General features: G+C 67.4%; 45 protein-coding genes (2 of these 45 cut by a window edge). 16 read left to right on the forward strand and 29 right to left on the reverse strand.

Translation table 11 applies throughout. The features are described from left to right. Positions 1-249 carry the 5' end (the start) of a TetR/AcrR family transcriptional regulator gene (locus ACSYAO_RS16690; protein ID WP_006464233.1) on the reverse strand. The gene continues 354 nt to the left of window position 1, outside the view, so the window shows 249 of its 603 coding nt (coding positions 1-249); the start codon lies at positions 247-249; its stop codon lies off the left edge, out of view. 141 nt (positions 250-390) lie between these two features. On the opposite strand from ACSYAO_RS16690, the gene ACSYAO_RS16695 reads away from it, so the two are divergent. The 3 genes from ACSYAO_RS16695 to ACSYAO_RS16705 all read left to right on the forward strand — a co-directional run bounded on the left by ACSYAO_RS16695 (position 391) and on the right by ACSYAO_RS16705 (position 4,325). Next, on the forward strand, positions 391-1,308 hold the full coding sequence (locus tag ACSYAO_RS16695; protein ID WP_049463536.1) for an alpha/beta fold hydrolase: 918 nt from the start codon (positions 391-393) through the stop codon (positions 1,306-1,308). Next, positions 1,305-3,782: an acyl-CoA dehydrogenase gene (locus ACSYAO_RS16700; RefSeq protein ID WP_049463537.1), complete on the forward strand. Its 2,478-nt coding sequence runs from the start codon at positions 1,305-1,307 to the stop codon at positions 3,780-3,782. Before ACSYAO_RS16695 ends, ACSYAO_RS16700 begins: the two co-directional genes overlap by 4 nt. Before the next feature lie 75 nt (positions 3,783-3,857). Beyond that, complete coding sequence (locus ACSYAO_RS16705) at positions 3,858-4,325, forward strand: hotdog fold domain-containing protein (protein WP_149909233.1); 468 nt, start codon at positions 3,858-3,860, stop codon at positions 4,323-4,325. Between the two features lie 499 nt (positions 4,326-4,824). On the opposite strand, the gene ACSYAO_RS16710 is transcribed toward ACSYAO_RS16705, so the two are convergent. Next, a complete protein-coding gene (locus ACSYAO_RS16710) occupies positions 4,825-5,175 on the reverse strand; it encodes a DUF1304 domain-containing protein (RefSeq protein ID WP_149909234.1) in 351 nt (116 codons plus the stop codon). Positions 5,176-5,217: 42 nt separating this feature from the next. Next, positions 5,218-6,546, reverse strand: a complete 1,329-nt coding sequence (locus tag ACSYAO_RS16715; RefSeq protein ID WP_149909235.1) for an NTP/NDP exchange transporter — start codon at positions 6,544-6,546, stop codon at positions 5,218-5,220. A 285-nt stretch (positions 6,547-6,831) separates the two neighbouring features. On the opposite strand from ACSYAO_RS16715, the gene ACSYAO_RS16720 reads away from it, so the two are divergent. Next, positions 6,832-8,229, forward strand: coding sequence for a serine hydrolase domain-containing protein (locus ACSYAO_RS16720; RefSeq protein WP_032130059.1), 1,398 nt, complete (start codon positions 6,832-6,834; stop codon positions 8,227-8,229). 107 nt (positions 8,230-8,336) lie between these two features. Here ACSYAO_RS16720 and ACSYAO_RS16725 read toward each other — a convergent pair whose 3' ends face one another. Beyond that, the gene (locus tag ACSYAO_RS16725; RefSeq protein WP_049400632.1) at positions 8,337-9,095 is read right to left on the reverse strand and encodes an SDR family NAD(P)-dependent oxidoreductase; all 759 of its coding nucleotides are present in this window, start codon (positions 9,093-9,095) and stop codon (positions 8,337-8,339) included. Between the two features lie 114 nt (positions 9,096-9,209). Here ACSYAO_RS16725 and ACSYAO_RS16730 point away from each other — a divergent pair, with 114 nt between their 5' ends. After that, positions 9,210-10,103, forward strand: coding sequence for a LysR family transcriptional regulator (locus tag ACSYAO_RS16730; RefSeq protein WP_134951643.1), 894 nt, complete (start codon positions 9,210-9,212; stop codon positions 10,101-10,103). Positions 10,104-10,222: 119 nt separating this feature from the next. Here ACSYAO_RS16730 and ACSYAO_RS16735 read toward each other — a convergent pair whose 3' ends face one another. Next, positions 10,223-10,729, reverse strand: coding sequence for a histone (locus tag ACSYAO_RS16735; protein ID WP_125432428.1), 507 nt, complete (start codon positions 10,727-10,729; stop codon positions 10,223-10,225). 183 nt (positions 10,730-10,912) lie between these two features. Between ACSYAO_RS16735 and ACSYAO_RS16740 the strand changes: the two genes are divergently transcribed. After that, on the forward strand, positions 10,913-11,212 hold the full coding sequence (locus ACSYAO_RS16740) for a hypothetical protein (RefSeq protein ID WP_125895567.1): 300 nt from the start codon (positions 10,913-10,915) through the stop codon (positions 11,210-11,212). Positions 11,213-11,504: 292 nt separating this feature from the next. On the opposite strand, the gene gcvH is transcribed toward ACSYAO_RS16740, so the two are convergent. From gcvH to nudE, 9 genes are all read right to left on the reverse strand, one after another. After that, positions 11,505-11,900, reverse strand: a complete 396-nt coding sequence (gene gcvH, locus ACSYAO_RS16745; RefSeq protein WP_005410701.1) for a glycine cleavage system protein GcvH — start codon at positions 11,898-11,900, stop codon at positions 11,505-11,507. 93 nt (positions 11,901-11,993) lie between these two features. Then, on the reverse strand, positions 11,994-13,106 hold the full coding sequence (gene gcvT, locus ACSYAO_RS16750) for a glycine cleavage system aminomethyltransferase GcvT (RefSeq protein ID WP_125895566.1): 1,113 nt from the start codon (positions 13,104-13,106) through the stop codon (positions 11,994-11,996). 494 nt (positions 13,107-13,600) lie between these two features. After that, a complete protein-coding gene (locus ACSYAO_RS16755) occupies positions 13,601-14,035 on the reverse strand; it encodes an NfeD family protein (protein WP_134951644.1) in 435 nt (144 codons plus the stop codon). A gap of 1 nt (position 14,036) precedes the next feature. After that, positions 14,037-14,996 carry an SPFH domain-containing protein gene (locus tag ACSYAO_RS16760; protein WP_005410704.1) on the reverse strand — a complete coding sequence of 320 codons (960 nt, stop codon included), beginning with the start codon at positions 14,994-14,996 and terminating at the stop codon, positions 14,037-14,039. A gap of 66 nt (positions 14,997-15,062) precedes the next feature. Then, positions 15,063-15,365, reverse strand: coding sequence for a DUF962 domain-containing protein (locus ACSYAO_RS16765; RefSeq protein WP_049463548.1), 303 nt, complete (start codon positions 15,363-15,365; stop codon positions 15,063-15,065). Positions 15,366-15,575: 210 nt separating this feature from the next. Further along, complete coding sequence (locus ACSYAO_RS16770) at positions 15,576-15,905, reverse strand: YnfA family protein (RefSeq protein WP_032130110.1); 330 nt, start codon at positions 15,903-15,905, stop codon at positions 15,576-15,578. Continuing rightward, positions 15,902-16,741 (reverse strand): nucleoside triphosphate pyrophosphohydrolase, encoded by an 840-nt coding sequence (gene mazG, locus ACSYAO_RS16775; protein ID WP_149909236.1) that lies wholly within the window; start codon positions 16,739-16,741, stop codon positions 15,902-15,904. Before mazG ends, ACSYAO_RS16770 begins: the two co-directional genes overlap by 4 nt. 13 nt (positions 16,742-16,754) lie before the next feature. After that, positions 16,755-17,558: a 3'(2'),5'-bisphosphate nucleotidase CysQ gene (gene cysQ / locus ACSYAO_RS16780; protein ID WP_049400405.1), complete on the reverse strand. Its 804-nt coding sequence runs from the start codon at positions 17,556-17,558 to the stop codon at positions 16,755-16,757. After that, a complete protein-coding gene (gene nudE / locus ACSYAO_RS16785) occupies positions 17,555-18,118 on the reverse strand; it encodes an ADP compounds hydrolase NudE (RefSeq protein ID WP_010482713.1) in 564 nt (187 codons plus the stop codon). The genes cysQ and nudE overlap by 4 nt, the downstream gene beginning before the upstream one ends. A 77-nt stretch (positions 18,119-18,195) precedes the next feature. Here nudE and bioA point away from each other — a divergent pair, with 77 nt between their 5' ends. Both bioA and ACSYAO_RS16795 read left to right on the forward strand, forming a co-directional pair. Beyond that, positions 18,196-19,587, forward strand: coding sequence for an adenosylmethionine--8-amino-7-oxononanoate transaminase (bioA, locus tag ACSYAO_RS16790; protein WP_223224715.1), 1,392 nt, complete (start codon positions 18,196-18,198; stop codon positions 19,585-19,587). Beyond that, a complete protein-coding gene (locus ACSYAO_RS16795; RefSeq protein WP_134950711.1) occupies positions 19,578-20,315 on the forward strand; it encodes a 16S rRNA (uracil(1498)-N(3))-methyltransferase in 738 nt (245 codons plus the stop codon). Before bioA ends, ACSYAO_RS16795 begins: the two co-directional genes overlap by 10 nt. Positions 20,316-20,418: 103 nt before the next feature. Here ACSYAO_RS16795 and ACSYAO_RS16800 read toward each other — a convergent pair whose 3' ends face one another. From ACSYAO_RS16800 to pilG, 7 genes are all read right to left on the reverse strand, one after another. Beyond that, positions 20,419-20,883: a chemotaxis protein CheW gene (locus ACSYAO_RS16800; protein ID WP_006385148.1), complete on the reverse strand. Its 465-nt coding sequence runs from the start codon at positions 20,881-20,883 to the stop codon at positions 20,419-20,421. Further along, positions 20,880-22,226 carry a chemotaxis protein CheB gene (locus tag ACSYAO_RS16805; protein WP_440565957.1) on the reverse strand — a complete coding sequence of 449 codons (1,347 nt, stop codon included), beginning with the start codon at positions 22,224-22,226 and terminating at the stop codon, positions 20,880-20,882. The genes ACSYAO_RS16800 and ACSYAO_RS16805 overlap by 4 nt, the downstream gene beginning before the upstream one ends. Then, entirely contained in the window at positions 22,213-28,905 is a 6,693-nt protein-coding gene (locus ACSYAO_RS16810) for an Hpt domain-containing protein (RefSeq protein ID WP_134950713.1), read from the reverse strand. The genes ACSYAO_RS16805 and ACSYAO_RS16810 overlap by 14 nt, the downstream gene beginning before the upstream one ends. Before the next feature lie 100 nt (positions 28,906-29,005). After that, complete coding sequence (locus tag ACSYAO_RS16815; protein WP_032130100.1) at positions 29,006-31,042, reverse strand: methyl-accepting chemotaxis protein; 2,037 nt, start codon at positions 31,040-31,042, stop codon at positions 29,006-29,008. 41 nt (positions 31,043-31,083) lie between these two features. Continuing rightward, complete coding sequence (locus tag ACSYAO_RS16820) at positions 31,084-31,614, reverse strand: chemotaxis protein CheW (protein WP_005410716.1); 531 nt, start codon at positions 31,612-31,614, stop codon at positions 31,084-31,086. Further along, positions 31,614-31,976 (reverse strand): response regulator, encoded by a 363-nt coding sequence (locus ACSYAO_RS16825; protein ID WP_005410717.1) that lies wholly within the window; start codon positions 31,974-31,976, stop codon positions 31,614-31,616. The genes ACSYAO_RS16820 and ACSYAO_RS16825 overlap by 1 nt, the downstream gene beginning before the upstream one ends. An 18-nt stretch (positions 31,977-31,994) precedes the next feature. Further along, positions 31,995-32,396 carry a twitching motility response regulator PilG gene (pilG, locus tag ACSYAO_RS16830; protein ID WP_005418455.1) on the reverse strand — a complete coding sequence of 134 codons (402 nt, stop codon included), beginning with the start codon at positions 32,394-32,396 and terminating at the stop codon, positions 31,995-31,997. Between the two features lie 240 nt (positions 32,397-32,636). Here pilG and gshB point away from each other — a divergent pair, with 240 nt between their 5' ends. Beyond that, positions 32,637-33,584 carry a glutathione synthase gene (gene gshB / locus ACSYAO_RS16835; RefSeq protein ID WP_049463553.1) on the forward strand — a complete coding sequence of 316 codons (948 nt, stop codon included), beginning with the start codon at positions 32,637-32,639 and terminating at the stop codon, positions 33,582-33,584. After that, on the forward strand, positions 33,584-34,468 hold the full coding sequence (locus ACSYAO_RS16840; protein ID WP_149909238.1) for an energy transducer TonB family protein: 885 nt from the start codon (positions 33,584-33,586) through the stop codon (positions 34,466-34,468). The genes gshB and ACSYAO_RS16840 overlap by 1 nt, the downstream gene beginning before the upstream one ends. A gap of 571 nt (positions 34,469-35,039) precedes the next feature. On the opposite strand, the gene tsaB is transcribed toward ACSYAO_RS16840, so the two are convergent. The 5 genes from tsaB to mrcB form a co-directional block, all read right to left on the reverse strand. After that, positions 35,040-35,753: a tRNA (adenosine(37)-N6)-threonylcarbamoyltransferase complex dimerization subunit type 1 TsaB gene (gene tsaB, locus ACSYAO_RS16845; RefSeq protein ID WP_134950714.1), complete on the reverse strand. Its 714-nt coding sequence runs from the start codon at positions 35,751-35,753 to the stop codon at positions 35,040-35,042. Positions 35,754-35,762: 9 nt separating this feature from the next. After that, positions 35,763-37,811 carry an ATP-dependent DNA helicase gene (locus ACSYAO_RS16850; RefSeq protein ID WP_149909239.1) on the reverse strand — a complete coding sequence of 683 codons (2,049 nt, stop codon included), beginning with the start codon at positions 37,809-37,811 and terminating at the stop codon, positions 35,763-35,765. A 474-nt stretch (positions 37,812-38,285) separates the two neighbouring features. Further along, a protein-coding gene (locus tag ACSYAO_RS16855) for an IS3-like element ISStma2 family transposase (RefSeq protein WP_197656034.1) occupies positions 38,286-39,637 on the reverse strand; the annotation gives its coding sequence in 2 pieces (ribosomal slippage) (positions 38,286-39,190 and positions 39,190-39,637; 1,353 coding nt in all). Positions 39,638-39,796: 159 nt separating this feature from the next. Then, the gene (locus tag ACSYAO_RS16860; protein WP_080356554.1) at positions 39,797-40,336 is read right to left on the reverse strand and encodes a hypothetical protein; all 540 of its coding nucleotides are present in this window, start codon (positions 40,334-40,336) and stop codon (positions 39,797-39,799) included. Further along, positions 40,333-42,771: a penicillin-binding protein 1B gene (gene mrcB / locus ACSYAO_RS16865; RefSeq protein ID WP_049462627.1), complete on the reverse strand. Its 2,439-nt coding sequence runs from the start codon at positions 42,769-42,771 to the stop codon at positions 40,333-40,335. The genes ACSYAO_RS16860 and mrcB overlap by 4 nt, the downstream gene beginning before the upstream one ends. 96 nt (positions 42,772-42,867) lie before the next feature. On the opposite strand from mrcB, the gene ACSYAO_RS16870 reads away from it, so the two are divergent. Further along, the gene (locus ACSYAO_RS16870) at positions 42,868-44,967 is read left to right on the forward strand and encodes a glycosyltransferase (protein ID WP_049462626.1); all 2,100 of its coding nucleotides are present in this window, start codon (positions 42,868-42,870) and stop codon (positions 44,965-44,967) included. Here the strand turns inward: ACSYAO_RS16870 and ACSYAO_RS16875 are convergent. Together ACSYAO_RS16875 and ACSYAO_RS16880 are read right to left on the reverse strand one after the other, a co-directional pair. Further along, the gene (locus tag ACSYAO_RS16875; protein WP_049462625.1) at positions 44,964-46,529 is read right to left on the reverse strand and encodes a hypothetical protein; all 1,566 of its coding nucleotides are present in this window, start codon (positions 46,527-46,529) and stop codon (positions 44,964-44,966) included. The genes ACSYAO_RS16870 and ACSYAO_RS16875 overlap by 4 nt on opposite strands. Before the next feature lie 30 nt (positions 46,530-46,559). After that, the gene (locus ACSYAO_RS16880; protein ID WP_149908696.1) at positions 46,560-48,716 is read right to left on the reverse strand and encodes a RelA/SpoT family protein; all 2,157 of its coding nucleotides are present in this window, start codon (positions 48,714-48,716) and stop codon (positions 46,560-46,562) included. 130 nt (positions 48,717-48,846) lie between these two features. Here ACSYAO_RS16880 and ACSYAO_RS16885 point away from each other — a divergent pair, with 130 nt between their 5' ends. Then, entirely contained in the window at positions 48,847-49,383 is a 537-nt protein-coding gene (locus ACSYAO_RS16885) for a hypothetical protein (RefSeq protein ID WP_032130197.1), read from the forward strand. Positions 49,384-49,436: 53 nt separating this feature from the next. On the opposite strand, the gene hrpA is transcribed toward ACSYAO_RS16885, so the two are convergent. Then, positions 49,437-53,519 (reverse strand): ATP-dependent RNA helicase HrpA, encoded by a 4,083-nt coding sequence (hrpA, locus tag ACSYAO_RS16890; RefSeq protein ID WP_149908697.1) that lies wholly within the window; start codon positions 53,517-53,519, stop codon positions 49,437-49,439. 86 nt (positions 53,520-53,605) lie between these two features. Here hrpA and ACSYAO_RS16895 point away from each other — a divergent pair, with 86 nt between their 5' ends. From ACSYAO_RS16895 to ACSYAO_RS16910, 4 genes are all read left to right on the forward strand, one after another. Continuing rightward, on the forward strand, positions 53,606-54,154 hold the full coding sequence (locus ACSYAO_RS16895; protein ID WP_006439098.1) for a Dps family protein: 549 nt from the start codon (positions 53,606-53,608) through the stop codon (positions 54,152-54,154). Between the two features lie 429 nt (positions 54,155-54,583). Beyond that, a complete protein-coding gene (gene recQ / locus ACSYAO_RS16900) occupies positions 54,584-56,389 on the forward strand; it encodes a DNA helicase RecQ (RefSeq protein WP_049463264.1) in 1,806 nt (601 codons plus the stop codon). A gap of 85 nt (positions 56,390-56,474) precedes the next feature. Then, complete coding sequence (locus ACSYAO_RS16905; protein WP_049400501.1) at positions 56,475-56,858, forward strand: CopL family metal-binding regulatory protein; 384 nt, start codon at positions 56,475-56,477, stop codon at positions 56,856-56,858. Positions 56,859-56,933: 75 nt separating this feature from the next. Then, on the forward strand, positions 56,934-57,671 hold the beginning of the coding sequence (locus ACSYAO_RS16910) for a copper resistance system multicopper oxidase (protein WP_149908698.1). The gene runs 1,074 nt beyond the window's last position; the window shows 738 of its 1,812 coding nt (coding positions 1-738); it begins with the start codon at positions 56,934-56,936; its stop codon lies beyond the right edge, outside the window.

Genomic DNA, 57,671 nt, shown 5'->3' on the forward strand with positions numbered 1-57,671 from the left:
GAACACCTGTTCCTGTTCGAACAGTTCCCAGCGTTCCAGCGCGGCCTGCAGCAAGGCGTCACGCGAGGGGAAATGCCAATAGAAACTGCCCTTGGTCACGCCGAGGCGCCGCGCCAGCGGTTCCACCGCAACGGCGCCTACGCCTTGTTCAGCAATCAGGTCGAGGGCCGCCTGGGCCCAGTCTTCGGCACTCAGGCGGCTGTTGCGGCCGGCGCGCGGTTCGCCGGCGGAAGCGTCAGGTTGATTCATGGGCTGATTTAACCATACGCCGGGGTTCGTTGCAGTACGCCGTTGCGGGCGAAACCGTCAAAGGGCTCTCCTGCAGGGCTGCCGCACCGCACCATACGATGCAGTATTGACTTCCCTCACAAGCGATCCATACTAGCAAGTATGGTTACGTCCCCTACTCCCGCTGCGTTCCATGACCTGCACCTGGAGGCGGCCCATGGTGCCCGCCTCGCCGCCACTGCCAGCGACCACGGTCGTCGTGGCCGGGTGCTGTTCGCGCACGGCTTCGGCCAGACCCGGCACGCATGGAACGCCACCGCGCGGGCCCTGTCTGCGGCGGGGCTGCAGACGCTGGCCTACGACGCCCGTGGCCACGGCGATTCGGACTGGAATTCTGCCGAACTGCCCTATCACGGCGAGCAGTTCGCTGATGACCTGATCGTGCTGGCCGGGGAACAGCCACGCCCGCCGGTGCTGGTCGCAGCCTCGATGGGCGGCCTGTTCGGCCTGCTGGCCGAATCGCGCTGGCCGGGCCTGTTCTCGGCGATGGTGCTGGTGGACATCACCCCGCGTTGGGATACCGCCGGTGTTGAACGCATCCTGGCCTTCATGACCGCCCATCCCGACGGTTTTGCCTCGCTCACCCAGGCCGCCGATGTGATCTCGGCCTACATGCCGCACCGTCCGCGCAAATCCGAGCAGTCGCTGCGCGCACTGCTGCGCGAGGACGGCCACGGCCGCTGGCGTTGGCACTGGGACCCGCGCCTGGTGGCCGAACTGGCCCGCGACAGCGAGCAGCACCAGGATGCGCTGGCCGAGGCCGCACGCCAGGTGAAGTGCCCGCTGCTGCTGGTCAGCGGCGGCCGAAGCGACCTGGTCACGCCACAGACCGTGGCCGAATTCCTGGCGTTGGCGCCGCACGCGCGTCATGTACAGCTGCCGCAGGCCACGCACATGGTCGCCGGCGATGACAACGACGCCTTTACCGCTACTGTGTTGGACTATCTGGACGTGTTGCCCGCAGCGGATGCTGCAGCTTCGTCCGCCACAAACGAGCACGTCACCGGAGCACGCTCATGAGCATCGTTCTTCCCTTCCTCGCCCTGCTGCTGGCAGGCGCGTTCGTCGCCTACCACCGCATGCGGCTGGTTACCTGGACGCTGATCAGCGTGGCCCTGCTGGCCGCCTGCTGGTTCATTCCCTACGTCAACCAGACCGCCACGATCGTCGCAGCCGCTGTATTGGCCGTCATCGCCGTGCCGCTGCTGCTGCCGTTCATCCGCAAGCCGCTGCTGACCGGCCCGATGATGAAGGTGTTCCGCAAGGTGTTGCCGCCACTGTCGCAGACCGAGCGCATCGCGCTGGAAACCGGCTCGGTCGGTTTCGAGGGTGAACTGTTCACCGGTGATCCGGACTGGAACATCCTGCTCAACTATCCCAAGCCGCAGCTGACCGCCGAAGAACAGGCCTTCCTCGATGGCCCGGTGGAAGAGCTGTGCACCATGGTCAACGACTGGGAAATCACCCACGTCCACGCCGACCTGCCGCCGGAACTGTGGGCCTTCATCAAGAAGAACAAGTTCTTCGGCATGATCATCCCGAAGGAATACGGCGGCCTGGGCTTCTCCGCGCTGGCCCACCACAAGGTGATCCAGAAGCTGGCGTCGGTGTCGTCGGTGGTCAGCTCCACCGTCGGCGTGCCCAACTCGCTGGGCCCGGGTGAACTGCTGGTGCATTACGGCACCCAGGAACAGAAGGACCAGTATCTGCCGCGCTTGGCCGATGGCCGCGAAGTGCCGTGCTTCGGCCTGACCGGTCCGTTCGCCGGCTCCGACGCCACCTCGATTCCGGACTACGGCATCGTCTGCAAGGGCGAGTGGAACGGCGAGCAGGTGCTCGGCGTCAAGCTGACCTTCGACAAGCGCTACATCACCCTGGCCCCGGTCGCTTCGCTGATCGGCCTGGCCTTCCGCATGTACGATCCGGATGGCCTGATCGGCGATACCCGCGACATCGGCATCACCCTGGGCCTGCTGCCGCGCGACACCGCCGGCGTTGAAATCGGCCGTCGCCACTTCCCGCTGAACTCGACGTTCCAGAACGGTCCGATCCGCGGCAAGGACGTGTTCATTCCGCTGACCCAGCTGATCGGTGGCGCTGCCATGGCCGGCAAGGGCTGGAACATGCTCAACGAGTGCCTGGCCGTGGGCCGCTCGATCACCCTGCCGTCCACCGCCAGTGGTGGTGCCAAGGCCGGTGCCGCGGTGACCGGCGCCTATGCGCGCATCCGCAAGCAGTTCGGCCTGTCGGTCGGCCGCTTCGAAGGCGTGGAAGAAGCGCTGGCCCGCATCGGCGGCAAGGCCTACAAGATCAGTGCGCTGTCGCAGGCCACCGCCGCGGCGGTTGACCGTGGTGACGTGCCGTCGGTGCCGTCGGCGATCGCCAAGTACCACTGCACCAACATGAGCCGCGAAGTGATCTCGGACATGATGGACGTGATCGGCGGCAAGGGCATCATCCTGGGGCCGCGCAACTTCGCCGGCCGCAGCTGGCAGGCCGCGCCGATCGCGATCACCGTGGAAGGCGCCAACATCATGACCCGCAGCCTGCTGATCTTCGGCCAGGGTGCGATCCTCTGCCACCCGTGGGTGCTGAAGGAAATGAAGGCTGCGCAGGATCCGGATACCCGTGCCGGCCTGCAGGAGTTCGATCGCAGCCTGTTCGGCCACATCCGCTATGGCCTCTCCAATGCCGTGCGTTCGTTCTGGTTCGGCCTGACCGGTGCACGCTTCGGTGCTGCCCCGGGTGACGCCTACACCCGCCGCTACTTCCGCAAGCTGGACCGTTACTCGGCCAACCTGGCGCTGATGGCCGACATCTCGATGATGACCCTCGGCGGCAAGCTGAAGTTCAAGGAATCGCTGTCCGGCCGCCTGGGCGATGTGCTGAGCCACGTCTACATGACCAGCGCCATGCTCAAGCGCTACCACGACGAAGGCGCACCGCAGGCCGACCAGCCGCTGCTGGCCTGGGCCTTCCATGACAGCGTGCACAAGATCGAAGAATCGCTGTCGGCCGCGCTGCGCAACTTCCCGATCCGTCCGATCGGTTGGCTGATGTGGGCGTTGATCTTCCCGCTGGGCCGTCGTGCCGAGGCCCCCGGCGACCGCCTGAGCCGCCGTGTTGCCGCTCTGCTGATGGCACCGAACGAAGCCCGCGACCGTCTGGCCAGCGGCGTGTTCCTGACCCCGTGCGAGAACAACCCGGGCGGCCGTATCAACAGCTACCTGAGCAAGGCGATCATGGCCGAGCCGGTGGAGCGCAAGTTCCTGAAGGCGCTGAAGAGCAAGGGCATCGAAGCGCTGGACTTCAAGAGCCAGCTGGACGAGGCCGTGGCCGAAGGCGTGATCACCCACGACGAGCGCAGCCTGCTGGAAGAACTGCGTACGCTGACCCTGGACACCATCACCGTGGACGACTTCGACACCCACGAACTGCGCGCGGCCAGCTACTACGACCGCCAGCACAAGGACCCGCATTCGCAGGCGGCCTGATCGCCCGCGACACGCGTTGCCACGACGGCGGGCCTCGGCCCGCCGTCGCTTTATCCGCCGACCGGAACGTCAACCATGTCCACGCCCCTGCTCTCGCTTTACCACCGCCTGCAGCGCTGGCCTGCCGGCAACTGGCTGTTCTCGCGCGCGGTGTGCTTCAAGGCACCCTACTTCGCCAGCATCGCCCCGCGCATTACCCGGCTTGAACACGGCCGCTGCGAAGGCACGCTGGCCGATCGCCGCAGAGTGCGCAACCACATCGGTACGGTGCACGCGATCGCGATGTGCAACCTGGCCGAACTGACCGCCGGGCTGATGGTCGACGCGTCGCTGCCGAAGGGCATGCGCTGGATTCCGAAGGGGATGCAGGTGCAGTACCTGGCCAAGGCGCGCGGCATGTTGCATGCAGTGGCGCTGCCGGCGCAGCCGATCGTGGCGACGGCTGAAGGCTACGCGCTGCCGGTGACGGTGAGCGTGCGCGACCGTGTGGGCACCGAGGTGTTCAGCGCGGTGATCGACATGTGGCTGTCGCCGGTGAAGTAGTGTTCCCGCGAACGGCGCAGCCCCTCGCGGGTGGACGCTGAAGGCCGTTCATCGGTTGGGCTGGAGGTGTGGGGCCAGGCGGGGACGCCGTGAATCCGTCCGTGGAGGCTTAGCCGCGCCATCCATGGCGCGGATACCCCGCCCGGCCCCACCCCTCCAGCCTCTGACAGATCTCTGCGGCGTCCACCCACGAAAGAGAAAAAAGAAGAACAAAAGCAAAAGCGGCCCATCGGCCGCTTTTTTCATGCGCGCAGAACCCACGAGCGCAGCGACCCGCTGTTGCTCTTGATCTTCTTTTTCTTCTCCGTGGGCTGGCCGCGCACGGAAACTGTCAGGGGTGGGGCGGGTGGGCCGTGCAGGGGCGTTGGCGCCATGGATGGCGCCATCGAGCTTACATGGACGTACTTGCAGCGTCCCCTGCACGGCCCCCCCCGCCCCACCAATCACATGAACAGCTCTACGCGACCACCCCACGAGGGGCTGCGCCGTTGGCTGGAAACTACGCCAGCGCGCGAAACACCAACGCCAAAATGGCCGGTACGGCCTGGATCATGAAAATGCGCCGGCTCACGCTGTACGCGCCATAGCACCCCGCCGCCACCACACAGGCCAGCGAGAACGTCACCAGCACCGGCTGCCCGATCACCAGCCCCACCACGATGCCTGCTGCCAGAAAGCCGTTGTACAGGCCCTGGTTGGCCGCCAGCACCCGCGTGGTCTCCGCCTTCTCCGGCGTGTTGCGGAAGGTCTTCAGGCCCAGCGGGCGGGTCCACAGGAACATCTCCAGCACCAGGAAATAAACGTGCAGCAGGGTGACGAGCAACGTCAGGGTGAGTGCGATCCAGTACATGGGCAGTTCCTTGGACAGGGATGGGGGTCGGGCCCCGGAAAATCAGCGGTCGCGCGGCAGTTTCTTTTCTTCGCGCAGTACACCGAACGCGGCTGCGGTCATGCACGCGGCTACCAGCATGCCGCCGATGAACACCACGTGCGAGCCGAACAATGAGAGGCCCTTGTGCACCCAGGCAAAGCTCAGGTCCGCACCGCGGTAGACCACGGTGTCGATCGCTGCGCCGGCCTTGTAGCGCCACTGCCGGTCCACGCGCGTGTAGATGGTCTCGCGCGCCGGCTTGGCCAGTGCAAATTCGCTGGCGCGGGTCATCACCTGCACCACCGCGACCATCAACGGCATCGGCGAGGCTGCCAGAACCGAGAAGCCGATCAGGATCGCGAAACCGGGAATCAGCAGCGCCGGCGCGATGCCGTGGCGCGACAGCAGCCAGCGGGTCAGGCCCACCTGCATCAGCAGCGCCAGCGCGTTCACCGCCAGGTCGATGCGCGAGAAGAACGCGGTACTGGCCGCCGGGTCAGTGAACGCCGCACGCACGATCGCAGCCTGCTGGTTGTAGAGCAGCGTCCCCACGCCCACGCCGAACACCACCATGATCGCCAGCCAGCGCAGCAACGGCTCGCGCACGATCAGTTTCAGGCCATCCAGCACGCTGCCGCCCATCGGCGTTTCGCCCGATACCAACTGCTGCTCCTGCTCGCGCAGCACCGCCCAGTGCCGTAGTCGCCAGATGCTCAACAGGCAGATGGCGAGGAATCCGGCCGAGACCAGCATCAGGTTGGCGATGCCCACACGCTGCACCAGGGCACCGGTGATGATCGGCCCGAGAAAGGCACCGATGGTGCCGGCCGCGCCGATGTAACCGTAGAAGGCTCGTGCCTGCGCGTTGGAAAACACATCGGCCATGAAGCTCCAGAACACCGCCACCGCGAACAGGTTGAAGACGGTGATCCAGAAAAAGAACGCCATGCCGCGGCCCGGCACACCGCTGTCGAACAGTACGTAGAAACCCAGCAGGGTGACGATGAAGAACCCATACACCGCCGGCAAGAACACCCGCCGTGGGAAGCGGCTGACCAGCCAGCCGTACACCGGCTGCAGCACCAGCATGATCACGAACACGCAGGAGAACAGGAACTGCAGGACGAAATCCTTCAGCGCGATGCCATGACTGGCGAACCAGGCGATCAGCATCGGCGGGAACACCGTTTCCAGGTCGGCCGAGGCGGCCATCGCCTCCCGCACCGGGCGCAGCACGTAGTAGCCGCTGAGCAGGCAGAAGAAGTACAGGAACGACCACCACAGCGCCGGCGACTCACGCAGTGCCGCCGTCAGCCCACGCAACGGCCCCTTGCCCTTCACCGCGCTCACGCGGTGTCCCTCGCCAGAAGACGGCGGTTGGACAGCGGCATGGCAGGCTCCGGGGCGGTGAAGCGCGTACGTTAGCCAATGCACTGCAACATCGCCAGCAGCAGCCTCGCAGAAGGCCGCAACGCAGTGTCACGGCCCCGCCCGGACGACACGTTCCGACACATGCTTTCGGGGCGTCAAAATCCCAACTTTTTCAACGAGATGCGCATTCATCTTCGCTTTGTTTGTGCACAAGGGAAAAGCGGCGCTAGAATCGCCATCAGCAGTCGCGCACGGGTCTCCACGATGAAAAAGAACAGCCTGCGTCGTCCGATCCGTTCGGCGGCCACCGGTTTGCTGGGCATGTTGATGCCCGTTGCCTTGTCCACCACCGCGCAGACCCCGCCGCCATTGCCGCCGATGCCGGCCAACATCGAATCCGCCGCCACCGCCGTCGCCCACACCCAGCCCGCCGCTTACCGCACCGGCCTGGTGCCGCAGGTGCAGCTGCCGGCGGCCGGCTTCAACGTGGCCAACATCGAATCGATGGCGCAGCAACTCACCTATGGCGAGCGTGTGCCCGGCATGGCCGTGGCCATCGTGCAGGGTGGCCGCGTACTCAGCGCGCGTGGTTATGGCGTTACCGATGTCAACAACCCGCTGCCGGTCGACGCCCACACCGTGTTCCGCCTGGCATCGCTGTCCAAGGCCTTCGCCGGCACCATGGCCGGACTGCTGGTGAACGATGGCACGCTGCGCTGGGACAGCAAGGTCACCGACTATGTGCCGGGCTTCCGCCTGAACTCTCCGGAAGCGACCGATCGCCTGACCGTGGCCGACGTGCTCAGCCACCGCGTCGGCCTGCCGTACAACGCCTACGACCGCGACATCGAAGGCAACGCCGAGTACTACGCACTGACCCAGAAGCTGGCCAATACCAGCCTGAAGTGCCTGCCGGGCGACTGCTACGCCTACCAGAACGTGGCCTTCAGCCTGATCGGCGACGTGGTCTATGCCGCCTCGGGGAGCTTCTACGAGCAGTCGGTCGAGCGCCGCATCTTCAAGCCGCTGGGCATGAACGATGCCAGCCTCGGCCTGGCCGGCATCCAGGCCAGCTCGCGCTGGGCGCGTCCGCACGTGCGCAGCCGCAATGGCTGGGTATCGCTGACACCGAAGCCGACCTACTACCGCGTCGCCCCGGCCGCCGGCGTCAACGCCAGCGCCAGCGACATGGCGCAGTGGCTGCTGGCCCACACCGGCCATCGCCCGGACGTGCTGCCGGCACCGCTGCTGGCCACCCTGCATTCGAGCCTGATCAACACCCCGGGCGAAATGCGTTCGGGCTGGCGCCGCGAGCGCCTGCATTCGGCCGGCTACGCACTGGGCTGGCGCACCTTCGACTACGCCGGCCACGATGTGGTGTTCCATGCCGGTGCCGTGCAGGGCTATCGCGGCCTGGTCGCGCTGGTGCCGGAACGCGATCTCGGCATCGCCATCATGTGGAACGGCGAAAGCGGCCTGCCCAGCGGCCTGCTGCCGACGGTGCTCGATTCCGCGCTCGGCCTGCCGACGCAGCGCTGGCTGGACGTGGACACCGACTTCGGCAGTGACAACCTGATGGCCGAAGGCGCGAGCCCGGCGCAGCAGGACAAGCGCAAGGGCAAGGGTGCTTCGAGCAACCGTGCGGTGGCCTCGCCGCGCTGAGTTGGCGGGCTTCACCGTGTGTGCGAAGGGCGGCCTGCGGGTCGCCCTTTTTAGTGGCAGTTGTAGAGCAAAGCAATCGAGCAGTGCTCGACTCTACAAACGGAAGGCTAATGCGCGAAGTAGTGCATGCCGCCATCCACCGGAATCACCGCGCCGGTGATGTAGCCGGCCAAGGGCGAGGCCAGAAAGGCCACCAGCGGCGCCACCTCCTCCGGATCACCAAAACGCCCGATCGGAATGTTGCGTTCGATGAACTCACGCCGGCTTTCCTCGGTTGGATGCAGGCGGTCCCGGATCTGAGCACTGTTGATGCGTCCCGGCGCGATTGCATTGACCGTGATGCCCTGTGAGGCCAGCGCCGACGACAGCCCTTTGCTCCACAGATGCAACGCCGCCTTCGCCGCCGTGGCAGCATTCACCGCGCGCGGTTCCATTGAACCGCTGAGGTTGATCACCCGCCCCCAGCCCTGCGCCTGCATCGCCGGCAGCAGTGCCTGGGTCAGGCGTCGTGCCGAAGAGAAGTTCAAGGCCATGGCTTCCTCCCAGACATCGTCCCCCGCATCCACCGTGGTCGGCCGGCCTCCTCCAGCCGCATTGACGAGGATGTCGACACGCGTCAGTGCCGCCGAGGCTGCATCCGCAATGTGGCGTACCTGCTCCGCATCGGTGAGGTCGCCCAGCAGGACGATCGGTGCCGGCGCGCCTGCAGATTCGATCTCCGCCGCCAGTGCATGCAGCGGCTCGGCACGCCGTGCGCTGATCGCAATGCGTACTCCCTGGGCCGCCAGCAGCCTGGCCACACCGGCACCGATGCCACTGCCCGCCCCGGTGACCAGCGCGGTACGCCCTTCAAGCCCCAGATCCATGATGTTCTCCCAATCCGCCAGCCGGTACATCCGGCCCGTGCAGTACATGCTGTTTGATCACCCCTGATTGATAAACTCCGCGCAGGTTTCAGCATTCAACACCCGGGGTGTCAGATGAATCTGCTGGAGAGCATGCAGGTCTACGTGCTGATCGTGGACAAGGGCAGCCTCAGCGCTGCGGCGGCGGCGATGGATATCTCGGCGACGATGGCCGGCAAGCACCTGCGTGCGCTGGAAGCACGGCTGGGAATGCAGCTGTTGAGCCGTACCACCCGGCGCCAGCACATGACGCCCTTCGGCGAGGACTACTACACCCGCTGCCGGGAGATCCTGCGGCTGGTGGAAGAAACGGACGCACAGGCGCAGCACCAGCAGCTGGCACCGGCGGGCACGTTGCGCATCAGTGCGCCGGTGATCTTCGGCACTCACGCACTGGTACCGGCACTGGCCGAATACATGGCGCGCCATCCGGATGTCCGGGTCGAAGTCACGCTGAGCGACCGCGTGGTCGACCTCGCCGAGGAGGGTTTCGAAGCGGCGCTGCGCATCGGCACGCTGGCCGACAGCAGCATGCTGGTGGCGCGTGCGCTGGCACCGTATCGCTTGATGATGTGCGCATCGCCGGCGTACCTGGCCAGGAATGGCACGCCTCGCAGCCTGCGCGACCTCGCCCTGCATCAGTGCCTGTCCTTCGAACCGAGCGCACTCGCACAGTGGCTGCAGGCCGACGCTGGCGAACTCGAGCGTGTGCCCGGCGGCCGGCTGCAGATCAACAACGGCGAAGCGCTGCGCACGGCAGCGCTGCACGGGCTGGGCATCGTGCTGCAGTCGGCACTGCTGCTGGCTGCCGACATCGACACCGGACGCCTGGTGCAGCTGTTCCCTGAGTTCGGCCAGACCGGTCGGCCGATGCACGTGGTCTACGCCCACGATCGCTACCACTCGACCCGCCTGCGCAGCTTCCTGGACTTCCTGGTAGAGCGCTTTCCACCGGCGCCGCACCGCTAGCGTCGACTGTCAGAAAAGCAGTCGAGCACGGCTCGACCCTGCAAACGGCCCATAAAAAAACCCCCTCCCCGCTGGGCAGTCAGGGAAGGGGGTTTCAGGATGCGGCTATCGGGAAGTACTTAGATCAGCGGCGCCGGGGTTGCCGGCAGAGCGACCGGAGCGGCCTTCTTCTTGCGGGCGGCCGGCTTGCGCTTGGCAACCTTCTTCGCTGCCTTCTTCGGGGCAGCCTTCTTGGTCGCCTTCTTCGCGGTCTTCTTTACTGCCTTCTTGGCGGTCTTCTTGACAGCCTTCTTGGCAGTGGCCTTCTTCGCGACCTTCTTGGCCGGCTTGCGGGCCGTTGCCTTCTTGGCAGTCTTCTTGGTGGCCTTCTTGACGGCCTTCTTCGCGGTCTTCTTGACGGCCTTCTTGGCAGTGGACTTCTTGGCTACCTTCTTCGCCGCCTTCTTCACTGCCTTCTTCGCAGTGGTCTTCTTGGCGACCTTCTTCGCAGCCTTCTTCACTGCCTTCTTGGCGGTCGCCTTCTTCGCGACCTTCTTCACTGCCTTCTTGGCAGCGGCCTTCTTCGCGACCTTCTTCACCGCTTTCTTGGCGGCGGGCTTCTTCTTCGCAGCTTTCTTGGTTGCCATGGGATGGCTCCTCGTCAGTGATAGGGAGTTGAAACGCCCAGGTGGATCAAACCCGCGGATGCTGCGTGCGGGGACCGCCGGCGCGTCAGGCGCGCCGTTACGGATGCGGCAATGCCCGCCTCGATCGGCGGAGCGGACATCGGAACGGGAGTTGCCTTGCATTTCTCCGGGGGAAGCGGGGCCATGTCCACCGTCATCAGGGTCGCGGTGGTCTTGAAGGGGCTGCTTCGCATCGGACGATTGATTCTGCGCACTCGGTTGGGCAGGCAAGGTCTGCTGAGGCGAAACCTAATCACGGTTTTTTTTACTGTCAACAACCCCCGCGAAAAATTTTCACATCCGCGCCATCCCGGACGCCGCCCTCGCCACCGCCGTGCGCGCCCTGCAACGACCATTGAAGCGGCGCGCACGCGCGCCGCATACGACGAAGTCGATGCGCTCTCTGAACAAAAAACACTTGAAATAAGCACTCTGCGCAGATAGGCACATGTTCCGGACAACAGCGCACGTGCATCGCCGATGGTCACCGGCACCGTCGCCAACGCCAGCACAACGGGGCCGCAACGGGGGGCGAAAAGTTTTCACATTCGATCGCTTCGGCGCGGGGCGGAAACGCGGATTTGCGCAAAACTGCGCACGCTGATCGGCACCGTTCGTCTGTCGGCTGATGCCGCGCCGAGGGTGCAGAGCGAACCCGCCGTCATGAGTCCGACGCACTCGCCAAAACAAAAACGGCCACCCGAAGGTGGCCGTTCCAGAACCCGGAAGTGACGACTCAGTGGTCGTCGTTTTCCAGGGCTTCGGCATACGCGTCCGGATCCAGCAGTTCGTTGACCTCTTCAGCGTTGGTCAGTTCGACCACGAACATCCAGCCTTCGCCGTAGGCATCTTCATTGATGGTTTCCGGCTTGTCGGACAGCGCCGAGTTGACCTCGACGACCTTGCCGCTGATCGGGCTGTAGACGTCCGAGGCGGCCTTCACCGACTCGACAACGGCGATCTGCTCGCCAGCCTTTGCGTCGGCGCCGACTTCCGGCAGTTCGACGTAGACCAGGTCACCCAGCAGGCCCTGGGCGTGGTCGGAAATACCGACGGTGACACGGCCATTGCCTTCGACACGGGCCCACTCATGGGACTTGAGGAACTTGAGGTCGCCGGGGATCTCGCTCATGGGACTGCTCCAGAGATATGCAGGGGTGGAAAAAACGGGGCTAGTGTAACCAACCGGCCGCCACTGCTGTCAGTGACGATCGGCAGTTTCGGATCAGGCGTCGGCGAGCACGCCGGGCTGGGCCTGGCCTTCGCGCACGAACGGGAACTTGACCACGCGCACCGGCACCTGCCGGCCACGGATGTCGACGGTGACCTCGCCCAGTTCACCGGCCGGTACACGGGCGAAGGCGATGCCCTTGGCCAGGGTCGGCGAGAAGGTGCCGGACAGGATCTCGCCCTGGCCGCCGGCGGTGGTCACCGCCTGACCATGGCGCAGCACGCCCTTCTCGTCCATCACCAGACCGATCATCTGGCGGGCGGTGCCGGCAGCCTTCTGCGCTTCCAGCACCTCGCGGCCGATGAAGTCGCGGCCTTCGTCCAGCGACACGGTCCAGGCCAGCGCCGCTTCGTACGGGCTGATCTCTTCGTCCATGTCCTGGCCGTACAGGTTCATGCCGGCTTCCAGGCGCAGCGTGTCGCGTGCGCCGAGGCCCGCCGGCTTCACGCCCGCCGCCAGCAGGCGGTTCCAGAACGCGACCACGGCGTCCTGCGGCAGCAGGATTTCGAAGCCGTCTTCGCCGGTGTAACCGGTACGGGCGACAAACAGTTCGACGCCGTCATCGGACTGCACCTGCAGGGCGGCGAAACGGCCCAGCTTGGCCAGCGCTGCGCGATCGCTTTCGCGGGCCAGGCCGATGACGATGTCGCGCGCCTGCGGGCCCTGCACGGCGAGGATGGCCAGGTCCGGGCGCTGCTCGACGGTGACGCCGAACGGTGCAGCCTGCTCGCGCAGCCAAGCCAGGTCCTTCTCGCGGGTGGAGGCATTGACCACCATGCGGAAGAAATCGTCGCCCAGGTAGTAGACGATCAGGTCGTCGATGACGCCGCCGCGCGGATTCAGCATGCACGAGTACAGCGCCTTGCCGGTCACCTTCAGCTTGTCGACCGAGTTGGCCAGCAGGCGGCGCAGGAACGGCTTGACCTGGTCACCGCGCAGGTCGACCACGGTCATGTGGCTGACGTCGAACACACCCGACTCGCGACGAACGAGGTGGTGCTCGTCGAGCTGCGAGCCGTAGTGGATGGGCATGTCCCAACCCCCGAAATCGACCATCTTGGCGCCAAGGGCGCGGTGGGTATCGTTGAGCAGCGTCTTCTGGGTCATGACCGGGTCCGGCAGCAGAGGAAACAAGAATCCCCATTATCCCAGATCGGTCGCCCGCAGGTCGCGCCGCAGCGCAGCGGGGTGTTTGGCCGGCCTGCGGCCGGCGCCGCTTTCTACAGCTGGAGCGCAAAGCCTGAGTTCATCGGCTCTGGATTGACTCGGCCTGGGCGGGTCGGAGCGAGTGCTTTTGCTCTTTGCTCTTTTTCTTTTTCTTTTTCCGTGGGCTGGACGCGCACGGAAACTGTCGGGGGCCGGGCGGGTTGGGTTCGCGGGACCGTTGGCGCCATGGATGACGCCATCGAGCCCCCATGGGTGAGGGCGCTTTGCTTGCGAAGCACTGCTTCGCAAGCGACCGAACGCGCAGCCGCCAGCGGCTGGGCCGGACCGCGGAGCGGGGTCTACGGCGTGTCCCGCGAACCCAACCCGCCCGACCCAGACACATGAACCACCTTCCGCGACCACCCACGAGGGGCTCCGCCGTTGGCTGGGAACCCCTAGGCCACCGCTTCGACCAGCAGCGTGCTGCCCTGCACCGCCACCACCCGTACCCACGTACCTGCAGGCAGCTCCGGACCGCTCACCTGCCAGGACGCATCGTCAATGCTGACCCGTCCCTGGCCACCGACGATGGCATGCTGCAGTACCACCTCCCGGCCGACCAGCTGCTCGGCACGGCGGTTGAGCAACGGCGCATCGCTGGGCCGTGCCCGCGGCCTCCCCCAGCGCCGGTAGCACTGGATCGAGACCACACTCAGCAGGACGAAAGCGATCACCTGCCACAACAGTGGAATGTCGCTGAACACCGCAACCAGTACGAACACTGCCGCCGCGCCAATGCCGATCCACAGCATGAACGCACCCGGCGCCAGCGCTTCGGCAGCGAACAGCAGCAGCGCCAGCGCGCCCCAACCGACGACTTCCCAGCGCATGTCAGCCTCCGAGCGGCGGCGGCCGCTTGCCGGCGGCCTTGTTGTCCTGGCTGGCCAGCGCCTGCTTCGCCAGTTCGGCCACGCCCGCGATCGAACCGATCACGCCACTGGCCTCCATCGGCATCAGCACCAGCTTCTGGTTCGGCGAACTGGCCAGCTCCTTGAACGCTTCCACGTACTTCTGCGCGACAAAGTAGTTGATCGCCTGCACGTCACCCTCGGCAATCGCCGCCGACACCACCTTGGTCGCCATCGCTTCGGCCTCGGCCAGGCGCTCGCGCGCCTCGGCATCGCGGAACGCAGCTTCGCGACGGCCTTCGGCCTCCAGCACGGTGGCCTGCTTCTCGCCATCGGCGCGCAGGATCTCCGACTGCCGTGAACCCTCTGCCTCGAGGATCTGCGCGCGCTTTTCGCGCTCGGCCTTCATCTGCCGCGCCATCGCATCCAGCAGATCGCGCGGCGGCTGGATGTCACGGATCTCGATGCGGTTGACCTTCACGCCCCAGGGATTGGTGGCATGGTCGACCACGCTCAGCAGCTGGGCATTGATCACCTCGCGCTGGCTGAGCGATTCATCCAGATCCATCGAACCGATCACGGTACGGATGTTGGTCTGCACCAGGGCGATCATCGCCACTTCCAGGTTGGCCACCTCATAGGCGGCCTTGGCGGCATCCAGTACCTGGAAGAACACCACGCCGTCCACGCGCACGGCGGCGTTGTCCTTGGTGATCACTTCCTGGCTGGGCACGTCCAGCACCTGCTCCATCATGTTCACCTTGCGCCCCACCCCGTACACGATCGGGATCAGGAAATGCAGGCCGGGGGTCATGGTGTGCGTGTAGCGCCCGAAGCGCTCGACGGTCCACTCGTAGCCCTGGGGCACCATCCGTACTGCCTTGAACAGGATCACCACGGCCACGAAGGCCAGTACCACGGTAAAGAACATGGTCGGGAACATCTTGCTTTCCTTATCTATGACGTCCAGGCCCCAGCATAGCGCGTGAAGGCCACATTCACAGCGGAGCTACCAGGGCACGCGCCCGCGCAGGATGTCGGCGAACATCACCCAGTCGCCCATGAACGAGTACAGCGGGTGCTGGAAGGTGGCCGGGCGGTTCTTCTCGAAGAAGAAATGGCCGACCCAGGCGAAGCTGTAACCGCAGAACAGGGCGGCCAGCAACAGCACCGGCTGCCCGCGCAGGATCGCTGCAACGACCAGCAGCAGCACGCCGCAGCTGCCGACGAAGTGCAGCCGGCGCGATACCGGGTGGCGGTGCTCGCTGAGATAGAACGGATAGAACTCGCGGAAGTTGGCGAAGCGGGGCATGTGCGTGCTCCGGGGGCCGTGGTCACCGCCATCATGCGCCTTCCTGGGAGGGAAAGCGGCCTGGACGGCGTGGCCGATTCTGACAAGGCAGTGCATGATCCGGTGGCGCTGCCTTTGTAGAGGCGAGCCATGCTCGACTGGCCCTCCCAGTTGCAGTCGAGCATGGCTCGACGCTACATAAGAGCGGAAGCCGTCGAGCATGGCTCGACGCTACACCGGGGGCGTGCGCGGCCCGAACATGATCACCGCCATGCCGGCCAGGCACAGGGCTGCGCCGAACAGGTCCCAGCGGCTGGGGCGGATGCCATCGACCAGCCACAGCCAGAACAGCGCGGTGCCGATGTAGACACCACCGTAGGCCGCATAGACCCGGCCACTGGCGGTCGGGTGCAGGGTCAGCAGCCAGGCGAACAGGGCCAGGCTGGCGGCAGCCGGCAGCAGCAGCCACACGCTGCCGCCCTTGCGCAGCCACAACCACGGCAGGTAGCAGCCGACAATTTCGGCCAGCGCGGTCAGCAGGAACAGCGCGAGCGTCTTCACGCCTTCTCCGCCGCCTTGGCGTGCTGCCACAGTGCTTCCTGCGCATCCAGGTCCATCGACGCCAGCGCTCCACCCTGGGCGTCAGCCTGCGCTTCCATCGCACGGAAGCGGCGTTCGAACTTGTGGTTGGCCCCGCGCAGCGCCGCACCCAGATCGATATCGGCGTGGCGTGCCAGGTTGGCGCAGACGAACAGCAGGTCGCCCAGCTCTTCCTGCAGGCGCGCTTTGTTGCCGGCAATATCGCCGCGCTCGAACTCCTCGCGCAGCTCCTGCAGTTCCTCCGCCGCCTTGTCCAGCACCGGCAACGGGCCCGGCCAGTCGAAACCGACCTTGGCCGCGCGCGACTGCAGCTTCACCGCTCGCTGCCATTCGGGCAGGCCACGCGAGATGCCGGCCAATGCGGAGGTGTCCTGCTCGCCCTTGGCGGCACGCTCGGCACGCTTGATCGCATCCCAGTTACGCGTCACCCCGTCGGCGTCATCGACGCTGACATCGGCGAACACGTGCGGGTGGCGGCGCTGCATCTTGTCGCTGATCGCGCGTGCGACCTCGGCGAAGGCAAAGGCGCCCTGCTCCTCGGCCATGCGTGCATGGAACACCACCTGCAGCAGCAGGTCGCCCAGCTCATCGCAGAGATCATCGAGGTCGCCACGGTCGATCGCATCGGCCACCTCGTAGGCTTCCTCAATGGTGTACGGCGCGATGGTCGCGAAGTTCTGTTCCAGGTCCCAGGGGCAGCCGCCCTGCGGATCGCGCAGGCGCGCCATGATCGCCAGCAGGCGCTCCAGCTCGTGGGCGGCGGCGCTGCCGGTGGTGGGGGTGTCGTGCGCGCTCATGCGGCCTCCAGGGTCAGTCGGACAACCAGTCGCGCCATGGCAGGCTGGTATCACCAAGGGCAATGAAATCGCCGTTCAACAGGGTTTCGCGGCGGTTGTAGCGGAACGGCTTGCCGGTCGCGGCCGACAGCACGGCGCCGCCGGCGGCATGCAGCACGCATTGGCCGGCAGCGGTATCCCATTCGGAGGTCGGGCCCAGACGAGGATAGACATCCAGGCCACCTTCGGCGATCCGGCAGAATTTCAGCGACGAGCCCTGCGCGATGGTCTCGATGCGGCCCATGCGCGCCAGCAGCGCCTCGGTTTCCGGTGAGCGGTGCGAGCGGCTGGCGGCAACCCGCAGCGGTGCGGTGGCCGGCGTGCGGGTGCGCAGCACGGTGTCGTGCAGGCCCTGCCGGCGATAGGCCAGCTCCCCGCGCATGGCATGCCAGACGATGCCGGTCACCGGGGCCAGCACCACGCCGAAGGCCGGTGCGCCCTGGTAGATCAGCGCGATGTTGACGCTGAACTCGCCGTTGCGCTTGACGAACTCACGGGTGCCATCGAGCGGATCGACCAGCCAGTAGGCGCCCCAGTGGCGGCGCTGTTCCCAGGGGACCTGCGCCGATTCCTCGGACAGGATCGGCAGATCCGGGGTCAGCTGCTGCAGGCCCTGCTCGATGACCTGGTTGGCGGCCAGGTCGGCGGCGGTGACCGGGCTGTTGTCGTCCTTGAGCTGCACGTCGAAGCCATCGGCATAGACCTGCATGATGGCCTGTCCGGCTTCCTGGGCAATGGCGATGGCGGTCTCGCGCAGGTCCGTGGTCAGTTTGATCATCGCAATCCCTGCAGCCACTGGCGGGCGATGAACAGCGCCGCCAGCGAGCGTCCCTCGGAGAAGTCCTCGCGCAGCATCAGCTGGTCCAGCTCGGCCAGCTTCCACGGGACGACTTCCAGCTCTTCCGGCTCGTCGCCGGCCAGCTTTTCCGGGTACAGGTCGCGCGCCACCACCAGCCACGACTGGTGGCTCATGTAGGTCGGGGCCAGGGTCATCGCGCGCAGCACATCCACCCGGCGCGCGCCGTAACCGGCCTCTTCCTTCAGTTCGCGGTCGGCGGCCTGCTCGGGGGTCTCGCCGGCATCGATCCGGCCCTTGACCAGGCCCAGTTCGTAGCGGTGCATGCCGGCGGCGTATTCACGTACCAGCAGCACGGTTTCGTCGTCGAGCATCGGCACCACCACCACCGCGCCATGCCCCCGGCTGACCAGCCGCTCGAAGCGGCGGCGTTCGCCGTTGGAGAACTCCAGGTCCAGGTGCTGGCGCTGGAATGGACCGTTCTCCTCATCGGTGATCCGATGGATGATCGGCAAGCGACGGCCGGCACGGTCATCGTTCATGCGGAATCTCCGCGGCGGCCGGCGCCTGCGCCGGGGCCGATAGAATGTGCAGGCAGCAACATGTTCATGAGCCCGAAATGCTAGCAGACCCAACCCCCTCCCCGCTGGTCGAGCACTGGCGGCAACGCGACCTCAAGGTGCTGTGGCACCCGTGCACGCAGATGCGCGAGCATCCGCACACCCTGCCACTGGTCCCGATCGCACGCGGCCAGGGCGCCTGGTTGTTCGACCACGACGGCAACCGCTACCTGGACGCGGTCAGCAGCTGGTGGACCAACCTGTTCGGCCATGCCGAGCCGCGCATCGGCGGTGCCATTGCCGCCCAGGCCGGGCAGCTGGAACAGGTGATGCTGGCCGGCTTCGGCCACGAGCCCGCGATCACCCTGGCCGAACGCCTGCTGGCGCTGGCGCCGCGGCAGCCCGGCCGCGAGCCGCTGGCCAAGGTGTTCTACGCCGACAACGGTTCAGCTGGCGTGGAAGTGGCGCTGAAGATGGCATTCCAGTACTTCCAGAACCGTGGCGAGCCGCGGCGCACGCGCTTCATCGCACTGGAGAACGGCTACCACGGCGAGACCCTGGGCGCGCTGGCGCTGGGTGACATCCCGCTGTATCGCCGCGTCTATGCGCCGCTGCTGGCCGAAGGGCTGTTCGCGCCCTCGCCCGACGCTTACCTGGCCGAGCCCGGCCAGAGCGCCGCCGATCGCGCGCGCCAGGCCGCCGATGGCCTGGCCACACTGTTCGACCAGCATCCGGGCGAGATCTGTGCGGTGATCCTGGAGCCACGCCTGCAGTGCGCGGGCGGCATGCGCATGCACGACCCGGTGTACCTGCAGCGCGTGCGCGAACTGTGTGATGCGCACGGTGCATTCATGATCGCCGACGAGATCGCCACCGGTTTCGGCCGCACCGGCACCCTGTTCGCCTGCAAGCAGGCCGGGGTGATGCCGGACCTGATGTGCCTCTCGAAAGGCCTGACCGGCGGCTTCCTGCCGCTTGCCGCGGTACTGGCCACACAGGCCCTGTACGACGCGTTCCTCGACGACTCGCGCGAGCGCGCCTTCCTGCATTCGCACAGCTACACCGGCAACCCGCTGGCCTGCGCGGCCGCGCTGGCGACGCTGGACATCTTCCGCGACGACGATGTGATCGCGCGCAACCGCGGCATCGCCTCGGTGATGGGCACGCTGGCCGCACCGTTCAGCGACCATCCGCACGTGGCCGACGTGCGCCAGGCCGGCATGGTGGTGGCGTTCGAGCTGTCGCGCGATGGCAACAAGCGCACACCGTTCGACCCGGCCATGCGGCTGGGCCTGCACGCCTACAAGGCCGCGCTGAAGCGCGGTGTGGTACTGCGTCCGCTGGGCGACGTGCTGTACTGGATGCCACCCTACTGCGTGGATGACGAACAACTGGAGCTGCTGGCACATACCACGCTGGCGGCGATTGACGAGGCGATTGCATGCGCGTGACCCGCTGCCCCATCGACCTGGCGCTGCACAGCGGCCAGACCGTGACCCTGCCGGAAGAGACCGCCAACCATCTGGTGCGGGTGATGCGCCTGCGCGAGGGAGACACCTGCGTGCTGTTCAACGGCGACGGCCATGACTACAGCGCCACGCTGACCGTGGCCGGCAAGCGCGAAGTGCAGGTGCGCATCGACGCCGTGCAGGCCATCGACACCGAATCGCCGCTGGCGATCACCCTGCTGCAGGGCATCGCCCGTGGCGAGAAGATGGACCTGATCCTGCAGAAAGCCACCGAACTGGGCGTGGCGGCGATCATTCCGGTCAACGCCGAGCGCACCGAGGTGAAGTTGGATGCAGCACGGGCGGAGAAGCGCGTGGCGCACTGGAACAATGTGGTGACCTCGGCCTGCGGCCAGTCCGGGCGCGCGCGCATTCCGCACGTGGGATCACCGCTGTCGCTGGCGCAGGCGGCAGCGGCACTGCCGGTGGATACGCTGCGGTTGACCCTGGATCCGCTGGGCACACATCGCTTGTCGACGCTGGCGGCCGCTCCGGCAGGCGGCATCGTGATCGCGATCGGCCCGGAAGGTGGGTGGTCGCCACGCGACCGTGATCAACTGGCGGCCGCGGGCTTCCAGGGCCTGCAGCTGGGACCGCGCATCCTGCGCACGGAAACGGCCGGCCTCGCCGCGATTGCAGCGTTGCAGGCACGGTTGGGGGATCTGGGGTAAGGCCCGATTCCTGGTAGTGCCGGCCGCTGGCCGGCATCCACGGAATCATGCGGTTGCCGGCCAGCGGCCGGCACTACCGGGAACCCGACCGGCGGATTGCCGATCAGGCCGCCAGCGAATCCAGCGCGGCTTCCAGCGCGTCCAGGTTCGGCAGCAGCGCGCTCTGCTCGCCCAGCAGCACACGCATGTGCACGATGTCCGGCAGGGTTTCTTCCGAGGCGTCAGCCAGCAGGCCGTCGCGCGGCACCGAAATCAGCTGCGGGAAGTTCTGCGTCAGCAGCGCGTAGTACGGACGCTGCGCGTTGCCGCTGAGGGCCTTCAGCACCACCACCTTGTTGTGGCCGCCCACGGCTTCTTCGCCCAGTCCCGAAAGACGTGCGAACGACACCAGCGGCACCTGCCAGCCATGCCAGCCGATCTCGCCCACCAGCCAGCGCGGCGCATCGGAGACCGGCTGCACCGGCACGCGCGACATCATTTCGGCCACGGTGGCATTGGGCAGCAGCACGCGCGCGTTGCCGGCCTGGATCAGGACGCCACGGATTTCGTCATTGCTGGCATAGCTCATGGTGCTTCTCCGTTGTCGTCCTGCTCACCCCAGCGCGCGGCAATCGCCTGCGCCAGTTCCTGCGGTTCACCGGCCACCATGCCGGCAGCAACCACCGCCGTGGCCGCAGCCGGGTCGTAGCAGCCCTCGCCCACCTGCCCGGCCACCCATGCACCGGCGGCGGCCAGATCCAGCGCCGGACCAACATGCGCAAGGTCAGCGCCGCTGAGCAGGACCAGCGCGGTGTGGTCACCTGGCAGCGCGGCAATCGCAATGCCCTGCGCGTCGCTGACGAAATGCAGGCCGTCACTGGCTGCCTGCACGCCGATGTCATCGGCCAGGACGTGCACTTCACCCGGAGTTGCACGCTGGCCGGCTTCAGCCAGCTGCACCGGCAACGGCGACACGCGTGCCATCTGCTTGACCAGGTTGCCGTAGCGCCCGCCATCCAGGCGCATGTGCACCAGGACCGGCACGCTCAGCGAAGGCGGCAGCGCGCCGAGCAGGCGACGCAGCGCATCCGGGCCACCGATGCCGGCCAGCACCAGCAGCGATCCGGCGCGTGCGCCCACGGGCGCTGCGGCATCCAGATCGACCAGGCTCAGATGACCGGTATCGAAGGAAGGCAGCGGAGCCTCCACCGCAGCGTGGTGCGGAGCGGTTGCCGAGGCATCGGCATCGGCCTCGTCCTCGACCAGCGACCAGGCGGTGTGGTCGAAGGAGACCGGCGGTAGCGGCGGTACTGCGGACGCGGTCTCTGCCAGCGACGGCAGTGCGGGGGCCTGCAGCGGCTCAGGCACCACCGGCTGCAGCGCGGCCAGCGCCTGTTCCAGCGCGATCGGTTCGTGCAGCTGTACAGGCGGCGAGTACAGAGTGTCAGCGGGGACCTCGTCGGCCCAGCTCAATGCCTGCTCCAGGTGCGGCTGCAGCGCTTCTTCCTGCGGCGCCGGTGCCGGTGCCGGGTGGCCCGGCTCCAGCTGCAGGCTGGGTTCTTCTTCGGCCCCCGGCGGCAACACCTGCTGGTGGCCATGCAGCTTGGCGGACAGATGACGGCCCCAGCGCTGAGCCTCCCAACCATCACGACGTGCAGCCAGTTCGGCCTCGTCGAAGACCAGGGTCAGACCCGGTGCGGACAGCACCGCTTCCAGGCGTTCCAAGGCGTCCTCGATGGCGGCTTCCAGCGCGATCACCACGAACTGTGGGCGCGCCTCCTGCAGGACCCGCGCCTCCAGCGTGTTGGGATCATCTTCCAGCACCAGCTGCACATCGGCGTGCGACAACGCCTCACGCAGGCGCTCACGCGCCGCGCCGGGACGGGCCAGCAGGGCCACGGCCGGAGCCGCTTGGGTTTCACTCACGGACACGGGCGATCCCCAGCAGGTCGTACACGTTACGCATCAGGTCCAGTTCCTGGTACGGCTTGCCCAGGTAACGCTGGACACCGATCTCGAAGGCGCGCTGGCGGTGCTTGTCACCGCTGCGCGAAGTGATCATCACGATCGGCACGTCCCTGTAGCGCGGGTCGGCACGCATCGCGGTGGCGAGCTCGTAGCCATCCATGCGCGGCATCTCGATATCCAGCAGCATCAGGTCCGGCACGCGCTCTTCCAGCCGCTCCAGCGCCTCCACGCCGTCGCGGGCGACGCTGACCTCGAAGTTGTGGCGTTCGAGGATGCGGCCGGTGACCTTGCGCATCGTCAGCGAGTCGTCGACCACCATCACCAGCGGCACCTGGCGCTCCCGGCGCGGTGCGTTGGCCAGCACAGGCAGCGTCGGGTTGGCGAGGAAGCGGCGCACCAGCGGCGCCACGTCCAGGATCACCACCACGCGGCCATCGCCGGTGATGGTCGCGCCGTAGATGCCCGGCACCGACGCGATCTGCAGGCCGACCGGCTTGACCACGATTTCGCGGTTGCCCAGCACCTGGTCGATCGCCACGGCGGCACGCAGATCACCGGCACGGACCAGCAGCAGCGGCACCTGGTCCTGGCCATCGGCACGCGCCGGGGCCTGCCCGACCAGGCTGCCGAGGTCGTACAGCGGATAGTCTTCGCCGCTGTAACGGTAGCTGCTGTCGGCGGCTTCGAAACGCTCGCGCGACAGGCGGCCGATACCACTGACCGAGGCCACCGGCACCGCGAAGGTGGTTTCGCCGATCTGCACGAACACCGCCTGGGTGACGGCCAGCGTCTGCGGCAGGCGCAGGGTGAAGCGTACGCCCTGGCCCCGCACCGACTGGATGTCGACCGAGCCACCGAGCTGGCGCACTTCGTTGCGCACCACGTCCATGCCCACGCCACGACCGGCCAGCTGGCTGACCTGGTCGGCGGTGGTGAAGCCGGACGCGAAGATCAGGTTGTCCAGCTCCTGCTCGTTCGGCTGCGCATCGGCGGCCAGCAGGCCACGGTCGATGGCGCGACGGCGGATCGCCTCGCGGTCCAGGCCAGCACCGTCATCGGCCACCTCCAGCACGATTTCCGAACCTTCGCGGTGCAGGCGGATGGCGATCTCGCCCTCCTCCGGCTTGCCGGCGGCGCGGCGCTGTTCCGGCGCTTCCAGGCCATGGGCCACGGAGTTGCGCAGCATGTGTTCCAGCGGCGCGACCATGCGGTCGAGGACGTTGCGGTCCAGTTCGCCGTGGGTTCCTTCCAGGGTCAGGTGGACCTGCTTGCCGGTATCCATGCCGGACTGGCGGACCACGCGGCGCAGGCGCGGCACCAGGCCATCGAACGGCACCATGCGCGCGCGCATCAGGCCATCCTGCAGCTCGGAGCTGACGCGCGACTGCTGCTGCAGCAGCGAATCGTACTGGCGCGACAGATCGTCCAGCACGCCCTGCAGGCCCCCCAGGTCGGCCGCCGACTCGTTCAGCGCACGGCTGAGCTGCTGCAGGGTGGAGAAGCGGTCCAGCTCCAGCGGATCGAACTTCTGGTCGGCCTGGTCCTGTTCGCGCTGGTAGCGGGCGACGATCTGCGCCTCGGTTTCCAGGTCGAGTCGCCGCAGCTGGTCGCGCAGTCGCGCATTGGTGCGCTCCAGTTCGCCCATGGCACCACGGAAGGCACCCAGCTGCTGTTCAAGCCGCGAGCGGTAGATCGCCACTTCACCGGCATGGTTGACCAGGCGGTCGAGCAGGTCGGCACGCACGCGCACCTGCTCCTGCTGCGGACGCGCCAGCGGATCTTCATCGACCACGCCCTCGGCCGGAAGCGGAGCCGACAGCGGCGCTTCGATCGGGGTCGCCAGCGGGCCCGCAGCCTGTGCGGGCACGGTCTCGATCTCGCTGGCCGCACGCGCGGCCGCAGCGGCTGCGGCGATATCGATGGTCGTGCGGACCTCGAAGGCTTCGACCAGATCCTGCGCCGGCTCCACCACGCGGTGCGCGCCGGTGCGGGTGAGCAGCTGGTGCAGGCGGTCAAAGCCACGCTCCAGCAGCTGCACGTCGCGACGTTCGATCTCGGTACGGCCAGCGGCCACCGCCTCCAGCAGCGATTCGATGCTGTGGCCAAGATCGCCGATGGCATTGATGCCAGCCATGCGTGCGCCACCCTTCAGGGTGTGCAGATCACGCTGCAGGCCGGCCAGCACCTCGCGGTCCTGCGGTGCATCGCGCAGTTCGCTGATCAGGCCATCGCAGTGGTCGAGCAGGTCCTTGCCTTCCTCGACAAAGATATCGACCAGCTCGCGGTCGTACACGCTGAAGTCGAGTGCATCGGCGCCGTCCTCGGCATCCGCCGCAACAGGTGCCTGCTCGTGGTGCGGCGCACGCGGCACGATGTCGGTCGCTGCAACCTGTGCATCGGCATCGACCGTGCCCTGGCCCGGTGCGTCTTCCATTTCGAAGAAGCGCACCGCAGCAGTGCCGCCCTGCGGCGCCTCCGCGGTGATCTCCTCAATCACCGTCGCCGGGGACGGCTGATCGGCGCTCTCTCCTTCACCGACCGCCGCCTCCCCGCCGACGTCCGCATCCTCGGCAAAGGCATCTGCCTCGCCCGGCGCGAGTTCGCTGGCCTGGAGGCCGATCACGGGCCATTGCCCGTCGTCGTCCAGGGTCTGCTCCTCCTCGATCACGTGCAGGCCGGCCTCGAGCGCGGCTGCCAGCGTGACCGGTTCTGCAAAACCCGGCACAGCCATTTCATCCTGCAGGCTCGACAGCTCGCTGTCGAGTGGCAGTGCAGCAGCGTCGTCAATGACGTTGTCATCGTCACTGCCCGAATCAAACGGCAACGGCGTATTCAGGTCGATCGCGTCAACTTCCGCAGACACCGGCAACTCTTCCGCGTCGCGGTCATCCACCGGCAGCGCACTGGCGTCGAGGTACGGCGACAGATCGTCCGCCATGGTCAGGTCAGCGTCGTCGACCGTCGCGATCGCCGGCACGGCATCTGATTCGTCCTGGGCAACATCAGGCGCACTTTCAATCGGCTGGATCGATTCAATCGCGCCGGTGTCGTCCGCGGCAGGTTCACCTTCGCCCGGCACCGACGGCCAGCCGGCGTCGAAGTAACGCGAAAGATCGTCGCTGGCGGTCAGCTCACCCACGTCCAGGCCGCTGTCGGCTGCGACGTCCAGCGCCTCCAGCCCGGTTGCAGCTGGAACCGGTTCCAGCGCATCTTCGGCATGCGACTGCGGCTCGGCAATGAAATCGGTCGCCGCATCGAAAGCGGACGGCATGCTGGTTTCGTCCAGCGTGTCCAGCCCGGCCAGCGGCGCTTCGGCCGCGGATGCCTGCTCGGCATCAGGCGCCAGCTCGACGCCCTCTTCGTCCTCGTCTTCCAGCGCGAACAGCGGCCAGCGCGCTTCCGGCAGCTCGCCGGCCAATGCCTGCAGCCGCTGCACCAACGCGCCCTGCGGAACAATCCGCGGCTGTTCGGCCTGCAGCGCCTCCATGGTCGCGGTGATCGCCTGCGCGGTCGCATCCAGTGCGGCTACGCCCTCGTCGCCAGGCACCACGTCGGCGGCCAGTGCGCGCTTGATGTAGGACTCGGCACCGCCGGTGACCGCCGTGATTTCCGGCACTTCGGTCATCGCGAAGGCGCCGTTCATGGTGTGCACCGCACGCAGCAGTGCGTCGCTGACCGGCTGCGGTGCCTGCTGCGCCGAGCGCAGCCATTCCTGCAGGGTCGCCTGGTGGACTTCGACCTCGGCCTCGAGGATCTCGCGCAGTACGCTGTCGATGTTGGCCGGGGTACCGGCGTCTTCCGCCACCGCCGTGGCATCGGCCTGCGCCGACGCAGCGGCCTCGGCTTCCAGCAGGCGGCTGATTTCGTCTTCGCCTTCGGACTCGGCCAGTGTCGCTGCCGGTGCGGCCGCAGCCGGCAACGGCACGTAGAAGGTCTCCTCGCCGGCACCGACCCTATCGGCAATGGCCTGCATCGCCTGCAGGTCCACGCTGATGCGCTGGCCATGGCGCAGCGCGGCGTTCAGCTGCGGCAGCGCGGCATGGGCGTTGTCGACCATCGCCAGCACCGCCGGAGTCGCCGGGCGACTGCCATCGAGCACGCGATTGAGCATGCCTTCGATCTTCCAGGCGAACTCGCCCAGGGTGCGTGCCCCCACCAGGCGGCCACTGCCCTTGAGGGTGTGGAAGATGCGGCGGATCGGCCGCAGCCGGTCCATGTTGTCCAGCTGCATGCGCCATGCCGGCAGCAGCGTGCCCAGGTTGGCCAGCTCGTCGTCGAACTCTTCCAGGAACACCTCGCGGATGTCCTCGTCAATGTTCTCGGCATCGTCGTCGAAGCCGGCCTCGAAGCCGGTCTCGGTGCCGGCCACGACCGGGATGTCCGCAGCGGGTGGAGCCGCCATGGCCTGCGGATTGAAATCGGCCGCCGCGGCGCTCAGCTCGGCGAAGAACTGCGCGTCGGCTTCGCTGAAGTCGATGGGCGCGATGGTGTCGATATCAATCACCGACACCGCCGGTGCCGGTGCATCGGAGACCGGCGTCAGCACCTCGGCCATCGGCGCGGGCACGTCCTCCTGCACATCCGCCGGAACCGCGTCCGCTTCGGCAACCACAGGGCTTTCGTCCACCCGCACGGATGCAGCGGGATCGACGATCTCCAGCGCCGGGTGCAATCCGGCGTCGTCGTCCAGCGACAGCGTCTCCATCGCGTGCAGCGACAGCACGTCGTCGGCATTGTCCAGCGCATCGGCGTCGAAACGGAACACCACGTCGTCACCGGCGGCGACCACATCGTGCTCGGCAGCCACCGGGTCGAACACGGGCGCGGCAACGTCAGCGGTGTCAAAGGGCACCGACGCGTCGACGTCGTCCTCGACATCCATCACAGCCACATCGGCCAATGCCGGCGGTGTTGCCTCCGACAATGTCCACTGCGGCGCCGGTTCCACGCTGGTTTCGGCCCGTTCGAAACTGACCGGGTCGAAGCTGGCGAAGGTCGGACTGCGCTCGTCTTCGGCACTCGCGGTCGGCTCGGAGTCCGGATGGAACGGTGCGAGATCCCATTGCGGTACCTCGGGCGCAGGCGCGCTGGACGCGGCGAAGACCAGCGGTGCATCCGCGTCGTCATGCAGCGACAGCGGTGTGGAGGCGACACTCCCCAGCGCCCCGAACATCAGGCGGTTGTCCACCACCTCCGGTGCAGGCGCGGCCGGTGGCGGATCGAAGGTGAAGTCCGGCAGCGGCACCGGCACCGTGCCGGCGGCGGGCGCGGCCGGCTGCACCGGAATCTCGATGGGCTCCGGCTGCACCGGCTCGGCCTGCAGCGCGATCGGCTCGCGGTCCACCAGCAGCGATGCGAACGGAATCGGCGCGGCGGCAACAGGCGCCACCGCATTGCGGTCCGGCAACGGCCAATAGCGCAGCGCTTCAAGGCTGCTGCGGGTGATGTCGAGGATGTCCTCGCGGCCCGGGCGGCGGTCGCGCAGAGCCTCGAGGTAGTACTCCAGGCTGGCCATGGCATCGGCCAGGGTGTCCAGCTGGCGGCCACTGGGCACGCGCTGGCGACCGATCAGCTCGGCTTCGATGTACTGCTGCACACCGCGCAGGTAATCGGCGGCGGTGTTCAGGTCGAGCATGCGCAGCGCACCGGACACATCGCCCAGCAGGCGCGGCACGTCCTGCAGCTCGGCATGGTTCCAGCTGGTTTCGATGAAGGCGACGAAATGCTCGCGGGCGGCGGCGAAGTTGGCGATGGCCTCATGTGCCAGCACCTCCACCGTGCGCCGGTTCTCCACCGCGCTGGGGTCATCTTCGCCACTGCCGCCGGCGCCCAGATGGGCGACCTGGTCGTCCAGCGACGCGTCCACGTAGAGCAATGCGCCGGCGATATCCAGCAGCAGGTTCTCGTCGATCTGCTGGCGCCCTTCGACCACGCCACGCAGCGCATCGCGCTGCTGCACGACCACCCCGCGGGCCACGCCCAGGCCCATCATGCCCAGCGTATCGGCCACCGCGCCAAGTTCGTTGGCCTGGGTCTGCAGCTGTTCGGGCGCACCGCCAGTACGCAGGTGCAGGTCCAGCGCATCCTTGATGCGCAGCAGTTCTTCCTTCACCGCGCTGCCCACGGTATCCAGCAGCTCGCGGTTGCGCCCGCTCAGGCTGCCCCGGGCATGGTCCAGCTCGGCCTCGGTGGCGCTGACGCTGTCCGGCGCGAACGCCAGCAGCACGCTGTCATGCACGCCCTCTTCGCCACGCGCGGCACGGATTTCGTTGAGCAGCGGCATCAGCACGATCGGAATGTCGCGGTGGCCGTTCTGCAGGCGCTCCAGGTAATCGGGCAGCAGCACGCTGCCGCGCATCAGGGTCGCGCAGGCTTCATCCCGATCAGCCACGCTACCGGCGCCGATGGCATTGGCCAGCTGTTCCAGCTCCTCGGCCACCATCGCCGGGGCGTACAGCTCGACCATGCGCAGGGTGCCCTGCACCTGGTGCAGGTAGCCGGCGCAGATGCGCATGCGACTGGCATCGGCCGGGTCTTCCGCGTAGTACTCGACCTCGTTGCGCACCTGGCGCAGGGTCTCGTCCAGCTCGGGCTTGACCCAGCCCAGCGCTGCGTGGCTCATCGCATCGCGCAGACTGCTCATGGACGCGCTCCGTTCGCCGCCGCGCGGAAGCCGCGCGAGTTCTGGCGTGGGGAATGGAAATGCTTCATCGACTGGTTCCTTGCTCGCCGCCCTGCCCGCGTCACGCCGGCAGCTTGAAGTCGGCGACCGAACGACGCAGGTCGGCCGCCAGCTGCGCGAGGTGGCCGATCGATTCGGCGGTCTGCCCGGCACCCTGCGAGGTCTGGCCGGTGATCTGCCGGATCACGCCCATGGTGCGGGTGATGTCCGAGGCCGCAGCCGACTGCTGCTGGGCGGCGATGGAGATGTTCTTGATGAGGGTGTTCAGGGCGTTGGAGACGCGCTCGATTTCGGTCAGCGCGGTGCCGGCGTCCTCGGCCAGGCGTGCACCGGACACCACTTCGGCGGTGGTCTGTTCCATCGAGGTGACCGCTTCGTTGGTATCGGCCTGGATCGCCTGCACCAGGTTCTCGATGCGTCGGGTTGCGCCCGAGGTGCGTTCTGCCAGGCGCTGCACTTCGTCGGCCACGACCGCGAAACCGCGGCCCGCTTCACCGGCCGAAGCCGCCTGCACCGCTGCGTTCAATGCCAGGATGTTGGTCTGCTCGGAAATGTCGTTGATCAGTTCCACGATCGAGCCGATTTCCTGCGACGACTCGCCCAGGCGCTTGATGCGCTTGGAGGTTTCCTGGATCTGGTCACGGATCTGGTCCATGCCCTGGATGGTCTCGCGCACCACGCCGGCACCTTCGGCGGCGATCACCACCGAGCGCTGTGCCACGTCGGCCGACTCGGCCGAGTTGCGCGACACCTGTTCGATGCTCGCCGCGATTTCACCGATGCGGTCCGAGGCCGAGGTGATCTGGTTGGCCTGATGGCCCGCCGCCTCTGCCAGCTGCATGGCGGTGGCCTGGGTTTCCTGGGTGGACAGCGCGACCTTGGCCGAGGTGTCGTTGATGGTGGTCACCAGGTGGCGCAGCTCGTCCACCGCGTAGTTGATCGCGTCGGCGATGGCGCCGGTCATGTCCTCGGTCACCGAGGCCTTCACGGTCAGGTCGCCCTCACCCAGCGAGGAGATTTCGTCCAGCAACCGCATGATCGCCTGCTGGTTGCGGCTGTTGAATTCCACCTGTGTCTGGTAGCGCAGTTCCTGCTCGCGCGAGCGGCTGCGCACGTTGGTGGATACGAAGCCGATGATCGCGATCAGCGACAGCGCACCGGAGACCACGCCGATCCAGAAGTTCGGGAACAGGCGGGTATCGGACACCGAGCCGAACGAGGAGAACGCCTCGAACAGCTTGCGGCTGTCGTCCAGCATGTGTGCCGACCCCTGGCCCAGCGCAGTGGCCGCCGACTGTGCGGCGAACAGCTGGCGCGAGCTGGCCAGGATCGCGTCGGCGTCCTGCTTCATCGCTTCCCACTTCTGCTGCGACTGCTCCAGCGCGGCCACGGCGGCAGCACCACGCACGGCGGTGATGCCCAGTTCCTCGTTGCCGTTGCGCAGGCCGTCGAGCACCTGCGAGAACACGGTGATGTCGCGTGCCAGTGCATCGCCGGACGTCGCCGCAGCGCTGCCACCGGCGCGCATTTCGGTCACGCGACGGGCCATGGAGCCGGCCACCACCACCTGCTGCAGGGCGCTGTACACCTGCGACGACGGCGCGCCCGAGGCGGACATCGCACGCACCAGCTCGTTCAGCTGGGCCTGCAGGCCCGGCACCGCGCCGGTGAAGTTGTTGGCATTGCCGGCCAGCGCCAGCACCGCCGGTTCACTGGCGACCAGCTGCCCGGCCTGCTTGCCCAGCGGCGCCCAGGTTTCGGCCAGGGTGGCGATCGCACCCGACACGCCCGGCTCCTTGCCGTAGCGCCCCTGCAGGGTCGACACGTTCTGTTCGATCGCGTTGCGGGTCGCCTTGAAGGCGGTGAACGCCTGCGCGTTGCCGCCCACCGCATCACGGCCCTGGTTGGCCAGCTGCTGTGACAGCACCTGCAGATCGGCCGCCTTGGAGCCGGCATCGGCCAGGCGACTGCCCTGCCAGGTGGCGACGCCGGTGTTGACGCCGAACAGGATCATCGATGCCAGCAGCAGGAACAACCAGAGGTTGCTGCCGCCCAGCCGCAGCTTGCCGGTCTTGGTGGCGTCCGAAGCAGTACTCATCGTTCAACCTCGATCTTCAATGCAGGGGGCGATGCCCGGCCTCAGGCCGCGGCTTGCCGGAATTCAGGGGTACGCGACAGCAGCGAGAGCGAGAACACGCCCCAGTCGTGGCCGTCGGCGTGGAAGGCGCGATCGACGAAGTGGCCGTAACGTCCTTCGGCCAGCGTGCCGGCCGCGATCTGCTGGTCCAGTTCGAAGCTGCGCTGGCCGAACAGTTCATCGATGGTCAGCGCGACGTCGCCGCCGGCCTGGCGCATGATCAGCACGCGCTGGCCTTCCTGCTGCACGGTACGCGTGCCTTCCAGGAAGTACTTCAGGTCGACCACCGGGAACAGGTTGCCGCGCAGGTTGCCCACGCCCAGCAGCCAGGGCTGCGCGCACGGCACCGGGGTCACCGGCGGCATCGGCACGATTTCCACCACTTCGCGGAAATCGGACACCAGCCGGCGCTGGCCGACGCGGTAGCCCACGCCACGCCAGAGGTCCTGGGCGAACTGCCGCTCGGGCAGCTGCACCGCATGGGCCAGGCTGCGCCGTTCGTAGGCTTCGAGAATGTCGAAGGGCGAGCGCATCAGGCCACCAGTTCGTTGATCCGCGCGATCAGTTCATCCTCGCGCGGCGGCTTGACGATGTAATCGGCTGCGCCCTGGCGCAGGCCCCATGCCTTGTCGGTTTCCATCGCCTTGGTGCTGACGATGATCACCGGGATGTGCTTGATCGCCGCGTCACGGGCCATCGCGCGGGTGGCCTGGAAGCCGCTCATGCCGGGCAGGACCACGTCCATCAGCACCAGCTGCGGCACCTGGTCGCGGACCAGCTGCAGTCCATCCTCGGCGTTGTCTGCTTCCAGCACCTCATGGCCGGCACGGCGCAGCCACTGGGTGAACACCGCGCGGTCGGTCGGTGAATCCTCGATCAGAACGATACGAGCCATTGTGCCTTTCCCCCCTGGTCAGGCGTTGACGTATGTGCGGATGGCACCCAGCAGTTCTTCACGCGTGAAAGGCTTCGTCAGGTACTGCTCCGAGCCGACGATGCGTCCCCGCGCCTTGTCGAACAGGCCATCCTTGGACGACAGCATGATGACCGGGGTCGCCTTGAACAGCTGGTTGCCCTTGATCAGCGCACAGGTCTGGTACCCGTCCAGGCGCGGCATCATGATGTCGACGAAGATGATCTGCGGTTGCTGGTCTGCGATCTTCGCAAGCGCTTCGAAGCCGTCGGTGGCGGTGACCACCTCGCAACCTTCGCGCTTGAGCAGCGTTTCCGCAGTCCTGCGGATGGTCTTCGAATCATCGATGACCATCACCCGGAGTCCTGCGAGTTCCCCGCCCGCAGTCGTGTTTTCAGTCATTGCCTATCCCCAAGCGCACGGCCCGATCTCTGGCGGGGGCCGCTACGAAAGCGTATCTATATCGCACTTTCCGCGCCCGCTTCAAGGCCGCCCCATGGCGCGGGGCATGGCACCCTCCTGAACGTGACGGGTTTCGCAATGCGTGCGCGACCGCCGGGCGGACGCTGCGTTGCAGTACGGCAGGGAGGCGCGCGACCGGCGTTGCCGCTACCATCAACGCCTTGCCAGACAGGTGCGCCCATGCCGTTGAACGTCATCGTGGTGATGGACCCCATCGCCCACATCAAGATCGCCAAGGACACCACCTTCGCCATGTTGCTGGAAGCCCAGCGCCGCGGCCATGCCCTGCACTACGTGCGCCCGGGCGGGTTGGCCCTGGAAGGTGGCGTGGCGGTGGCCCAGACCGCACCGCTGCAGGTGCGCGACGACCCGGCCGGCTGGTATGAGCTGGGTGCGTTCAGCCGTACCGAGTTCGGTCCCGGCCAGATCGTGCTGATGCGCAAGGACCCGCCGGTCGACGCCGAGTACATCTACGACACCCAGGTGCTGGACGTGGCCGCCGCTGCCGGTGCCTGCGTGGTCAACAACCCGCGGGGCCTGCGCGACTACAACGAGAAGCTGGCCGCCCTGCTGTTCCCGCAGTGCTGCCCGCCGACCCTGGTCAGCCGCGATGCCAAGGCGCTGAAGGCCTTTGCCCTGGAACACGGCCAGGCGGTTCTGAAGCCGCTGGATGGCATGGGCGGCCGCTCGATCTTCCGCAGCGGCCAGGGCGATCCGAACCTGAATGTGATCCTGGAAACCCTGACCGACGGCGGCCACAGGATGGCGCTGGCACAGAAGTTCATTCCCGACATCACCGCTGGCGACAAGCGCATCCTGCTGGTCGATGGCGAACCCGTCGACTACTGCTTGGCGCGCATCCCGCAGGGTGATGAATTCCGCGGCAACCTCGCCGCCGGTGGCCGCGGCGAAGGCCGCCCGCTGAGCGAGCGCGACCGCTGGATCGCCGCCCAGGTCGGGCCGGAGATGAAGCGTCGCGGCATGCGCTTCGTCGGCCTGGACGTGATCGGTGATTACCTGACCGAGGTCAACGTGACCAGCCCGACCTGCGTGCGCGAACTGGACGCACAGTACGGCCTGAACATTGCCGGCACCCTGTTCGACGCACTCGAGGCCGGCCTGCGCTGATGTCTGCCGCATCTGCCGTACTGCCCCCGCCGCCGCGCGAAGCGCAACGGCTGGGGGCGACCATCGCGCTGTCGGTGCTGGTCCACGCCCTGCTGATCCTGGGCGTGGGCTTCGCCGTGAAGGGCGATGCACCGCTGGTGCCGACGCTGGAAGTGATCTTCAGCCAGACCCGCACCGCACTGACGCCGAAGCAGGCTGATTTCCTGGCCGCAGCCAACCAGGAAGGCGGTGGCGAACACGACCGCGCACAGCGTCCGCGTGACAACCAGGCCGGCATCGTGCCGCAGGCCCAGTCCGGAATCAGCCCGATTCCGCAGCAGCAGCAATCGGCCGCACCGGTTCCGCCGCCGCAGGCCCGGGTGGTCAGCAGCCGCAATGGCGAAGAAGTGTTCGCGCAGGCGCAGTCCCGGCCCACGCCGGATCAGCCCGAACCGGATGCGCCCTTGAGCGCACGCGAGCAGCGCGATGTGGAAATGGCCCGCCTGGCCGCTGAAGTCCATCTGCGCTCGGCGCAGTACGCCAAGCGCCCAAACCGCAAGTTCGTGTCGGCCAGCACGCGCGAATATGCCTATGCCAACTACCTGCGTGCCTGGGTCGATCGCGCCGAGCGCGTCGGCAACCTGAACTACCCGGACGAGGCCCGGCAGCGCCGCCTGGGTGGCCAGGTGGTGATCAGCGTGGGTGTGCGCCGCGATGGCAGCGTGGAAAGCAGCCGGATCCTGCGTTCGAGCGGGATGCCGTTGCTGGATGAGGCGGCGCTGCGGGTGGTGAAGCTGGCGCAGCCATTCCCGCCGTTGCCGAAGACCGAGGATGAGATCGATATCCTGCAGGTCACCCGCACGTGGGTGTTCCTGCCGGGCGGCACCCTGCACGACGATCGATAGGGTTCTGTTGCCCGGGCCTGCGGCCCGGGACCCGCTGAACGTCAACGTCAAAGGCGGCGGTTGGACTGTGGATTTGGTGTGGCGGGGTGGCTGGGCAGGACACGCCGTAAACCCATCCTTGGGGGCTCGATGGCGCCATCCATGGCGCCAACGGTCCTGCCCAGCCACCCCGCCCCACCTCTGACAGATCCCGGCGCATCGCGTCCCGCTCCGCTGTTGGTAGGTGTCGACCTTGGTCGACACACATCCACGCTATGCGTGGATGCGAGCGAAGCGATCCGCTTTTGACTTTGATTTTCTTTTGATTTTCCGTGGCGGACGCACACGGAAACTGTCAGAGGTCGGGCGGGGTGGGTTCGCGGGGGTATCCGCGCCATGGATGGCGCGGCTAAGCCCCCAGGGGTGAGGGCGCTTTGCTTGCGAAGCACGGCTTCGCAAGCGCCCGAACGCACAGCCGCCAGCGGCTGGGCCGGACCGCGGAGCGGGGTTCACGGCGTCCCCCGCGAACCCACCCCGCCCGGCCAAGCGCGGCTTTTGATTTACGCGATCAACCAACCCCGCCACGATGGGCTCAGCCGTTGGCCTTCGCCTTCGCCTCGCGCGCGGCCTGTTGCTCGACCAGGGTCAGTGCCACGTTGTCACGCAGGTACGCCGGCTCGACCTTCTCCGGTGCAATGGCTTCGCCACGAGCGAAGGCCGGCACCGCCAGTGCAAGCACGTCCGATGCCCGCGGCAGCGCAGTGGCATCAACGCCGCGCAGGCCAGCGCCCAACTGCGTAACAAGCGCGCCCTCGGCCGCACCAAACCCGGTACCAACGCCGTAAGCGGACAGCCCTTCCGGCAGCGATACCGCAGCGGGTGCGCATACGCGCTCAGCATCACGCGCCACCGGCAGGCCGTCCACGCGCTCGAAGCGGGCAACGTAGAGTTCGCCCATCCGCGCATCGATCGCTGACAGGATCTGCGTTTCTTCCGTCGGTGCCCGCAACGCCAGCACCTGCAGCGTCGAGACCGGCAACAGCGGACGGTCCAGGGCCAGCGCAATGCCCTGGGCAATCGCGATCGCAAGACGCACGCCGGTGAACGCGCCGGGGCCGCGGCTGAGCGCGATGCCGTCCAGCTGGCGGCGGCTGATGCCGGCTTCGGCCAGCAGCGCCTCCGCCCACGGCAGGCTCAGTTCGGCGTGCCGGCGCGGGGCGATCTCGAAGCGTTCCAGCACCTGCCCATCGACATGCAGGGCAACGGAACAGGCTTCGGTGGCGGTTTCAAAGGCGAGCAGTTTCATCGGATCGGGTCAGAACAAGGGGAACGTGGCACCGGGCGCCGGCTCGGGGCCGGTCGCAACAGCGACTGGGGCAGCCGCATCATCGGCCGCAGGCGCCCATTGTGGCGTAAAGAAGGCCTGCACATCGGCCAGGCTGCGGGTACGCCGGAACGGCGGCAGCGAATCGAGGAAGACCCGGCCATAGCCCCGGTTGAGCAGGCGCGGGTCGCACAGTACCAGCACGCCACGGTCGCTCTCGCTGCGGATCAGGCGGCCGACACCCTGCTTCAATGCGATCACCGCCTGCGGCAACTGCTCGTCGCGGAACGGATTGCCGCCCTGGCTGCGGATCGCCTCCAGCCGCGCCTCGTACACCGGATCGTCCGGCGCCGCGAACGGGAGCTTGTCGATCATCACCACGCTTAGCGCCTCGCCCACCACGTCCACGCCCTCGCGGAAACTGGCCGAGCCCAGCAGCACGCCATTGCCCGATTCGCGGAAGCGCTGCAGCAGCGTCGCGCGCGGCGCCTCGCCCTGCACGAACAGCGGCCATGGCCCGTCGCGCAATGCCTCGGCGGCCTCGCGCAATGCACGGTGCGAGGCAAACAACAGGAATGCCCTGCCCTGCGACGCCTGCAACACGGGCCGCAGGGTCTGGATCAACGCAGTACCGAAGCCCCGCGCAGCCGGATCAGGCAGGCCTTCGGGCAGGTAGCACAGCGCCTGCTCGGGCCAATTGAACGGACTTGGCTGCACCAGCGTGTGCGGATCGTCCAGGCCCAGGCGGGTGGCGATGTGATCGAAACCACCGCCCACGGTCAGCGTTGCCGAAGTGAAGATCCACGCGGCACGGCTGCGCTCGCGATGCTCACGCAGCGGACCGGACACATCCATCGGCGTGCGCTGGCAACGGAAACCACGCGGCGTAAGCTCGTACCAGAGCACATCGGCCGCACTGCTCGCTTCCGACGGATCGGTGTCGAAATCGAGAGTGGGTTCGTCATCGCCCAGCCAGCGGCTGAGCCGCGAGACCGCCTCGCGCGCCCGCGCATGACAGGCATCCAGACCCGCCGCCGCTTCGCGCAGCGGCTGCAATGCCTGCTCCAGGGTCACCAACCCTGCCATCACCGTATCGAATCCGTCGCGCACCTGTGGCATCGCCAGCGCGCGCCATTGCGTGCCACGCGGCGGCAGTCCCTCCATCGCCGAACGCAGCGCCAGCAGCGCCTGCTGCAACTGGTCGACCGGTTCCTGCAGCGCCGACTGCGCGCCGCCCACACCGCGTGCTTCAGCCAGGCAATCGCGCCCGAGCTCCTGCCACGGGCGCATGCCAAAACCCTCGCCGAAGAACTGCGCGGCCAGTTCGGGCAACTGGTGCGCCTCGTCGATGACGAAGGCCTGGGCGCCCGGCAGCAGTTCACCGAAGCCATCCTGCTTCAGGGCCAGATCGGCCAGCAGCAGGTGATGGTTGACCACCACCACATCGGCAGCCTGTGCACGCTGCCGCGCACGCACCACGAAGCAGTCATCCCAGAACGGGCAATCGGTGCCCAGGCAGTTGTCGACGGTGGAGGTGACCATCGGCAGCAATGGGGAGTCGTCGGCCAGCCCGTCGAGCTCGGCGATGTCACCGAACTCCGAGCGACCGGACCAGGCCAGGATGCGCTGGAACTGCGCGGCCTGCTCGGGACTGGAAAACCGCGGTTCGCCGCGCGCCTGCTGCAGGCGATAGCGGCACAGGTAGTTCGCACGCCCTTTCAGCAGCGCACTGCGCAGGCCGACCCCGAGTGCCTGGCGCACCCGTGGCAGATCGCGGTGGTAGAGCTGGTCCTGCAGCGCGCGGGTGCCTGTGGAGATGATGGTGCGCAACCCGGACAGCAGCACCGGCACCAGATAGGCAAACGTCTTGCCGGTGCCGGTACCGGCCTCGGCCAGCAGCAGATCACGCTGCTGCAGCGCATCGGCGATGGCTTCGGTCAGGTGCAGCTGTGCCGGACGCGGGACGAATGCATCCAGGTGCGAGGCGAGCGCGCCGCCGTCGCTGAGGGCTTCGCGGCTGGCATGGACAAGGTCGGACATCAGAGGGAAAGGATACCCGGCCGGGCGCTGCCCGGCACCCGTTTCAAGCCAGAGCACAAGCAACGGTAACAGCGGTCATGGCTCTGGGTTGCACTGAGGGCTGGGTGGGGGACTGTGGGTTTGCGGGGACGCCGTAAACCCGTCCTTGGGGGCTTGGCCGCGGCATCCATGCCGCGGACACCCCGCAAACCCACAGTCCCCCACCTTCGACAGTGCCCCGGTGACGGAGGCACGCGCTTCGTAGAGTCGAGCTTGCTCGACTGGGATGTCAAAAGCGGTTGAGGGAACGGGAAAAGAGGACGAACTACCGCGAGCGCGCGCAGCGCGCGACCCGCTTTTGATTTTGATTTTGTTCTTGCCTGCGGCCCGCGCGATGTATAGCGGGCCGGGTGGGTGGGGCGTGCAGGACCGTTGGCGCCATGGATGGCGCCATCGAGCCCCCAAGGTGAAGTGACCCCCGAGACTTGGACGGGGTCAGGCGGCCGATTGGGCCTGCTCCCGGTACTTTACCGGGCTCAGACCTTTCAGTTTCAGTTTGATGCGCTCTTCGTTGTAGTACTGGATGTATTCCACCAGCCCAGCTTCCAGACTCTCGATGCTGTCAAAGCTGTTCAGGTAGAAGAATTCCGACTTCAGCGTCCCAAAGAAGCTTTCCATCGCCGCATTGTCCAGGCAGTTGCCGCGCCGGGACATGCTTTGTTTCAACGAGTGCTTTTCCAGCATGTGCCGGTAGTTTTCATGCTGGTACTGCCAGCCCTGGTCGGAGTGGATCATGGGGCGCTCATCCGGGGGAAGCTTCTTGATGGCCTCCTCCAGCATTTGACCCACCAGATCAAATACGGGCCGACGCTTGATCTGATAAGCCACGATTTCGCCGTTGTAGAGGTCCATGATCGGCGACAGGTATAGCTTCATGCCCTGCACCTTGAACTCGGTCACGTCAGTCACCCACTTCTGGTTGGGCCGCTCGGCATGGAACTGGCGATTGAGGTCATTGCCAACCACAACATTGGCCGCCCCCTTGAAGGCCTGGTAGCGCTTTACGCGCACCCGCGATTTCAGTCCCATCTCCCCCATCAGGCGCTGAACCCGCTTGTGATTGGTCCGATGACCCTGATTGGCTAATTCCAGCGTCACCGTGCGATAGCCATAGCGCCCTTGGCTTTGATCGTAGATTGCACGGATGCGCTCGCACAGGGCTGCCTCATCCTGATCCGGATGGGCCAGGACATGGTTCTGGTAATAGAACGTACTGCGTGACAGCTCAGCTGCTTCGAGCAGAAGCGACAGCGTATGAACCTGCCTCAATCCTTGGACGGCTTGCGCTTTGCGTCCTGCGCCGCCTGCTCTTCCCGGATCAAGGCATCGAGTTTTTTTAGGTAGTCGGTCTCCGCACGCAGATAGGCGACTTCCTTGAGCAGCTCATCGCGGCTCATATCTTCAGGCGGCTTGGACGAACGGGTCTTCTTCATCGGCTTTCGGGGCGGCGGCGGAGGGGGTGCCAACGCTTGGGCACCGCCTTGAGCATACAGGCGCCGCCATCGCCCCACCGCGCCGGCATCGCCAATTTGAAAGTAGGTGGTGGCCTCGCGCCCGGACAGGCCGTCCTGGCTCATTTTCTCCAGGACAGCCAGCTTGAACGGGAGGTCATAGGACCGGGCCTGGCGATGAAATCCCCGCCTACCATGCAGCCGATAGGTCGCCACCCAGCGCCTGACCGTGGAGAACTCCAGGCCGTGGCGACGGGCAATGGCTTTGACCGATGTGGAGGTCTTGCAGGCCTCTTTGGCGACCTGCAGTTTGAAACGCGCGTCGTATTTGTTCATGTATCCCTCGGGGTTGGATCTGGTGTCCAACTCCCGGGGGTCACTTCAAGGATGGGTTTACGGCGTGTCCTGCACGCCCCACCTACCCGTCCCATCACCTGTATCCATCAGTGCGAGCGCGCGCCGCAGAGGGGGCAGCGCCCGATGGAGTGGAATACCTCAGTACCGCTTGATCCCCGGCACCGTGCAACCTTCAATCTGCGCATGCGCCGACACCGCATTTTCCTTCTCGCCGCGCGCCAGACGCGACTGCTCGATCGTCGCCCAGTGCCGGCGGCACAGCGGCCCGGTCTTCGAGCCCAGATCCACCGCCTTGCGCGCGAACGTCTCAGCCTGTGCCCATTGGCCCTGCAACAGCGCCAGCTCGGCACGCTCCTGCAGCACCGCCGGGTCACCGGCCACGATTTCCAGCGCGTGGTCCAGGCTGCTGGCGGCACCGGCCAGGTCGTTGGCCTGGCGCTGCGTCTGTGCGGTCACCCGCAGGTCTTCCACCTGCGAATCACGCAGAGGCTGCACCGACAGCTCCTTGTCGTCCGGACCTGCGGCCGCATCCACCGCAGCCAGGCGCTGTGCCGGCGTGGTGGTATCAACCGGCGGCTTGGCCACCGGCGGTGCGCTGCTGACGCAGGCGGCCAGGGCCAGGCTGAGGCCGGTCAGGGCCAGGGGCTGCAGCAGGGATCGCATGTTCATCGGCATCATCGGCTCGGGGGAGGAGTGGCGGCGGCGGGCGCCGCGGCAGGTTCAGCAGGCGGCTCAGGCTTGCGGTCCAGGCCGAACCAGCTACGCCAGCCACCGCCCTCGCCTTCGGCACCCTGCCCGTCCGGCGACACCGCCGGCGCACACGGTGCATAGGCCGGTGAATAGCCCACCACGAACGGGAAACGACGCGCGCCCGGGCAGCCTTCATCCGTGCTGTTGAGTCCGGTCGGCGCCACCGACTGCCAGTCCAGGCCCTTGTTGCTGACCCGCAGTGGCGCACTCGGCAGGCGCTGGAAGATGCCCGACCAGACCCGCATCGCGCCGGTGGCACCGTACAGGCCGGCCTGCTCGTTCTGGTCGTTGCCGATCCAGATCACCGCCAGATGATCGCCGGTGTAACCGGCGTACCAGCTGTCGCGGCCATCGTTGGTGGTACCGGTCTTGCCGGCCGGCTGCAGGCGGCCGAGGCCATCGGCGTTCAGGCGCTGCGCGGTGCCGCTGGCAACCACCTGCTGCAGGCCGACACTGATCAGGTTGGCGGCAATCGAGTCGCCTTCCTGGGCCGGTGCCGGGGTCTTGTCGTAACGCTTGAGCAGCTTGCCCTGCGGATCGAGCACGCCACGCACCGCATGCAGCGGCTGGATTTCGCCACCGGACGCGAGGAACTGGTACAGCTGGGCCATCGCGTACGGGCTCTGGTCGGTCGAACCGAGAATCACCGCCGGATTCGCCTCGGCCTTGATGCCGGCCAGCACGTGGATGAGCTGGGTCACACGCTCGGGGCCGACCTGCATGCCCACGCGCACCGTGGCCTGGTTGTAGGAATGCGCCAGCGCGTCGATCAGGCGCACGGTGCCGTGGCTGCGGTTGTCCGCGTTGCCCGGGTTCCAGTTGCGGCCGCGGCCGAGCTGGACGGTCACCGGTGAATCGTCGACCCAGCTGGCCAGCGAGTAGCGGTCCGGCTGCGCCAACGCGAGCAGGTACACGAACGGCTTCAGCAACGAGCCGACCGGGCGCTGTGCTTCGATCGCACGGTTGAAGCCGACCTCGGACACTTCACGGCTGCCGATCACCGCCAGCACGTCACCGTTGTGCACGTCGGTCAGCACCATGCCGGCCTGCAGTTCGGGGCGACGCTTGCTCTCCAGCGACTTGATGGTGCGGGTCACCGCGCCTTCGGCATAGGCCTGCGCGGACGGCGACATACCGGTCATCACGCTCAGGCCGGCGCCCTGCAGGGCAGATTCCGGATAGTCGTGACCCAGTTGGCGGCGGACCAGATCGACATAGGCGGGGAAGCGGTTGGCGGCAACCAGGCCCGGCGTCTTGGGCACGCCCAGCGGGGCCTTCAACGCACGCTGGTACTCGGCGTCATCGATCAGCGTGGCTTCGTGCAGTTTGCCCAGCACGAAGTTGCGGCGATCCAGCGCGCGTTCCGGATTGCGCCGCGGGTCGTAGAAGGACGGGCCCTTGACCAGGCCGATCAGCAGCGCGATCTGCTCGGTCTCCAGCGACTGCAGGTCGCGACCGAACCAGAACTCGGCGCCAGAGGACATGCCATGGATGGCCTGGCTGCCACGCTGGCCCAGGTACACCTGGTTGAGGTAGGCCTCGAAGATGGTGCGCTTGTCGTAGCGCGCTTCCATGATCAGCGCGTAGAGCACTTCGTTGAATTTGCGGGTAACCGTCTGCTCCTTGCCGATGCCGAGCAGGCCGCTGCGGGCCAGCTGCTGGGTCAGCGTAGAGGCGCCCTGGCGGCTCTGGCCACCGGAGCGGATGGTTACCCACACCGCGCGCGCGATGCCGGACAGGTCGATGCCGTGGTGGCGGTTGAAGTCCTTATCCTCCACCGCCTGCAGGCCGGTCACCAGCAGGTCCGGCGCCTCGTCCATGCGGATCAGGCGGCGTTCTTCCTGCTTCTGGCCGTACAGGGTGGCGATGCGGGCCGGGTCCAACCGCGCGGCCTTCAAGGCCTTGCGGTTGTCGGCGTCGCGCAGCGAGGCGACCGCACCATCGGCCAGTGACAGCTCGAGCCGGCGCGGGGCAACCCGGCCATCGACGTCGTTGTAGCCGCGGCTGGAGATGACGAAGCGCCCGCCGTTCACCGCATAGGTGGCCGGCTCCTTGCCCTGGCCGTCATCGCGGTAGGCGGAGGCGGCCAGCTCGGTCTTCAGCGTGGACGCATCCATCGCCTTGCCGGGGGTGAGCACCAGCGGGCGCGCGTAGACGCGCGTCGGGATCTGCCAGCGCAGCTCGCCGAAACGCTGGGTCACCTGCTGGTTCAGGTACAGCGTATAGGGAATGAGGAAACCCAATCCCAACGCGACCGCAGCCATGCTCCAGGTGATCAGCCGGCGCCGCCACAGCGGGCCGTTGTCCTGCTGGTCGTCGTCGTCGAAATCGTCGATGTCGTCGGAATCGTAGCGTCGGGGCACGGGAATGCGAGAATGTAGGGTCTGGCGAGTCTACCCCAGCCGCTGCGGCTGGCGAATTCTCCCGGGTTCCCCTGCTTAAGCTGGAGTTGCAACCGGATGGCGATGTCCCTGGCCGAGATCCGATACCTGATCAACCGCCTCACGGGCCTGGCCCGCCGGAGCCTGGCCAGCCTGCGTACCCGTGGGTGGCGGGCGACCTGGCAGCGCATCCGCGTGCATACCCAGCGCGCCGTTCCCGCGCCGCGAACGCCGCTGTTCCTGCCGCCGGCACAGGATTTCGCCCCCTTCACGGTGCCGTTCAGCGAAACGCCGGAAGTGAGTATCGTCATCCCGGTCTACAACCACGTCGGCCATACCCTGGCCTGCCTGCGCGCCCTGGCGGCACATCCGCCGCTGGCGGCGTGCGAGATCCTGGTCGTGGATGACGGCAGCAGCGACGCCACCGTGCAGTGGATGCCGCAGGTCGCCGGACTGCGCTATGAGGTGCGCGAGCACAACGGCGGCTTCATCGAGGCCTGCAACGATGGCGTGTCGCGCGCACGCGGCCGCTATGTGGTGCTGCTCAACAACGATACGGTGCCGCAGCCGGGCTGGCTGGATGCCCTGCTGGACACGTTCGCCAGCACGCCCGACGCCGGCCTGGTCGGCAGCCAGCTGCTGTACCCGGATGGCCGCCTGCAGGAATCAGGGGGTGTGATCTTCGCCAACGGCAGCGGCTGGAGCTACGGCCGTTTCGAGGCGGCGGACGACCCACGCTTTGCCAGCCTGCGCGACGTCGACTACTGCTCCGGCGCGGCGCTGATGCTGCCGCGCGCCCTCTGGCAGCAGCTGGGCGGCTTCGATACCCGTTACAAGCCGGCGTACTACGAGGACACCGATCTGGCCTTCCGCGTTCGCGCCCAGGGCCTGCGTGTGCTGGTGCAACCAGCCAGCCGGGTGATCCACGATGAAGGCACCAGCAACGGCACCGATACCGGCAGCGGGGTGAAGGCCTACCAGGTGCGCAACCAGGCCATCTTCGCCGCCCGCTGGGCCACCGAGCTGGCCCACCATCCGGCGGTGGGCGAAGTGCCGTCACCCGCGCTGCTGCTGCGTGGCCGACGCCAGGTGTTGATCCTGGACGAGGAAGTACCCCAGCCGGATCGCGATTCGGCGTCACTGCGCCAGGTGAACCTGATCCGCCTGCTGCTGCAGGGCGGCGCTCATGTGGTGTTTGTTCCCACCCGCCGCGAACATGGCGGTGCCGCCACCGAAGCACTGCAGCGGATGGGCGTGGAAGTCTGGTATGCGCCGTTCCTCGATGGCGTCGCCAGCTGGCTGCGAACGCACGGTGCGCGTTTCCACGTGGCGCTGCTGGTCCGCCACCATGTCGCCCACGAGTGCCTGCCGCTGCTGAAGCGCTATGCGCCGCAGGCCCGCACTGTGTTCGACACCGTGGACCTGCACTACCTGCGCGAACGTCGTGGTGCCGAAGTCGCCGGTGATGCCGGGTTGCTGCGCGCCGCCGAGCGCACCCGCGCCAGCGAGCTGGCGGTGATGGAGCAGTGCGACGTCACCGTGCTGGTCAGTGCCGCCGAGCGCGAGCAGCTGCAGGCCGACGCCCCTTCCGTGCAGGTGGAGCTGATCTCCAACCTGCACGACGTCGCCGGCGCCGGCAAACCGTTCGAACAGCGCCATGATCTGGTGTTTGTCGGCGGCTTCCGCCATCCGCCGAACCTGGATGCCATGGAGTGGTTCATCGGCGAAGTCTTTGCCGGCATCCGCGCCCGCCTGCCCGAGGTACGCCTGCACTGCATCGGTGCCGCCACACCGGAATCGCTGCTGGCATTGGCCGCACGCCAACCCGGCGTGCAGATGCACGGTTTCGTCGAGGACATCACGCCCTACATGGACGGCGCACGCATTTCCATCGCGCCGCTGCGTTTCGGCGCCGGCGTGAAGGGCAAGATCAACCTGAGCATGGCCCATGGCCAGCCGGTGGTAGGTACCACCTGCGCCGTGGAAGGAATGCACCTGCACCCGGGCCAGGACGTGCTGGTGGCCGATGATGCGGCGGGCTTCGCCCATGCGGTGGTCCGCCTGTACCAGGATCCGCAGCTGTGGCAGCAGTTGTCCGACGCCGGCCTGGCCAACATCGCAGAGCACTTCTCCCTCGACGCTGCCCGCGCGACCGTGCAGCGGGTGTTCTTCACCTAATCCGGGCGACCGCCGGCGCGGCGCAGGCGGTCTTCGAACGCCGGCAGCTCGGCCAGGTCCGGTTGCAGCAACCGGGCCTGTTCGGCGGCGTGTGCCGCGAAAGCCAGATCGCCGTTGCCGAGCCGTTCGCTGCCGATCGCCAGCCAGCGCTGGGCCAGGCGCAGGCGTGCCGAGGGAAGCCCGGCCGCGGTCGGCGACAGGGTCTGCCACGCCTGCAGGCAGGCACCTGCGGCCTGCACGCGGTTCTGCCGCAGGTTGTCGTCGAAGCAGCGGCGACTGGCAGGCAGCAGCCGCGCTGCGGCAGCCTTCACCCGTGCATCGCGTGGCGCCAGTGACTGCGCTTCGCGCAACGCGTCGAACGCACTGTGCCCGGGGGGGCTGATCCATTGCCCGGCACGTTCGGCGCGCTCGATCCTGCGCAGGTGGTCGCGCAGTTGGCGCTCGCGCTGCGTGTTGCTGACCGCCGGCTGCTGCAGCGCCTTCTGCGCCTGTTGGGCGCGCTGCAGGCGTTGCGCGAGCTGCTGTTGCGCCGCCGGCGAAGCACCCAGTTCCACTGCCAGTGCGGCATCGGCCTGCGCCGCTTCGAACTGGAAATCGTCGGCCTGCTTCTGGCTGCGTGCCAGCACCGCCTGCAAGGTCTGTTCGCGGCCGCGCTGGGCACTGGAATCATCAACCGCCACTGCCAGCACGGCGAGGAATCCCTTCGCTGCGGATTCCAGCTGCCGACGCTGCAAGGCGCGCTGGGCCTGGCGCAGGCGCTGGTCGACGGCCTGTGCCAATGCTTCCTGGCTGGCGGGCAGATCGGCGTGGCCGGCATCGAACTGGCGCGCACGCTGCAGCATCGCGGCTGCCTGGGCCAGCTCGCCGCGCCCGGCCAGGATGCGGGCCTGCTGCAGCAGATCGCTCAGTGCGTCCTCGCGACCTTCCAGCGCCGGCAGATTGTCCGGCTGCAGTACCAGGATGCGCTGGAACAGGGGCAGCGCGCTGCTGTCACCGTCGTCCAGCCGGCCCGCTGCAAAGGCGTTGCGCGCCTGCGCCAGCAGTGCACCGATGCCGGCGCCTGCGCTGCGCCGGGCCTGCAGCTGGCGTGCCACGGCGTCCGCATCGCCCTGCGGCACCTGCAGTTCCCGGGCCAGTGCCAGTGCCTGCGCGCTGCCTTCGAGGTCGTTGGCCTGCAGTTTTTCGCTGGCCTGCTGCAGGGCCGCGGCGCCGGTACGGGCCAGCCCCTCACGGGCCTGCGGACGATCACCATCCAGCGCCAGCACGGCCTGGTAGCGCTCACGCGCACCACTGCCATCGGCGGCACTCAGCCGCCCGGCCGCCAGTGCGCGATCGCCTTCGGCCAGCAACTGTTCAATCTGAGGCTCATCCCAGAACCAGTCGGCCAGCGGCTTGCGCAGCAGCACCAGCAGCACGAACACCGCCAGCGCGGCGACCAACGCCCAGCGCCACACCCGGCGCGCGTGACGTGCCTGCAGCCACCACCAACGGCCTTCGCGGCGGACGCGGTCCAGCGCAGGATGTTCAGCGCCATGCGGGCGATGCGGAGGCTCGCGTTCCATGCGTGCAGGGTAGCCGGGGCAGCGTGAAGCTCAGCCGAGGCGACGCGCCTCGCTCACGCCGGGCAGCGCATCCAGCTTGCCCAGCAGGGTCGACAGCTGGCCGTAGTCGCTCACCTTCAGGCGCAGGCGCAGGTGGGCACGGCCACTGTTGCGCACGTTGTCACTGTGGATGTCGAGCACGTAGGCGTCTTCCTGGGCGATCAGGTTGGTGATGTCCTTCAGCAGCCAGCGGCGGTCGACCGCAGTGACCACCACGTCCACTTCGTAGCCGCCACCGGCCTGGCCCCACTCCACCGGCAGGATGCGCTGCGGGCTGGTGGCTGCCAGCCGGGCCAGCGCGGCACAGTCTGCACGATGCACGGTGACACCCCGGCTACGGGTCAGGTAGCCGACGATCGGTTCACCGGCCACTGGCTGGCAGCAACGCGCCAGCTGCACCAGCAGGTTGCCCACGCCCTGCACGGTGAACTTGGACTTGCCCAGGTTCTCGCGGCGCGCGGTCGGCCGCGGCAGGGCTGGCGCGGGCGCCGGCTGGCTCGCTGCACGTTCGGCTTCCAGCAGGGTACGACTGACCTGGTTCGGGCCGGTGTCACCCAGCGCCACCTGGATGTAGAGGTCGTCAACGCTGTCGGCATGGAACTTCTTCGCCGCCACCGCCAGATCAGAATGCTGCAGGCCCAGACGCTTCAGCTCGCGCTCGAGCAGTTCGCGCCCGGCCTGCACGTTGCGCGCGCGGTCGAGCTTGTGGAACCAGCTGCGTACTTTTTCGCGCGAGCGGTTGCTGGCCAGGAAGCCGTTGGCCGGCATCAGCCAGTCGCGGCGCGGATCGGCCTCCTTGCCGGTCAGGATCTCGACGCGGTCGCCGCTGCGCAGGCGGTAGGTCAGCGGCACGATACGGCCATTGACCTTCGCACCACGGCAGCGGTGGCCCACCATCGTGTGCACCTGGTATGCGAAATCGAGCGGCGTGGCGCCCTGCGGCAGGTCCAGCACCTCGTCCTTCGGGCTCAGTGCATAGACCCGGTCCTCGGTCAGCTCGGCATCGAGCGCCCCGGCCAGTTCATTGCCCTGCCCGTCCTGCGCCTGCTCCAGCAGCTGGCGCATCCAGGTGATCTTGCGGTCGAAGGACTTCTCCGCGCCCTTGCCGCCTTCCTTGTACTTCCAGTGCGCGGCCACGCCCAGCTCGGCCTGCGAATGCATCTCGTGGGTACGGATCTGCACTTCGATGGTGCGCCCTTCCGGGCCGACCACGGCGGTATGCAACGAGCGATAGTCGTTGGCCTTGGGCCGGGCGATGTAGTCGTCGAACTCGCTGGGCACCGGCGCCCACAGTGCATGCACCACGCCCAGCGCGGCGTAGCAGGCGGCGACATCGTCGACCATGACGCGCACCGCACGGATGTCGTACAGCTGGTCGAACGCCAGCCGCTTCTTCTGCATCTTCCGCCAGATGCTGTAGATGTGCTTCGGGCGGCCACTGACCTCGGCCTTGATGCCCTGCGCGACCAGTTCGCGCGACAGCACCTTCTTGACGTTCTCGACGTAGCGCTCGCGGGCGATGCGGGTTTCGTCCACCTCCCGCGCAATGCGCCGGTAGGTCTCCGGTTCCAGGTGGCGGAACGCCAGGTCCTCCAGCTCCCACTTCAGCTGCCAGATGCCCAGGCGGTTGGCCAACGGCGCATGGATGTCGCGGGTCAGCTGCGCCAGCGCGCGGCGTTGCTCGTCGTCCAGCCTGTCGGCCGCGCGCATGCGCGCCAGCTGCCGCGCCAGCAGGATGGGCACCACGCGCAGGTCACGGATGATCGCCAGCAGCAGGCGGCGCAGGCCCTCGCTGTTGCGCCCGGCCTCGCGGCCGGCGTGCAGCGCCCACACCGGATCGGCCGCATCCTGGCCATCCAGCAGGCCGATCACTGCGGCCTTGTGGTTGCCCAGCGGCAGTTGCTCCAGGCTGGCGCGCAGGCCGGGCAGATCGAACAGCAGGGCCGCGACCACCGCGCCTTCGTCGGCCGAGAGCATCGCCAGTGCGTCGAGGGTGTCGCCCAGCACCGACCAGCTGGCGCGCATCTGATGGTCGCAGTCCGGCGCTTCCCAGTGCCCGCGCAGGGCCTGGCGCAGCGGAGCAGGCAGCACGGCTGCCGAGGGGCGGTTCAACAAGGCATCCAGGCCGGGGACGGAAGCGCGGTTCACAGCATCGAGCAGGCAAGACAGAGGCCCCTACACTAGCGCCGGCGCCGTTCAGGGACAATCACCGCGGCCACCATCACCCGGCATGAAGACATGCCGCTACACTCGCGGGCAAACCCAGGAGAGTCCCGACATGTCCTCGATCGTCCCGCGTTTCCGCCTACGGCTGCTGGCCTGTGCCGCACTGTTGCTGTCCCTGTCGGCGCCTGCGCTGGCCCAGCGCGTGGTGGAGGGTGACCTGCAGCAGCAGATGTCACCGGCCGAGTTCAAGGCGGCCGGCCTGGACAAGCTCAACGCGCAGGAACTGGCCACGCTGAACCGCTGGCTGCAGGGCAAGGTCGAAGCGGCCACTACCCAGGCGGTTGCGGCCGTACGGGAAACGGCGCGCGAGGAAGGCCGTCAGGAAGTGATCGTGAAGAATCGCGGCTTCTTCGATTTCGGCAGCAGCGAGCCGATCACCGGCGTGCTGCAGGGCGAGTTCCGCGGCTTCGGCAAGGGCCGCGTCTACGTGCTGGACAACGGCCAGGAATGGGAGCAGACCGATGCAAGCACCCTGGCCGGTGTGCGCAAGCAGTCCCCCGCCGTCAGCATCAAGCCCGGTGTGATGGGCGTGTGGTACCTGAAGGTCGACGGCGTGAACACCCAGCCGAAGGTGCGCCGAACCAAGTAACGCCGTGACGTTGCTGCAGAGCCGAGCGTGGGCTCGGCTCTGCAGCAACGACGTCACGCCTGGCGCAATGCGGTCACCCGCTGCGCCAGCTTCTTCGCCGAGATGCCGGTGCGCGCACCCAGCTCCTGCGCGAACAGCGATACCCGCAGCTCTTCCAGGTCCCAGCGCAGGGCCTGCCATTGCGGGCGTTCGCGCAGTCCCTGCTGCTCCCCCGCTGCCAACGCCTCCAGGAACGGATGCAGTTCCAGCATGCGTGCCTGGTCACGTGGCGGATCACGCTTGGCACGCTCGGTACGCAGGATCATCGCCTTCAGGTAGCGCGGGTACTGCGCCAGCGAGTCGGCCGGCGTGTCACGCAGGAAGCCGGGATGGATCAGCCCGACCAGCTGCGCTTCCATGTCGTCCAGATTGCCGCGCGCCCAGCCCATCAACGGTGCTTCCAGCATCGGCTTCAGTTCCGCCACCAGCGCCAGGATGGTTTCGGCCAGCTTCAGCCGCGACATGGCCTCGCCGAACAGCGCCTTGGCCGCATGCTCACGACGCTGCTCGAAGGCTGCCGCATCGCGGATGTCTTCCAGCCCCTCGGCCAGCACCGCGTTCATCGCCGCATCGACCAGGTCACCACGCAGGCGCTCCTGCGACTCGATCGCCGCATACAACAGGCCGGTCTTGGCACCGACCGGCAGCTGCTTGCGTGCCTGCTTCACCTTCTCGGCCAGGGCAATCTCCAGCAGACGGCGCACGCCCAGCGGATGGGCCTCCAGCGCCTGCTGGCGATCGGCGAAGATGCGCAGCGCCACGCTGTCGCCCTCGTCCAGCAGCGCCGGATAAGCCGGCACGCCCGCTTCACCGGGTACCTGCAGCGGAATCGGCGTGGCCGGGAACGTGCGAAGGCCATCGGCGGCCATCTCGCGCCCAGCGCGTGCAGCGAACGCATCGCCGGCACGACCACCGAATTTCGCGCGCAGCGTGTCCAGATCGCGCGAGGTCGCCAGCACCTTGCCCTGCTCGTCGCGCAGCCGCAGGTTCATGTGCAGGTGCGGTTCGATCGAACCAGGCTCGAAATCGAGCGCGGTCACCGTTGCGCCGGTCGCACGTGACAGGAAGCGCGCCAGTTCGCCGGTAATGGCATCGGCGCTGGGCTGCGGGAACGCCTCGTAGAACGCGCGGCCGAAGTCCGGTGCCGGCACGTAGTTGCGGCGCATCGCCTTGGGCAGGCTGCGGATCAGTGCCGAGGCCTTGTCGGCGACGAAACCCGGCGCCAGCCAGCCCAGCTGCACCGGGTCCAGTGCGTTGAGCAGGTGCAGCGGTACGTCCAGGGTCACGCCATCGTCGTCGGCACCCGGTTCGAAGCGGTAATGCAGTGGCAGGCGCGCCTGGCCCAGCGGCAGGTACTTCGGATAGCGCTCCTGTTCGCTGCCCTCACCCGGCAACAGATCGACCAGCGACCAGTGCAGGGTCTTGCGCTGTTCCGGCGCCAGCCCCTTCCACCAGGTATCCAGCCCCGCGGCCGAATGGATCTGCGGCGGCACCCGGTCCAGGTACCAGCGCGCCTGCCAGTCCTCGTCGGCAACGATGCCAGCACGGCGCAGCTTGGCTTCTTCCTCGCGGGCGATCTCCAGCACTTTCTGGTTGTCGGCCACGAAGCTGGCGCGGGTGTTGATCTCACCGGTCACCAGTGCCTGGCGCACGAAGATGTCGTGCGCTTCGCCCGGCGCGATGCGGCCGTAGTGCACCGGCTTCTTCGGCGCCAGCACCAGGCCGAACAGGCTGATCTGCTCGGAAGCCAGCACCTGGCCCTGCGCGCGCGACCAGTGCGGGTCGAAGTGCTTGCGCAGCAGCAGATGCGGCAGTTCGGCGATGACCCAGTCCGGCTCGATCGCGGCCAGGGTCATGCCCCACACCTTCTGCGTATCCAGCAGATTGGCCACCAGCAGCCACGGCGGCGGCCGCTTGGACAGCGCCGAACCCGGGAACGGCAGGAAGCGGCGCTGGCGTGGCGCCTGGAAATCGCCCTTCTCGGTGCGGTGGCCGATCTGCGTCGGCAGGCCCGCCACCAGCGCCCGGTGCAGGGTCTGGTAGGCGGCGGCGCGCATGCGTTCGCTGAAACCGCCGCCAACCGGCGCCTGTTCCTTCTGCGCGCGCACGGCCACCGGCGCCGGTGCGGCCTCGGCCTTGCCTTCGCGGGCCAGGCGCGCGGCGCGGTGCAGCTGGCCCCGGGTGGCTTTCACCGCCGCCGCGTCGTCACGCGCCGGTGCCGGCGTACTGCTGCCGGCCAGCAACGGCGCCATCGACGCCTCGCTGGCCTCCTCCTTCCAGCCCAGTTCCTCGCACAGCAGCCGCAGCTGGCGATGCAGCTCGCGCCACTCGCGCATGCGCAGGAAGCCGAGGAAATGACGTCCGCACCAGTCGCGCAGCTTGGATTGGGTCAGGTCTTCATGGGCCTGCCGGTAGGCATCCCACAGGCGCAGCACGCCAACGAACTCGGAGCGGCCATCGGCGAACTGCGCGTGCGCGCTGTCGGCCGCACCACGCGCTTCGGGTGGGCGTTCGCGCGGGTCCTGGATGCCCAGGAACGAGGCGATCACCAGCATCGGCCGCAGGCAGCCTGCGGCCTGCGCGGCCACCAGCATGCGCGCAAGCTTCACGTCCACCGGCAGGCGTGCCATCTGCTTGCCGATGGTAGTCATGCGCCGCTCGGCGTCGATCGCGCCCAGTTCGGTCAGTTGCTGCCAGCCATCGGCCACCGCACGCTCGTCCGGCGCTTCCAGGAACGGGAAATCCTCGATGCGGCCCAGGCCCAGCTGCAGCATGCGCAGGATCACCCCGGCCAGGCTGGAGCGGCGGATTTCCGGATCGGTGAATTCGGGCCGCGCCTGGAAATCAGCTTCGGCGTACAGGCGGTAACAGATACCTTCGGCGATACGTCCGCAGCGGCCCTTGCGCTGGTTGGCGCTGGCCTGCGAGATCGGCTCGATGTGCAAGCGGTCCAGCTTGTTGCGCGGGCTGTAGCGCTTGACGCGGGCGAAGCCCGGATCGACCACGTAACGGATGCGCGGCACCGTCAGCGAGGTTTCCGCCACGTTGGTGGCCAGCACGATGCGCCGGTTCGGCCCGGGGTTGAACACCCGGTCCTGGTCCTGGTTGGACAGGCGCGCGTACAGCGGCAGCACCTCGGTGTTGCGGTACTTGCGGCGCTCCAGCGACTGGTGCGCATCGCGGATCTCGCGCTCGCCCGGCAGGAAGATCAGTACGTCGCCGCGCGCATCCAGGCGGGTGATCTCGTCAATGGCCGACACGATGGCGTCGTTGACGGTGCGTTCGCCCTGGTCTTCGCCCTCGCCTTCCAGCGCGCGGTAGCGCACTTCCACCGGATAGGTACGGCCTTCGACGCTGATCACCGGCGCATTGTCGAAATGCTGGGCGAAGCGTTCGGTGTCGATGGTGGCCGAGGTGACGATCAGCTTCAGGTCCGGCCGCTTGCGCAGCAGCTGCTTCAGGTAGCCCAGCAGGAAGTCGATGTTGAGGCTGCGTTCGTGCGCCTCGTCGACGATGATCGTGTCGTAGTTCGACAACCAGCGGTCACTGGCAATTTCCGCCAGCAGGATGCCGTCGGTCATGAACTTGATGCGGCTGTCTTCGCTGACCTTGTCGTTGAAGCGCACCTGGTAGCCGACCAGCTGGCCCAGTTCGCTCTGCAGTTCCTGCGCCACGCGGCTGGCCACCGCACGTGCGGCAATCCGTCGCGGCTGGGTGCAGCCGATCATGCCGGCCTGGCCACGGCCTGCGGCCAGGCACAGTTTCGGCAGCTGGGTGGTCTTGCCCGAGCCGGTTTCACCAGCGATCACCACGACCTGGTGGTCGCGGATCAGCCCGATGATGGCGTCGGCTTCACGCGCAATCGGCAGCTGCGGGTCCAGAGTAATGGACGGCTGCTGCTGCGCCCGTGTCATCCGGCGCTGCACCGACGCCTGCAAGGCCTGCTCGAAAGTGGCGGCCAATGCCGCATCCTGTGGCTTGGCCTGGCAACGCGAGAGCATCCCCAGCAAACGGCCCCGGTCGCGGCTCATGGCGCCGTCGATGGCGGCGCGCTGTTGGCGCAGGCGGGGCGATGGATTTTTATCGATAGAGTTCATCAATCGGTTCGTTCAAAACTTTGAAAGCGACCAGTCATCACGACCGGTTTATTGTGAAGGCCAACGATTCCACAAGGAGGAACCCCATGGCGAAGACCAAGAGCACGACCAAGGCCAAGACCGGCAAGCAGAAGCTTGCAGCGGCGGCACCGTCGGCGCCGAACATCGATATCGGGATCACCCAGGGCGACCGCAAGAAGATCGCCGACGGTCTGTCGCGCTTCCAGGCCGATGCGTTCACGCTCTACCTGAAGACGCACAACTTCCACTGGAACGTGACCGGGTCGATGTTCAACTCGCTGCACACCATGTTCGAGACGCAGTACACCGAGCAGTGGGCGGCACTGGACGACGTGGCCGAGCGCATCCGCGCGCTGGGCTTCAATGCCCCGGGCTCCTACCGGGAATTCGCTGCGCTGACCTCGATCGCCGAGGAACCGGGCCTGACCGACAGTGCGGACTGGCGTGAAATGGTACGCCAGTTGGTGGTCGCCAACGAAGCGGTCTGTCGTACGGCACGTGAAGTGCTGGACGTGGCGGCCAAGGGTGACGACGCCCCGACCGAGGATCTGATGACCCAGCGCCTGCAGACCCACGAGAAGTACGCCTGGATGCTGCGCTCGCTGCTTCAGTAAGAGTTTGGGGGCCCCGGCAGGGCTGCGCCCTGCACCCGCAGAGGCCTTGAAGCCAAGGCCAGAGCCAGAGCAGAAGCTGGCTATCTGTGGGTTGGCGGGGTGGGGTCCGCTCTGGTAGGTGTCGACCTTGGTCGACACGGATGAATTCACTCGATATCTGAAAGATGTGTCGACCAAGGTCGACACCTACCAACAGCCGCGTGAACCTGTCGAGGGCGAGGCGGTGTCGGATTGCGGGGTGTCAGCCGCATGGATGCGGCTGCCAAGCCTACACGGACGTACTTGCGGCGTCCCCGCAATCCGACACCGCCCCGCCAACCCACGGATCACCCCAGAGCCGGCTGTTGCCTTTGACGTTGCTCTGGCTTGAAGGCTTCTGCAGGTGCAGGGCGCAGCCCTGCCGAACCCCCGCCGGGGTAAACTAGCCGGATGGCTTCCCGTCCCGCGCACGACCTGCTTCAACGCGTCTTTGGTTACGACGATTTCCGTGGTCCCCAGCAGGACATCGTGGAGCATGTGGCTGCCGGTCATGATGCCCTGGTGCTGATGCCCACCGGCGGTGGCAAGTCGCTCTGCTACCAGGTGCCGGCCCTGCTGCGTGACGGTTGTGGCATCGTCATCTCGCCGCTGATCGCGCTGATGCAGGACCAGGTCGAAGCCCTGCGCCAGCTCGGCGTGCGTGCCGAGTACCTGAACTCGACCCTGGACGCCGAGACCGCCGGCCGCGTCGAGCGCGAACTGCTCGCGGGCGAGCTGGACATGCTCTATGTCGCTCCCGAGCGGCTGCTGACCGGTCGCTTCCTGTCGCTGTTGTCGCGCAGCCAGATCGCCCTGTTCGCCATCGACGAAGCACACTGCGTGTCGCAGTGGGGCCATGATTTCCGCCCCGAATACCGCCAGCTGACCGTGCTGCACGAGCGTTGGCCACAGATCCCGCGGATCGCGCTCACCGCCACCGCCGATCCGCCGACCCAGCGCGAGATCGCCGAGCGCCTCGATCTGCAGGAAGCACGCCACTTCGTCAGCTCCTTCGACCGCCCCAACATCCGCTATACCGTGGTGCAGAAGGACAACGCCCGCAAGCAGCTGACCGATTTCCTGCGCGGCCACCGCGGCGAGGCCGGCATCGTCTACTGCATGTCGCGGCGCAAGGTCGAAGAGACCGCCGAATTCCTCTGCGGCCAGGGCTTCAACGCCCTGCCCTACCATGCCGGCCTGCCACCGGAAGTACGCGCCAGCAACCAGCGCCGCTTCCTGCGCGAGGATGGCATCGTGATGTGCGCCACCATCGCCTTCGGAATGGGCATCGACAAGCCGGACGTGCGCTTCGTCGCGCATACCGACCTGCCCAAGTCGATGGAAGGCTACTACCAGGAAACCGGTCGCGCCGGCCGCGATGGCGAGGCCGCCGAGGCCTGGCTGTGCTACGGCCTGGGTGACGTGGTGCTGCTCAAGCAGATGATCGAGCAGTCCGAAGCCGGCGAAGAGCGCAAGCAGCTGGAGCGGTCCAAGCTGGACCATCTGTTGGGCTACTGCGAATCCATGCAGTGCCGCCGCCAGGTGCTGCTGGCCGGTTTCGGCGAGACCTATCCCCAGCCCTGCGGCAACTGCGACAACTGCCTGACGCCGCCGGCCTCGTGGGACGCGACCATTCCGGCGCAGAAGGCGCTGAGCTGTGTCTATCGCAGCGGCCAGCGCTTCGGCGTCGGTCACCTGATCGACGTCCTGCGCGGCAGCGAGAACGAAAAGGTGAAGCAGCAGGGCCACGACAAGCTCAGCACCTATGCGATCGGCCGTGACCTGGATGCACGCACCTGGCGCAGCGTGTTCCGCCAGCTGGTCGCCGCCAGCCTGCTGGAGGTGGACAGCGAGGGCCACGGTGGCCTGCGCCTGACCGATGCAAGCCGCGACGTGCTGACCGGCCGCCGCCAGATCAGCATGCGCCGCGACCCGGCCAGCAGCACCAGCGGGCGCGAGCGCAGCGCGCAGCGCACCGGCCTGTCGGTGCTGCCGCAGGATCTGGCGCTGTTCAACGCGCTGCGCGGCCTGCGTGCCGAACTGGCCCGCGAACAGAACGTGCCGGCCTTCGTGATCTTCCACGACAGCACTCTGCGCAACATCGCCGAACAGCGCCCGACCAGCCTGGACGAACTGGCCCGGGTCGGCGGCATCGGTGGCACCAAGCTGAGCCGCTACGGCCCGCGCCTGGTCGAGATCGTGCGCGAAGAAGGGTAGCGGCTCTACATTGGTGCTGGTCCAACCTTGAACCGGCCATTCAGCCGGAAGTGCATCCGCGCCCGCTTGCAGCTAGATTAGCGCCATGTCCCTGGCCTCGACCCTGCTCCGTGTCGTGCTCATGCTCAGCCTGTTGCTCAACGGGCTGAACGCGGCCATGGCCAGTGGTCACGAGGAAATGGGCCGGATGGCGCACGCCGTAGCCACTGCTGTTGACGGCGGCACCGCCGACTGCCACCACCACGCCGGCATGCAGGCCGACGAGGCTCCGCAGGCCAAGGCCCCCGCCCATGACGCTCATTGCCAGATCAAGGACTGCGTGCGCAGCTGTGCCCAGCACCCGCTGCTGGTAGTGCTGCCGTTGCCGGTCATGGCCGGCCCGGCATTGTCGCTGGCCCCGCAGCCGATGCCGGCTAATGGCCGCCCGGCGCCGCCGCTGCCGCCGATCTCGCGTCCTCCCATCGGCTGATTCCACACGCATCGTGCGCCCTGCGCACCGCAGCCGGCCGCCTGCCGGCGTCTTTACGTGTCTGGAGTCACCACCATGAATACCCGCATTCCCCCCGGTCCGGGCGCTGTGCCCATGCCGTCGCGCCGCCTGTTCGTGCAGGGCCTGGCCGCCGGCGGCGTGGTTGCCGGCATCGCCGCTGTCGGCGTGCCGCAGCGCGCGCTCGCCGCCGCCACGGCCGCCCCACGGCTGGCCGGCGCCCCCGCCGTGCTCAGCGACACCCGCATCGAACTGGCCATCGGCGAATCGCTGGCCAACTTCACCGGCCGCACCCGCCCGGCGATCACCGTCAACGGCTCGCTGCCGGCACCGATCCTGCGCTGGCGCGAAGGCCAGACCGTCGACCTGTTCGTGCGCAACACGCTGGAACGCCACCCGACCTCGATCCACTGGCACGGCATCCTGCTGCCCGCCAACATGGACGGCGTGCCCGGCCTGAGCTTCAACGGCATCGGCCCCGGCGAGACCTACCACTACCACTTCGAGCTGAAGCAGTCGGGCACCTACTGGTACCACAGCCACTCCATGTTCCAGGAGCAGGCTGGTCTGTACGGCGCGCTGATCATCGACCCGGCCGAACCGTCGCCGTACCACCACGACCGCGAGCACGTGATCATGCTGTCGGACTGGACCGACATGGACCCGGGCGCGCTGTTCCGCCGCATGAAGAAGCTGGCCGAGCACGACAACTACTACAAGCGCACCCTGCCCGACTTCCTGCGCGACGCGAAACGCGACGGCTGGTCGGCGGCGCTGTCCGACCGTGGCATGTGG

The organism is Stenotrophomonas sp. STK16_22, assembly GCF_051984505.1.
In the GTDB taxonomy this organism is placed as follows: Bacteria; Pseudomonadota; Gammaproteobacteria; order Xanthomonadales; family Xanthomonadaceae; genus Stenotrophomonas; species Stenotrophomonas maltophilia_A.

What these genes read in the sequence shown, in the direction of transcription:
- ACSYAO_RS16695 (WP_049463536.1), top strand. Translation starts at nt 391, where the DNA reads ATGGTTACGTCCCCTACTCCCGCTGCGTTCCATGACCTGCACCTGGAG.
- ACSYAO_RS16700 (WP_049463537.1), top strand. Translation starts at nt 1,305, where the DNA reads ATGAGCATCGTTCTTCCCTTCCTCGCCCTGCTGCTGGCAGGCGCGTTC.
- ACSYAO_RS16705 (WP_149909233.1), top strand. Translation starts at nt 3,858, where the DNA reads ATGTCCACGCCCCTGCTCTCGCTTTACCACCGCCTGCAGCGCTGGCCT.
- ACSYAO_RS16710 (WP_149909234.1), bottom strand. Translation starts at nt 5,175, where the DNA reads ATGTACTGGATCGCACTCACCCTGACGTTGCTCGTCACCCTGCTGCAC.
- ACSYAO_RS16720 (WP_032130059.1), top strand. Translation starts at nt 6,832, where the DNA reads ATGAAAAAGAACAGCCTGCGTCGTCCGATCCGTTCGGCGGCCACCGGT.
- ACSYAO_RS16725 (WP_049400632.1), bottom strand. Translation starts at nt 9,095, where the DNA reads ATGGATCTGGGGCTTGAAGGGCGTACCGCGCTGGTCACCGGGGCGGGC.
- ACSYAO_RS16730 (WP_134951643.1), top strand. Translation starts at nt 9,210, where the DNA reads ATGAATCTGCTGGAGAGCATGCAGGTCTACGTGCTGATCGTGGACAAG.
- ACSYAO_RS16735 (WP_125432428.1), bottom strand. Translation starts at nt 10,729, where the DNA reads ATGGCAACCAAGAAAGCTGCGAAGAAGAAGCCCGCCGCCAAGAAAGCG.
- ACSYAO_RS16740 (WP_125895567.1), top strand. Translation starts at nt 10,913, where the DNA reads ATGTCCACCGTCATCAGGGTCGCGGTGGTCTTGAAGGGGCTGCTTCGC.
- gcvH (WP_005410701.1), bottom strand. Translation starts at nt 11,900, where the DNA reads ATGAGCGAGATCCCCGGCGACCTCAAGTTCCTCAAGTCCCATGAGTGG.
- gcvT (WP_125895566.1), bottom strand. Translation starts at nt 13,106, where the DNA reads ATGACCCAGAAGACGCTGCTCAACGATACCCACCGCGCCCTTGGCGCC.
- ACSYAO_RS16755 (WP_134951644.1), bottom strand. Translation starts at nt 14,035, where the DNA reads ATGCGCTGGGAAGTCGTCGGTTGGGGCGCGCTGGCGCTGCTGCTGTTC.
- ACSYAO_RS16760 (WP_005410704.1), bottom strand. Translation starts at nt 14,996, where the DNA reads ATGTTCCCGACCATGTTCTTTACCGTGGTACTGGCCTTCGTGGCCGTG.
- ACSYAO_RS16765 (WP_049463548.1), bottom strand. Translation starts at nt 15,365, where the DNA reads ATGCCCCGCTTCGCCAACTTCCGCGAGTTCTATCCGTTCTATCTCAGC.
- mazG (WP_149909236.1), bottom strand. Translation starts at nt 16,741, where the DNA reads ATGAGCGCGCACGACACCCCCACCACCGGCAGCGCCGCCGCCCACGAG.
- cysQ (WP_049400405.1), bottom strand. Translation starts at nt 17,558, where the DNA reads ATGATCAAACTGACCACGGACCTGCGCGAGACCGCCATCGCCATTGCC.
- nudE (WP_010482713.1), bottom strand. Translation starts at nt 18,118, where the DNA reads ATGAACGATGACCGTGCCGGCCGTCGCTTGCCGATCATCCATCGGATC.
- bioA (WP_223224715.1), top strand. Translation starts at nt 18,196, where the DNA reads ATGCTAGCAGACCCAACCCCCTCCCCGCTGGTCGAGCACTGGCGGCAA.
- ACSYAO_RS16795 (WP_134950711.1), top strand. Translation starts at nt 19,578, where the DNA reads ATGCGCGTGACCCGCTGCCCCATCGACCTGGCGCTGCACAGCGGCCAG.
- ACSYAO_RS16800 (WP_006385148.1), bottom strand. Translation starts at nt 20,883, where the DNA reads ATGAGCTATGCCAGCAATGACGAAATCCGTGGCGTCCTGATCCAGGCC.
- ACSYAO_RS16810 (WP_134950713.1), bottom strand. Translation starts at nt 28,905, where the DNA reads ATGAGCAGTCTGCGCGATGCGATGAGCCACGCAGCGCTGGGCTGGGTC.
- ACSYAO_RS16815 (WP_032130100.1), bottom strand. Translation starts at nt 31,042, where the DNA reads ATGAGTACTGCTTCGGACGCCACCAAGACCGGCAAGCTGCGGCTGGGC.
- ACSYAO_RS16820 (WP_005410716.1), bottom strand. Translation starts at nt 31,614, where the DNA reads ATGCGCTCGCCCTTCGACATTCTCGAAGCCTACGAACGGCGCAGCCTG.
- ACSYAO_RS16825 (WP_005410717.1), bottom strand. Translation starts at nt 31,976, where the DNA reads ATGGCTCGTATCGTTCTGATCGAGGATTCACCGACCGACCGCGCGGTG.
- pilG (WP_005418455.1), bottom strand. Translation starts at nt 32,396, where the DNA reads ATGACTGAAAACACGACTGCGGGCGGGGAACTCGCAGGACTCCGGGTG.
- gshB (WP_049463553.1), top strand. Translation starts at nt 32,637, where the DNA reads ATGCCGTTGAACGTCATCGTGGTGATGGACCCCATCGCCCACATCAAG.
- ACSYAO_RS16840 (WP_149909238.1), top strand. Translation starts at nt 33,584, where the DNA reads ATGTCTGCCGCATCTGCCGTACTGCCCCCGCCGCCGCGCGAAGCGCAA.
- tsaB (WP_134950714.1), bottom strand. Translation starts at nt 35,753, where the DNA reads ATGAAACTGCTCGCCTTTGAAACCGCCACCGAAGCCTGTTCCGTTGCC.
- ACSYAO_RS16850 (WP_149909239.1), bottom strand. Translation starts at nt 37,811, where the DNA reads ATGTCCGACCTTGTCCATGCCAGCCGCGAAGCCCTCAGCGACGGCGGC.
- ACSYAO_RS16860 (WP_080356554.1), bottom strand. Translation starts at nt 40,336, where the DNA reads ATGATGCCGATGAACATGCGATCCCTGCTGCAGCCCCTGGCCCTGACC.
- ACSYAO_RS16870 (WP_049462626.1), top strand. Translation starts at nt 42,868, where the DNA reads ATGGCGATGTCCCTGGCCGAGATCCGATACCTGATCAACCGCCTCACG.
- ACSYAO_RS16875 (WP_049462625.1), bottom strand. Translation starts at nt 46,529, where the DNA reads ATGGAACGCGAGCCTCCGCATCGCCCGCATGGCGCTGAACATCCTGCG.
- ACSYAO_RS16885 (WP_032130197.1), top strand. Translation starts at nt 48,847, where the DNA reads ATGTCCTCGATCGTCCCGCGTTTCCGCCTACGGCTGCTGGCCTGTGCC.
- hrpA (WP_149908697.1), bottom strand. Translation starts at nt 53,519, where the DNA reads ATGAACTCTATCGATAAAAATCCATCGCCCCGCCTGCGCCAACAGCGC.
- ACSYAO_RS16895 (WP_006439098.1), top strand. Translation starts at nt 53,606, where the DNA reads ATGGCGAAGACCAAGAGCACGACCAAGGCCAAGACCGGCAAGCAGAAG.
- recQ (WP_049463264.1), top strand. Translation starts at nt 54,584, where the DNA reads ATGGCTTCCCGTCCCGCGCACGACCTGCTTCAACGCGTCTTTGGTTAC.
- ACSYAO_RS16905 (WP_049400501.1), top strand. Translation starts at nt 56,475, where the DNA reads ATGTCCCTGGCCTCGACCCTGCTCCGTGTCGTGCTCATGCTCAGCCTG.